Below are 55,260 nucleotides of genomic sequence, written 5' to 3'. Positions count from 1 at the left end.
CAGCCCACGCTGTTCTGAGTAGTTCTGCCCAGCAGCCCGAAAAGGCAACAACTCCGAACAATCAGCTCAAAGAAAGCCGCAAAGGGTGGTGTTAATTTCCGGGGACAGAGTCCGCACGGCTCGCCGCGGCGACGCTGGCGAGCAGCACCTGGACAATCGGGAGGTCGGCCGGAATCCAGGGGAGGCTGAGAGCTTCGTTACCTTCGCGGATGCTGACCCAGCGGAGTTCATCGTGATCCTCAAGCGGCCGGGGGTCGCCGTCGGCCACTTCCGCGAACCACACCCGCATCGCGGCTTTGTCGTTCAGGGGCCAGCCGGCCGGCCCCGGCGCCTCCAGCTCCTCCCCAAGGACGACGCCGATGCCCAGTTCCTCGCGGAGCTCCCGGTGCAGTGCACTTTCGGGGGCCTCCCCCGGTTCCACCTTGCCGCCCGGGAATTCCCACATCCCGGCAAACTGCGGAGGCGCCGTCCGGCGCGCCACGAGAAGCCGGGCGGGTGCGGACAGCGAGTCGAGCACGGCGCCGCCGACGACGTTGATCAGTTCAGTCACCGGTCCAGTCTATGAGGGCCCGGGTTCAGGGGCACATGTCTGTGCGACTGCCGTCCGGGGGGGGAATATCCATCCCGCCGCGAAGCTTGTTAAAATCAGACATATCAGTGGCAACGAGGCCTACTCCGTAACTCCCTTCGAAAAGCAGGCACATGACTTCCACTGTCCAGGCTCCCCGCACGTCCAAGGCCGCCACGCGCGTCGGTCCCGCCATCCTGGCCCTGGCCATGGGCGGATTCGGCATCGGTGTCACCGAGTTCGCCATGATGGGTCTGCTCAAGGAGGTCGAGGTCGGACTCCGGATCGGCACTCCCGAGGCCGGCCATCTCATCTCGGCATATGCCTTGGGCGTCGTCGTGGGAGCGCCGGTCCTTGCCGCGGTCGGGGCGAAACTGCCGCGCAAGTTCCTTGCGCTGGGCCTCATGCTGTTCTTCAGCGTTGCCAACCTGTCCTCGTTCATCGCTCCCGATTACGCGAGCATGCTCGTCTCCCGTTTCGCTGCCGGATTGCCGCACGGGGCGTTCTTTGGTGTGGCAGCCGTGATTGCCGCTTCGCTGGTGGCGCCGACAAAGCGGGGCTGGGCCATCTCCATGGTCATGGCGGGGCTCACCATTGCCAACGTAGTCGGTGTTCCCTTCGCCACGTGGCTGGGCCAAACCTTTGGCTGGCGGCTGCTCTTTGTCCTGGTAGGAGTGCTGGGACTGGTGACCCTGGCGCTCATCTGGAAATTCGTACCGTTCCAGCAGGCGCATGCGGACGCCAGCATCCGCAGGGAACTGGGGGCGCTCAAAAGGGCGCAGGTCTGGCTGGCAATCCTCATTGGCATCGTCGGCTTTGGCGGGTTCTTCGCCACGTACACCTACATCTCCCACACCATGACCTCCGTGGCCGGGATCCCCGCCGCCCTGCTGCCGTTCGTGGTTGCCTTGTACGGCCTGGGAATGGTGGCCGGCAATATCGTCGGTGGCCGGATCGCGGACAAGTCCGTGATGGGAACCATCTACCGCGTCCTGCCGGGAATCGCCGTCGCACTGGTGGTGTACGCCGTGGCCGTACACTGGCCGTGGTCAGCCTTCGTCATGGTGTTCGTGGTGGGCGGCGCCGGGTCCATGCTCGTCCCGGCCCTGCAGACCCGGCTGCTGGACGCGTCTCCCGATGCGCCGTCGCTGGCGTCCTCACTCAACCACGCCGCACTGAACGTCGCCAACGCCCTGGGCGCGTTCCTCGGCGGCGTCGTGATCGCCTGGGGCTGGGGCTATGTTGCACCCGCCCTGGTGGGTGCCGTCCTGGCCATTCTCGGCCTGTTGGTGGCCCTGTTCAGCGGCCTGCTGGAACGCAAAAAGCCGCTGGCCCCGTAACAGCAGTCACGGAGCCAGCGGCTCTACTTTCGGCTCAGCAGCTAGGCGCCCGAGTCGCCCGCAAGGGCGGGCCCGCTGGCCACCTGCGCGCGGCGGATGTCGGGCTCCAGGTAGATGACCCGCGCGATGGGAACTGCCGAGCGGATCCGGACTTCGGCGTCGTCAATGGCCTTGGCAATATCCAGCCCGGAATCACCCGCCGCCACACTGATCTTGGCGGCCACGAGAAGCTCCTCCGGGCCCAGGTGCAGGGTCTTGAGGTGGATGATGGCGGTGCCGTCCGCTTCGATGGCGCGCCGGATGCGTCCGACGTCGTCCTTGGTTGCCGACTCCCCCAGCAGCAACGATTTGGTCTCCATCGCCAGAATCACAGCAATGGCCACCAGCAGCAGGCCGATCATTCCAGTGCCGATCCCGTCCCAGATGCCGTCGCCGCTCAGCAGGGTCAGCCCCACGCCGAACAGGGCGAAGACCAGGCCCAGCAGGGCACCGAAGTCCTCGAGCAGGATCACCGGCAACTCGGGCTGCTTGGCGGTCCGCACGAAGCTGATCCAGCCCTGGCTTCCGCGGATGTGGTTGGCTTCGATGATGGCCGTCCGGAACGAGAATCCCTCGGCGATGATGGCACCCACCAGCACGGCCAGGGGCACCCACCAGAAGTCACCTTCGATCCCGTGCGGGTGCTGGATCTTTTCCCATGCCTCATACAGGGCGAAGAGGCCGCCGACGCTGAAGAGCACGATGGAAACGATGAACGCATAAATGTACCGCTCCCGTCCGTAGCCGAAGGGGTGTTCCGGGCTGGCCGCCCGTTGCGCGCGCTTCCCGCCCACCAGCAGCAGGACTTGGTTGCCCGAGTCGGCGACAGAGTGGATGGCCTCAGCCAGCATGGATGAGGAGCTTGTCAGCAGGAACGCGACGAACTTCAGGACGGCGATGGTCAGGTTGGCGGCCAACGCCGCGACAATCGCCTTGGTACCGCCATTTGCAGCCAAAGGAGGCTCACCTCTTCACGTGGGTATTTCGTCGGATGGGACAGGGCGGAATGGAACCGCCGTCTAGTAAATACCGTACCTGCCCGGCCCGCCACAGACACCGCACACCGCCTTCGGACGCCAAGGAAAAGCCAAAACTAAGCCTGCTGACAAAGAAACGCGCACTGTGTTAGCTTGAAGCCATATCGGGACTGATAAGAATCGATCCCGACGAATATGAAGGAGCAGACAATGGGTTTTCTTGCTTGGATTATTCTCGGCCTGATCGTAGGCGCAATTGTTAAAGCCGTCATGCCCGGCAGGGTCGGCGGCGGCTGGGTCACCAGCTTGGTTCTGGGCGTCGTTGGCGCCATCGTCGGCGGCTGGATCGGCAGCCTTCTCTTCGGCAAGGGTGACCTGGCGTTCTTCGACCTCGGCACCTGGATCCTCGCCATCATCGGCGGCCTCGTAGTCGCAGGCATCTACGGCGCAATCACCGGCCGCAGCCACAGCACCCGGGCACCGTAACAGACACGGATCACAGGCACTGGTCCTCAGCAGGCCCAGTCCCATAACAGTCAAAACAAACAGGAGCGGGTGTCCACCAGACGGTGGGCCCCGCTTCTTTTTGTGTTGCTGCCGGTGCTGTATGCTCCAGACCCTAGGCGGGCTGCTGGGACCTCGCGCTCGCGTAGAGGCAGACTGTGGCGGCGGTGCCAAGGTTGAGGCTTTCGGCGGCGCCATACACGGGCACAGCCACTCGATGGTCGGCAAGGGCAAGCTCGTCCTCGGAGAGCCCCTGGGCTTCGTTGCCGAAAAGCCAGGCCGTCGGGTTCTCCAGTGCGTAGTCCGAACCGGCGCTTGACGCGCCAAGCCGGCGTGCGGCGTTCTCGTCCTGCAGACGGTCAAGGTTCAGCTGCCCGTAACCGTCCGCCGCAAGCACGCCGATCCCCCGGTCCTTGCACAGCGCCACCAGCTCATTGACGTCGGCGCCCAGGACGACAGGCAAGTGGAAAAGGGAGCCAGCGGTCGAGCGGACCGCCTTGGGATTGTAGATGTCCACGCTGGAACCGGTCAGGACCACGGCGTCGGCACCGGCTGCGTCTGCGGCCCGAAGCACCGTCCCTGCATTGCCGGGATCGCGGACCTGGCAGAGCACGGCAATCAGCCGCGGACCGGCGTCAAGCACGTCCGCCAGGGCGACGTCCACGAAATCACACACCGCGACAATCCCCTGCGGGGTGACAGTGTCCGCCATGGCGGCCAGGACGTCATCTGTGGCGAGCCGGGCGCTGGTTCCCACGGCCAGTTCCTCAAACTCGGGGTACCGGTCCAGGCAGGCGTCGCTGGCATACACCTCGCGGACTATGCCCGGCTGGCCCGCAGCGATCCGCTTGCCGTGAAGGACCAGGGCCTCACGTACCGCCTGCGGGCCTTCGGCCAGGAACTGCCGGCGCTTTAAACGGGCCGGGCGCCCTGCAAGCTTTGCCACGTCCCTGACCCGATCTGCTCGGGGATTGGAGAGTGGAAAGTCCTGCGGGCGCCCGGTTTCGTTCATATAAGAAACCTTAGTGGCAGTTGCCACCGGTCCTAGAACTGGGAGTTGCCTGCTTACTCAGCAGCGGCAGCAGCCGGCTTCTTCGCAGCGCGTGCGCGGGTAGCCTTGGCCTTCGGTGCAGCCTCAGCCTTTGCGGCCGGAGCAGAGGTGTCTGCAGGCAGGGAGTCCTTGGCAACCTGGACCAGCGCAGCGAAAGCGTTGGCGTCGGAAACGGCGAGCTCGGCCAGCATGCGGCGGTCAACCTCGACCTCAGCGGCCTTCAGGCCCTGGATCAGGCGGTTGTAGGTCAGGCCGTTGGCGCGGGATGCAGCGTTGATGCGCTGGATCCACAGGCGACGGAAGTCGCCCTTCTTCTTCTTACGGTCACCGTAGCTGTACACAAACGAGTGCAGCAGCTGTTCTTTTGCCTTGCGGTACAGGCGTGAGCGCTGCCCACGGTAACCTTTGGCGCGTTCGAGGATAACCCGGCGCTTCTTGTGGGCGTTTACCGCCCGCTTCACACGTGCCACGTGCGTACTCCTTCAAAATTCTTGTCCCAAGCATCTGTCGCCGGTGATCCGGCCGGCCTGAGAAGGCTTTATTGGTTGGCGGCTGCTGCTGAATCGCGGCAGCCAGAGAGCTTGGAACTAGATGCCGAGCATCTTCCGGATGACCTTGGCGTCGCCCTTGAAGACGATCTTGTCGCCGGCAAGGCGGCGGGTCAGGCGGCTGGACTTGTGCTCAAGGTAGTGGCGGCGGTTGGCCTGCTGGCGGCGCAGCTTGCCGGTGCCGGTCAGCTTGAAGCGCTTCTTAGCACCACTGTGGGTTTTCATCTTCGGCATGGGAACCGATCTCCTAACGTTTCCGCAGACCATGTCTGCAGTCTTTCGCGCAGCCGCCCCTGGGGACGGCGTGCTGGTTGCTGGCTGCCTGAAGGGGATGCCTTCCGCAGTTTCGAACTAGTTGGTCTTCTTGCCCGCCGGCTTCGGCGTGGGCCGGGGTGCCGCAGGACGTGCCACCGGTTTCGGCGCAGCGGGCCTGGCCACAGGCTTGGGGGCAGGAACAGCCGCAGGCTTCGGCGCTGCCGGGGCAGCCTTCTCAGCTTCTGCCGCCGTGGGAGCAACAGGCGCTGCGGCCTTCGGAGCAACAGGCGCTGCGGCCTTCGGTGCAGCAGACTCTGCCTTCGGCGCAGCAGGAGCCGCCTTCGGTTCAGCAGACTCTGCCTTCGGTGCAGCAGCCCGGGGTGCCTCGCGCTTCGGCTCAGCCTCCTTGACGGCCTTAGGTGCTTCCGCGGCGGGAGCTTCAGCAGCCGGAGCTGCTTCGACCGGAGCCGCGGGCGCTTCGACGGCAGCTTCCGGAGCGGCCGCTTCAGCTGCTGCCGGGGCGTCCTGCACGGTTGCCTCCGTGGAAACTTGGAAGCCTTCAGGCAGGAGATCGGCGAGGGACTGCGTCAAGGGTGCCTGATCGTCACCTGAAGTGTCGACGCGGCCGGCTGCCTTGGCTTCGTTCTGGGCCTTGGCTTCAGCACGCTGCGTTGCACGGCGGGCTTCAGCCTTCGCCTCGGCCTTGTTCTTCAGCGGACCGATAACCATGACCATGTTGCGGCCGTCGATGCGCGGGCTTGACTCCACGACACCAACTTCAGCCACGTCCTCAGCGAAACGCTGCAGGAGGCGCAGGCCCATTTCGGGACGCTGCTGCTCACGGCCGCGGAACTGGATCATGGCCTTGACCTTGTCCCCGGCTCCGAGGAACCGCAGGGCGTGGCCGCGCTTGGTCTCGTAGTCGTGGGTGTCGATCTTCAGGCGGAACCGGATTTCCTTCAGAACCGTATTGGTCTGGTTCTTCCGGGCCTCACGGGCCTTGACTGCGGCTTCGTACTTGTACTTGCCGAAGTCCATCAGCTTGCACACCGGAGGCTTGGCCTGCGGTGCAACTTCAACGAGATCCAGGTCGGACTCGGCAGCCAGACGCAGGGCATCCTCGATACGGACGATCCCTACCTGTTCGCCGGCAGGGCCGACCAGCCGCACCTCAGGGACGCGGATACGCTCATTGATTCTTGGCTCGCTAATGTTAAAGCTCCTGTGTTTGTAATGTGTGTTCCACCGGCAAAATAGAGAAGGCCCCCAATTGCCGGAGCAATCGAAGGCCTCGAAGATCGGATGTGCACCTCCCCGCGGGGACTGCACGCATTTCACCGAACTCCTGTCCGGTGAAGCGTCCGACCGTTACCCGGCAACCTTGCTGCCCTGAACCTTCCAGGGAAAACGGCTGACGCGGGTGGGAGAGAACTCCGCTTGCAAACTGAGTATCAATTCTACAGAAAGATACCCGCTTACCGCACATTCGCGGCAGTGGGTCTCATACACGGCAAAATAACGACATCCAGTCGGTCTGTGACAAGCTTACCAGTATGAGCACTCCAGACAGCAATTCACACGTCTACCAGGCACCCGGCGCCGGGGACGACGTCACGCAGCAAATCCGCGACATCTCCGAAGTTCCGGCTATCGAGGTCATCACCACAGCGGCCGTGCACCTCATGAGTGCCTCCGCCGTGAAGCTCGGCCTGGCCGCTGAGGAGAACGCCGCGGAGCTGAAGGACCTGGACGAGGCCCGCAAGCTCATCACCGCCCTCGCCGGCCTGGTGACGGCAGCCGCCCCGGAGATCGGGTCGCAGCATGCCGGTCCGTTGCGCGATGGCCTGCGGTCCCTGCAGCTCGCCTTCCGCGAAGAGTCCATCATTCCGGATCCCCCGGGCAAGGGTCCCGGTGAGAAATTCACCGGTGCAGTGAACTAGAGATTGTATTTCGACGGCGGCGGGCCGGCTCTTCGGGGCCGGCCCGCCGTCGTTTTTGCCGCCTGGGGGCACTTCCGGCGGAAGGCCTTCCCACCGGAACCTCTTCCCAACGAAACCTCGTCCCTAGGAAACCCGGACCGTCAGGATGTGGCGGCGCGGCGGCGCCGCTGCTGCAGGACAAGCCCGACGACGCAGAGCAGCACCCCTGCCACCCCGACGGACACGAAGCCTCCCGCCGCGCCAATGCTGTCGATGAAAAGTCCGGCCAGCGGGGCCCCCAGTGCCACGCCGGCGGTCAGCGCGGACCCGTACCAGCCCATGGCCTCGCCCCGCCTGGCCTCGTCGACCAGTTCGGCCACCTTCTCGGAGGCTGCCGAAAGGACCGGCGCACAGAGGAGCCCCGGCATCAGCGACAACAGGCTGAGGGTCAGCGTGTCGGTGGCAAAGCCCATTGGAATGGTCAGGGCAGCCATGCCCAGCAGCAGGAGAATCGGTGAAACGGGCCGGTGCATCGCGCCGTAGACAAGGCCGCCGACCACCGAGGCGGCGCACCAGAAGAGGAACACCACCCCGATCTCGCCCTGGTGGCCGCCGGTTTCCAGGGCAGCCACGATTCCCACATCGGTGCCGCTGAGCACCATGCCGGCGCCGGCGGCGACGGCGAACACCGCGGCCACACCTGCGGTGAACCAGCCGAAGCTGCGGGCCACCCTGCGCCTCAGGACTGCCCGCCCCCTGCTGCCCGCAGCCGCCGGACGGAGTTCAGCCGCAGCTTCCTGCAGGTGCGCGGGCGCGGCGGCCACAACGGCTACCTCTGCGGCTTCCTGCTGGTCCGCCTCGCAGGATTCGTTGCGGACAGCACTGCGGGTGGGCGGGTTGAACCACATCAGGAAGAGCCCGGCCAGCGACGTCGAGACACCGACGGCGGTCAGCCCCAGCACGGAATGGCCGCTCGTGGCCACAACAGCACCCGCGGCCGGGCCGATCATGAACACCAGCTCGGTGCTGACCGCGTCCAGCGCGAACGCTGTCCTGCGCTGGTCCCCGTCCGCCAGGACCCCCAGGGACTGCCGTACCACGCTGAAAATGGGAAGCGTCAGCAGGCCGCCGACAAACACGAGGGGCAGCAGCCACTGGTAGGAGACGTGCGGCACGACGGACCAGATGACAGTTTCCGAAATCACGGAAGGTATCAGGGCCGTCCGCAGGCCCACCGTATCCACCCGGCGGCCGCGCCAAGGTGCGCCGAGCGCGATCCCGATGGTCATCACCGCCGCTGCCGTACCAGCGGCCGCATAGCCCTCGCCGAGGGTCAGGACGATGTGCAGGGTCAGCAGGACGCCCGCCGCCGAATGGGGAATGCGGGCAATCATGCCGACCGCCAGGAGCCGGCGGATAGGCCGAATGGCCAGCAGCTCCCGGTACAGGCTGAAATTCACAGGTGGGTCCTCAGTTCCGCCGCCGGACAGCACCGGAACGGACCCCACAGGCCCGGCGGCTACTGCGCGGCGCGCCTTAGCTTGACTTCGATCGAATCAACGCGCTCACCAAACAATACATTCCGGCTCCACTCGGCCTGGAGTCTGGCAACGAGGGCCTGGACCGCGGCTGCATCAAGTCCGTCCTCCAGGTAGAGCACCACCCGCAGTTCCGGTCCGGCTCCGCCGCCATCGACGCGGCTGCCTGAGGCGGTGGTGGTGGCGACTCCCCCGCCGGGAAGGACCTCGAGGCCGCGGACTGCGGGTTTACCGTCCGCTCCGGCGCGCAGCACCGCGGCCAGCTCGGTGTCCAGGTAGGCCGGCACCCACTGCCGCTGCTGCGCGAGGGCCCACACGCCGGGGCGCCTGACCACGAAGGTCACTTCGGAACCGGGGTCCACGACCAGCAGCTCGGCGCCTTCGGCGACGGCGGACAGGGCTGCCCTCGCGGCGTAAACGGCCACGGGCCGCGCCTCCGGGTGCCACGCCGCCAAGGCTGCTGCCGAAGTGAACACGGGCATGGCGAGGCGGCCGTCGGGCGCCTTGAGCGTCACCAGCGCCATGTCGGCCTGCTTATCGGCGTGCACGCCGTGCGCGCCCTCGGCTTCCTCCGCCAACTGTGCCACCACTGGGACAAAGACACGGGCGGTGGCCAGCGAGGCAACCACCGCGGCCTCGTCGCCGTCGCCAGCAACAAGAGCAGAGAGTGCGGTGAGATAGCCGGCGTCGGCCGTGCCGTCGTCGTCCTCGAAGTTGTGTATTTTGGCGTCGTCACCGGCGAGGCTGCGCCCGGCCCAGGGCTGTCCCGCCGAATCGGTGGCGCCACCGGCCCCGGCGAGGGCGGCCTCGATGTGACCGGGCAGCCGACGTGCCGGCGGCAGGTCCGCGCCCGGTATGCCGCCGTCCGCGGAATTGCGCTGGTACTCGGTCACGGCGAGGCCCTAGCGTCGTCCGGCGACGTCGAGGGCCTCGGGCAGCGTGAAGGCGCCGGCATACAGGGCCTTGCCAACAATGGCGCCTTCGACGCCGAGCGGCACCAGGGAGCGCAGGACTTTCAGGTCATCAAGGCTGGAAATGCCACCGGAGGCCACCACGGGCTTGCCGGTCTTCTCCACCATCTGCCGCAGGAGTTCAACGTTTGGCCCCTGCAGGGTGCCGTCCTTGGTCACGTCCGTAACAACGTAGCGTGCGCAGCCGGCCTCTTCGAGGCGGCCCAGCACGTCCCACAGGTCCCCGCCTTCCTTGGTCCAGCCGCGGCCGGCGAGAGTGGTTCCCCGGACGTCCAGGCCGACGGCGATCCGGTCACCGAAGCGATCGATGGCCCGCGCGGTCCAGTCCGGGTTCTCCAGGGCGGCGGTGCCGAGGTTTACCCGGGCGACGCCCAGGTCCAGCGCCTTTTCCAGGGATTCATCGTCCCGGAGCCCGCCGGAGAGCTCGACTTTGATGTCCAGCCGGCCCACCACTTCGCGCAGCAGGTCCGCGTTTGAGCCGCGTCCGAAGGCAGCGTCCAGATCCACCAGGTGGACCCATTCCGCGCCCTGCTGCTGCCAGTTGAGCGCCGCCTCCAGCGGCGTTCCGTAGCTTGTCTCGCTGCCGGCCTCGCCCTGGACCAGGCGGACGGCCTGGCCGTTCACGACGTCGACGGCGGGAAGCAGTTCAAGTACCGGCAGCTCGTTTTGGCTGGTCATCGGAGATTTCCTCAGTTCTTGTAGGCGCTGGTTCCCGTGTGCGCCGTCTACTGCGGCGCACACGGCGGGTTAGATGGCTATTTGCCGGGAAGGGTCAGCAGGTAGGCGGCCAGCAGCGACATGGCGGCCAGCACGTAGAAACCGATCTGGATCCAGAGCGGCTTGCGCTGCTGCCTGAAGGACAGACCACCGCCCACCAGGAGGCCGGCCAGCCCCATCAGGAGGATTGACCACATCTAGGCGTCCGCCGGCTGCCGGGAATGCGGACCGCGGAGCCCGTCAACCCAGTTTTTAAGCAGCCGTGCGCCGGCGTCACCGGATTTCTCCGGGTGGAACTGGGTGGCGCAGAGGGGGCCGTTCTCCACGGCGGCGATGAAGGGACCACCGTGCTCGGACCACGTGACCAGGGGTGGCGCCATCCGGGGCTGGATCACCTCGAAGTCCCAGTTCTGGACGCCGTAGGAGTGCACAAAGTAGAAGCGCTCGCCCTCGACGCCGTCGAACAGCCGGGAGCCTTCCGGGACCTTGACGGTGTTCCACCCCATGTGCGGCACCACTTCGGCCGGGAGGAGCTCCACCTTGCCGGGCCACTCCCCCATGCCTTCGGCTTCGGTCCCGTGTTCGACGCCGGCCTCGAAGAGCACCTGCAGGCCGACGCAGATTCCGAGGACCGGACGTCCGCCGGCAACGCGGCGGCCGATCATCCGGATTCCATCAACGGCCTTGAGCTCGCGCATGACCGTTTCGAAGGCGCCGACGCCCGGAACGACCAGCCCGTCGGCGTTCAGCACGTCCTCGGGCTTGGAACTCAGGATGACCTCGGCACCGGCACGTTCCAGGGCACGCACGGCCGAACGGACGTTGCCGGAGCCGTAGTCAAGGACGGTGACGGTGGGCTTGCCCTCCGGGGAAACCGGCTTCAGCGTGGCCGACGGATCGATGATCGCACCCTCGCGCAGTACTTTGCCGGTCATAGTGCTCCCTTGGTGGACGGAATGCCTTCGACGCGGGGATCCGGCTCGACGGCTGCACGGAGAGCCCGCGCGAATGCCTTGAACTGGGCTTCCACGATGTGGTGCGGGTCGCGGCCGGCGATGACGTTCATGTGCAGGCAGATGCCGGCGTGCAGCGTGATTGCCTCGAACACGTGCCGGGTCAGCGATCCCGTGAAGTGGCCGCCGATCAGGTGGTACTCCTGCCCGGCGGGCTCGCCGCCGTGCACCAGGTAGGGCCGGCCGGAGACGTCGACGACTGCGTGCGCCAGGGCCTCGTCCAGCGGCACGGTGGCCTCACCGAAGCGGCGGATGCCTGCCTTGTTGCCCAGGGCGGTGCGCAGCACCTCGCCGAACGTGATGGCAACATCCTCGACGGTGTGGTGGACGTCAATGTGGGTGTCGCCGGTGGCCTTGACGGTCATGTCGATGAGTGAGTGCTTGCACAGCGCCGTCAGCATGTGGTCGTAGAACGGGACCGACGTGCTGATGTCCGACACTCCGGTGCCGTCGAGGTTAATCTCCACCAGCACGGAAGATTCGCTGGTGGCGCGCTCCATACGGGCAATCCGTGCCTCGGCAGCCTTGGTTCCGGTGTCGCTCATGGTGATAGATGTCCTTTGACGAAGGATGGGGGCGGACCTGACCTGGTCCATATTCAAGTTTAGGCCGGAAGTGCGGCCTGCCGGGCCAGGATGCTTTCCAGCGCTTCCAGGAAGGCTGTGGTTTCCGTCTCAGTACCGGCCGTGACGCGCAGGTGGCCGGCGATGCCCACGTCCCGGACAAGCACCCCTGCATCCAGCAGTTCCTGCCAGACCTCATGGGGGTTTTCCAGCCCGCCGAAGAAGACGTAGTTGGAGTCGGACGCCGCGGGCCGCAGCCCCATCCGCGTCAGTTCAGCGACAATCCGGTCGCGCTGCCGCTTGATGTCCTGGACATCCGCCATGAGCGCCTCGCGGTGCTGCAGCGCCGCCAGGGCAGTAGCCTGCGTGACGGCCGACAGGTGGTAGGGCAGGCGCACCAGCCGCAGGGCGTCGGTCACCTCCGGGGCTGCGGCCATGTAACCGAGGCGGGCGCCGGCAAGAGCGAACGCCTTGCTCATGGTCCGGGAGACGATGAGCCGCTCCCGGCCGGGCAGCAGGGTAAGAGCGCTGGGCGTGCCGTCGTGCGCAAACTCGTGATAGGCCTCGTCCACGACGACGACCGCCTGGCTGGCCTCGCCCGCCTCGTAGACGGCCTCCACCACATCCAGGCCCAGGCCCGTGCCTGTGGGGTTGTTGGGCGAGCAGAGGAAGACGATGTTGGGCTGGAGTTCGCGCACCTGGCTGGCGGCCGACTCGGCGCTGAGGCCGTAGTCATCGGCGCGCCTGCCGGCGATGTAGGCGGTGTCCGTGCCGCTGGCGAGGAGCGGGTACATGGAGTACGTCGGCGGGAAGCTCAGGAGCGAACGGCCCGGGCCGCCGAAGGCCTGGAGGATCTGCTGGAGGACCTCGTTGGAGCCGTTGGCTGCCCAGAGGTTGTCCGCGCTGAGCCCGTGGCCGAGGTATTCCGCCAGGGCCTCCCGGAGTTCGGTGAATTCGCGGTCGGGGTACCGGTTGAGTCCGGCGGCGGCCTCGGTTACGGCCGCGGTGATGGCCGCCCGCACGTCGGCGGGCACGCCATGCGTGTTCTCGTTGACGTTGAGCAGGATCGGAACGTCAAGCTGCGGGGCGCCGTAAGGGGACAGCCCCCTCAGATTGGTCCGCAGGGGCAGTCGGTTCAGTCGCTCAAGCTGGTCAGTCACCTAGTCAGTTTAAGTATCCCGGAGGGCTGGCCGGAAACTGTGACGGTTCCAGCGCACGGCAACCACCCGCAGCTGCCCGCGTTTCGGGGCCGTTCGACTCATGCCGAGGGTGCAGGCCAACTAAATCGGGGCCACGCATTTTGCATGGCCCGGCCTATTTGTTCGGCACAAGGCTATTTGTTCGGCACAAACAGCTGCTGGCCGGGCATGACCTTCCCCGCCTGAAGGTCGTTGAGCTGGACGATGTCCGCGATCACGTCCCGGGGATCACGGTTCGGATCGACTTTTCCGGCGATGGCCCAGAGCGATTCACCGGGCTGCACCGTGACCGAAACTGCGGGCGTGACACTCAGGCCGCTGGCGCTGTCCGCAGCCTTGGCCGGCGAGTTTAGGAGACCCGCCAGGGACAGAATCACGGCGGCAAGCAGAACAAGCGGCAGGCCGATCAGGACAATCCGGCCTCGGCGGGTGAGGCGAAGGCGCGGCGGCTTGCCCGGCCGTGATGCTGCGCGGGACGGAGGCACCGTGCCGCGCTGGCCCACTTCACTGCGTTCGCGGACTGCACTGTGTTCGCGTACTGCACTGTGTTCGCTGGGTGCACTTTGTTCGCGCACTGCACTGCGCTGGCGGACTGCACTGAGGTGGATCACTACACCGTCTTGAGCCGTTGCACGGCCATGGGGATCTGCGAACTGGACTGCTGTTGAAGCTGACATGGCGTGAGCCCTCCTGGACCAAGTTGTACTGCCTCGCGTTCGAACAAACAGTTCGAACACCGGGCTAACAAGCGGCCCGCACTAGAACAGATGTTCGAACTTTGCCTTTCCTAGTTTTAGCACCTATCAACGAATTAAGTCGAGACTCGCTAGAACAAATGTTTGAAAAAGCCGTATGGCTGGCCTACGTTGGAGATCACAGAACAACCACATCTGCAGTTGATCAGCAGGGTCTGACATTTTTCAGGCCGGAAGTTCCCGGCCACTGCAGCTACCGCGGCCGGGAGGAATGGAAAGGCGTTGGCGAACATGGCAGCACAGGCCTCTGACGGCAAGGCTCCCCAGCGCAGCCCGCGGTCTCAGCGGACCCCCAAGGGACTTACACTCCGCCAGAAGAAGATCCTGGAAACCATCCAGCGCTCGGTCAACGAGAACGGCTATCCGCCGTCGATGCGGGAAATCGGCGACACCGTCGGCCTGGCCAGCCTGTCCAGCGTGACCCATCAGCTCTCACAGCTGGAAAAGCTTGGCTACCTTCGGCGTGACCCCAAGCGTCCGCGCGCCATGGAGGTCCTGATGCCGCTCACCCTGGACGCAGGCACGGCAAAATCCGGCGGTGCGGACAAGGCCCCGGCCCTGAGCACGGCAGGCGCTGCCGTGTCCGAACTGCCCAGCGCGATGGACACCGCAATGGTCCCGCTGGTAGGCCGGATCGCGGCCGGCGGTCCCATCCTCGCGGACCAGATGGTGGAGGACCTGATGCCGCTGCCCCGCCAGCTGGTGGGCCACGGCGAGCTGTTCATGCTCAGGGTCGCAGGCGACTCCATGGTGGATGCCGCCATCTGCGACGGAGACTGGGTAGTGGTCCGGCGGCAGAGCGACGCGGTCAACGGGGACATCGTCGCGGCGCTGCTCGACGACGAAGCAACGGTCAAGACCTTCCGGCAGCGGGACGGCCACACGTGGCTGCTTCCGCAGAACACCCAGTACGAACCCATCCTCGGCGATCACGCGGTTGTGATGGGCAAGGTGGTTTCCGTACTCCGTTCGCTGTAGCGACCGCGGGCTTCCTCTCCCGGAAACGTCCTTCAAGGAGCCCCCCGGGCGGCAGTTCACTTTAGCCCGGGGCTTTCGCTACGCCTGCGCTCCGGCGAGCCTTTCCAGCGCCGCGACGGCGGTCTTCCGGTCGGTCGTTGGCCAGAACGGCGGCAGGGCCGCGCGCAGGAACCCGCCGTAGCGTTCGGTGGACAGCCGGGAATCGAGAACGGCCACAACGCCCTTGTCGTTCGTGGACCGAATGAGCCGTCCCGCCCCCTGGGCAAGCCTGATGGCCGCGTGCGTGGCGGATACGGACATGAAGCCGTTGCCGCCGGCCTGGGCAACGGCCCGGGACCGCGCGGTCATCAGCGGATCGTCCGGCCGCGGGAAGGGAATCCTGTCAATGACCACCAGGCGGCAGGACCCGCCTGGCACGTCGACCCCCTGCCACAGTGACATCGTGCCGAACAGGCAGGTATCGGGCTCGTCAGCAAACTGCTTCACCAGGGCCGTCATGGTGGATTCGCCCTGGCAAAGAATGCTGATATCCAGCCGTGTGCGCAGGGCGTCCGCGGCTTCCTCGGCCGCCCTCCTTGAGGAGAACAGACAAAGCGCTCCCCCGCCGGAGGCGCGGATGAGCGACTCGAGTTCGCCCAGGGCCTCAGGCGAAGTGCCACGGCCCGGTTTCGGCAGGTGGCCTGCTACGTAGAGGATGCCCTGCCTGGGGTAGTCGAAGGGCGAACCCACGTCGACGCCGGTCCAGCTCGGCGCACCGTCCCCGACCAGGCCCAACCCGCCGGCCGCTGGTTCGAAGGCAGAGCCGATGGCAAGAGTGGCCGATGTCAGCACGACTGTATGCCCGGCGAACAGGCCTTCCCGGAGCCGGCCGGCGACGCTCAGCGGGGCGATGTTGACCAGCGCCGGGGCAGTCTCGTCCGGCGCAGAGTAACCCTGCTGGGGATCAAACGTGCTGTTCCGGGAGAACCAGACCACCTCGCGGTTTTCGCGGGCGGCGATGAGCCGTTCGCAAAGCTCCAAGATCACCAGCAGGCGGGAGCGCGCGAGCTGCCGCCCGCCGTCGGCCGTTGTATTGCTGTCCCCCTTGGAATCCGACAGCGCAGCCCGGCAGGCCTCACGAAGCTGGTCCACACAGTCCAGCTGCTCGTCGTTCAGGCCGTTGGGCAGCAGGCCGCTGGGAACGCCGGCGAGAGCCACCTCGAGGTTGGCGGCCGCTGTGTTGAGCGCGTCAACGGTGATCCCGGTGTGCTTGCGGGCGCCGGACGCTGCGGCGTGGACCATGGCCACCGACAGCTGCCCCGAAACCGCGCCGGTGACCCGGTCCTGGAGTTCGTGGGCCTCGTCCACCACCACGACGTCGTACTCCGGCAGCACCGCCAGGCCTTCGAAGGCACTGACGGCCAGCATGGCGTGGTTGGTCACCACGACGTCGGCTTCCGTCGCGTTATGGCGGGCAAGCTCGCTGAAGCACTCTTCGGCGAGGGGGCACTTCTGCGCGCCGAGGCATTCCATGGACGTGACGGACACCTGCCGCCAGGCCCGGTCCGTGACGCCGGGAAGCAGCTCGTCGCGGTCACCTGTGGTGGTCTGCTCCGCCCATTCACGGAGCCGGACCACCTCCTTGCCGAGCTGGGACGAGGGGCCGCCCACCGCCGCGGCGAAGTGCGGGACGTTGGTGTCCTCGCCCAGCGAGAAGAGCTGGCCCTCCGAGGGTTCCTCGGAGGGAAAGCCGCCCTCGAGCTTGTGCCTGCAGACGTAGTTGGCGCGGCCCTTGACCAGCGCAACCTTCACAGGCCGGTCGAGTGCCGGTTCGAGGCTTTCCAGGAGCCGGGGAAGGTCCCTGCCCACGATCTGGGTCTGGAGGGCGAGGGTGGCGGTGGACACGAGGGCAGGCTTGTTGCTCTGGAGCGAGTGCGCAATGAGCGGGACCAGGTACGCCAGCGACTTGCCGGTTCCGGTGCCGGCCTGGACCAGCAGGTGGTCGCCCGTTTCTATTGCGCGCGCCACCTGCCTGGCCATCTCGTGCTGGCCGCTGCGGCTTTGGCCGCCCATGCCCGCCACGGCACGGTCGAGCAGGTCAAGCACACGCTGCTCGCCGGCCGTGCCCGCGGCACCGGCGGCTGCCGCCTCGTCAGTCATCGGTACTGAAGGATTCCAGTTCAGCCGCGAGGCCTTCCCGGACCATGACCACGGCGCGGGTGCCGCCCTCTTCGTGATCCAGGCTCAGGATCTCCGCGTCGGAGTCGTGGAGCTTGCTGATCAGATCGCCGCGGTGGTACGGGACGAGCAACCGCATCTTGACGCTCGGCCGCGGGATGGCCTCGCTGATGGCCTTGAGCAGCTCGGCGATGCCCTCCCCCGTGCGTGCCGAAACCACCACATGCCGCGGTTCGCGCTGCTTGAGCCGCTCCACCACAAAGGGGTCGGCGGCGTCCGCCTTGTTCAGGACGATGATCTCAGGCACCTTGCGGGCGTCCACCTCGGCGAACACTGAGCGCACGGCGGCGATCTGACCCTCCGGATCCGGGTGGGACACGTCCACGACGTGCAGGATCAGGTCTGCATCCGCCACTTCCTCCAGGGTGGAGCGGAAGGCCTCCACCAGCTGCGTGGGAAGGGACCGGACGAACCCCACGGTGTCGGCCAGCGTGTAGCCAACGCCGTCGGCGGTCTCGGCCTTGCGGACGGTGGGGTCCAGGGTGGCGAACAGGGCGTTCTCCACCAGGACTCCGGCGTCGGTGAGGCGGTTCAGCAGCGAGGACTTGCCGGCGTTGGTGTATCCGGCAATGGCCACTGACGGGACTTCATTACGACGGCGGTTGGCCCGTTTGGTCTCCCGTGCCGGCTTCATCGCGGCGATCTCGCGCCGCAGCTTAGCCATCCGCGTGCGGATCCTGCGCCGGTCCAGTTCGATCTTGGTTTCACCGGGACCACGCGAGCCCATGCCGGCGCCTGCACCGCCCACCTGGCCACCGGCCTGGCGGGACATCGATTCACCCCAGCCGCGGAGGCGCGGGAGGAGGTATTCGAGCTGTGCCAGCTCCACCTGGGCCTTGCCTTCACGGCTCTTAGCGTGCTGGGCGAAGATGTCGAGGATCAGGGCCGTGCGGTCGATGACCTTCACCTTGACAATGTCTTCAAGGCCACGCCGCTGGGACGGAGCGAGTTCGGCATCCACGACAACGGTGTCCGCGCCGGTGGACATCACAACGTCCTTGAGCTCCAGAGCCTTGCCCGCCCCGAGGAACGTGCCGGGGTCCGGCTTGGCCCGCCGCTGGACCAGGCCGTCGAGGACTTCCGAGCCCGCTGTTTCCGCCAGCGCGGCGAGTTCGCGCAGCGAGTTTTCGGCGTCAGCCAGCGTGCCTTCGCTCCAGAGGCCGGCGAGAACAACGCGTTCCAGGCGCAACTGCCGGTATTCGACTTCGGTGACGTCTTCGAGTTCCGTGGACAGGCCGGCCGTGCGTCGCAGTGCCCGGCGTTCCTCGAGGTCCTGCTGGTCGCCGTCGAACGTGCTGTGCTCTTCAGCGAGCTGCGAGATGGCCTGCGCCTTGCCCAGGACACCCTTGCTGTCGGCGCGGCTGCCGTCGGCTGCCGCTGCGTTCCTGGCCGGGACGTCCTTGGCGAGAATCCGGTCGATGACAGCCTGGATCTCCTCGGGACTCATGTCCTGGGCGGCTGGCTCGGAACCGGAATTTTGCTGATTGGTCATGGTCTCCTTTGAAGGTTCTGCATCTTCAGAATAGTGCTGATTGCCGCCCTTGGCAGCGGTATTCGCGCTGGGCTGACTGCGAGGGGTCATGGAGGTGCTCCTGACATGCCGGCAGCGGACACGCTGGGCCGGCGGGAAGTGGACTGATCGAGTGCTGTTTGGGCTGCGCGGCGTTTAAAGCTGCGCTCCGGCGGAAGGCGGTAAACCTGCATCGCATCGGAAGGGAGCCCCGGGCCGGTACCGGCGGCTGAAGGCCGCGGGCAAAGAAAGCCGGCTACTCAAAAATCAGGAACATGCGTTCAAGGATAGCAGAACACCGGTACCGCTTCCGCACCTGGCCGGTTTCCCATCAGGCGGGCGGCCCACTAATCTGGCCAGTTATGGAATCTGCCCACTATTTCAGCGCCTCACCTGCGGGCCCGTTCACCCGCAAGCCCCTCACTGTTGAACTGGCCGGTGAGACGCGGAAGCTGCAGACCTCGTCGGGCATCTTCAGTCCGGACGGAATCGACAAGGGGACGGCCATCCTGCTGGCGGAGGTCCCCGCTCCCGCCCCGCAGGGAAACCTGCTCGACATCGGCTGCGGCTGGGGACCCATCGCCCTGACCATGGCGCTGCGGGCACCGCACGCGCAGGTCTATGCAGTGGATGTGAATGAACGCTGCGTCGCGCTCACGAACGGGAACGCCGAACTGCTTGGGCTCAGCAACGTCGCGGCCAGCAGGCCGGAGGACGTGGACCCTGAAATCCGCTTCGACACCATCTGGTCCAATCCCCCGATCAGGATCGGCAAGGATGAGCTGCACTCACTCCTGCTGCTCTGGCTGCCGAGGCTGGCGCCGGGCGGTTCGGCGTGGCTGGTGGTGCAGAAGAACCTGGGCTCGGATTCGCTTCAGCGCTGGCTTGCGGGGGCGCTGGACGACTCCTTCACTGTGTCGCGGGAAGGCACGTCCAAGTCGTTCAGGATCCTGCGGGTCAGGAAAGCGTCCCGGTAGCAACGATCGTTGCCGGTCCGCTAAGTTCGACGTGCTCGCGGCCGCCGGCGACAGTGAAGAACTTCACGCCCACAACGCCGCCCGGCACCTTTACCTGCCAGGCGTCCGGGGCGCCCTGCCCGGCCCAGTGGCGGATGGCCACCGCCGCCGCGCACGCGCCGGTGCCGCAGGACTGCGTTTCGCCGACGCCGCGTTCATGGACCCGCATGGTGACGGTGCCCACGCCGTCGTGCACCAGCGGCTCGGCCGGGACAACAAACTCGACGTTGGTGCCGTTGGCGGGAGTCGGGTCGACGTGCGGGGCGGTGAAAAGCCGGGTGTCCCGGAGTTCGGACAGCTCGGCCAGGGCGACGACTGTGTGGGGGTTGCCCATGCTGACGGACAGCGCCGGCCGCGGCACCTCGAGTCCGTCGGCGCTGACCAGCGAATCCATGGCACGGGCCGCTGCCTCGTCCGGGAAGATGAACTCCCAAGGGCCCATGTCGACGGCGTAGCCGTCACCTGTGCGGACAATGGTCTTGACGCCGCCGCGGGTGCCGATGGTCAGGGAGCCGCCGGCAGGCAGCTCAGCCAGGCCTTCGGCCAGAAGGAAGTGGACGAACACGCGCACGCCGTTGCCGCACATCTCCGACAGGGAACCGTCACCGTTGCGGTAATCCATGAACCACTCGGCGTCGGGGTTTTCGGCAAGAAGCTGCCGGCCCTCGTCAAGGAGCCGGGACGGGACGGCGCGGATGAGGCCGTCACCGCCGATGCCGCGGTGGCGGTCGCACAGCTGGGCGACCTGCTCCGCAGAGATTGCGTGCACGCCTTCGGGGTCAGCCACCAGGACGAAGTCGTTGCCTGTTCCATGGCCCTTGGAGAACCGCAGTCCGCTCAGTGTGGTGGCGGCAGGCCGGACTGATTCTGCAAGGGTTTCATTCATGATTCAAGGTTACCCGCCCGCCGGCGGCGCCAGAAAACGGGTCAGCGGGCGAGGCCGATCGCCTTGGCGACCAGCTCGGGGTCCTGCCAGTCCAGCCAGCTGATGCGGGGGTCGGCCCGGAACCACGTTAGCTGCCGGCGAGCGAACTGTCTGGTGGCCACGATGGTTTCCCCGGCTGCCTGCGCTACGTCCGCTTCGCCGTCGAGCACTTTGAGGAACTGCGCGTAGCCCAGTGCGCGCGGTGCGGTCTTGCCGCGGCGCAGGCCCTGGGCGTCCAGCCGTTCGACTTCCGCGAGCAGCCCCCGCTCCACCATCCGGTGCACGCGGACGGCGAGCCGGTCGCGCAGCTGCTCACGGTCCACCTCCAGGCCGATCTGGACGGCCGGCTGGTGGTACTCGCGGGTAGGCATGAAGGAGCTGAACGGGCGTCCCGTCAGTTCGAACACCTCAAGCGCGCGGATGATGCGGCGGGCGTCTGAGAGGCGTCCGGCGGAGACGGGATCCACCGCGCGGAGGCGGTCCAGCAGCACCGCAGTGCCTGCCTCGGCGTTCTCCTGTTCGAGCCGGGCCCGGATTTCCGGATCGGTTCCCGGAAAGTCCAGCACGTCGAGGGCGGCGCGGACATACAGGCCCGACCCGCCGGCCAGGATGGCGCGCCTGCCGCGGCGGTGGATGTCGGCGACGGCGGCCCTCGCCTGCTGCTGGAAGTCCGACACCGACGCCTCCTGCGTCACGTCCAGGATGTCCAGCAGGTGGTGCCGGACTCCCCGCTGTTCGGCTTCGGTGACCTTGGCGGTGCCGATGTCCATGCCGCGGTAGAACTGCATGGCGTCGGCGTTGACCACCTCGCCATCCAGGGCCAGGGCAAGTTCGACGGCGAGGTCGGACTTTCCCGATCCGGTGGGTCCGACGACCGCTATGACGGGGGGCCGGCCCGCCACCGGGTCAGCGGCTCCGCACCGGGAGCGAGGGCATGCCAAGCGACACGCCGGTCCTGCCTGCCCCGGTGGCACCTGCTGCACCGGGTGCCCCCGCACCCGGTACAGGGGCTCCGCAGGAGTCGGCCTGCGCCCTGTCCCAGGCATCACCGGCGCGGGACCTGCGCAGGGAGTAGTCGTCCGCGGTGGCCGGATCGGCGATCAGGTGGAAGGCGGCGGCTTCTGTGATGGTGACTGTCACCAGGTCTCCGGGCCTCGGGGCAGGAGCGCCCTCGGGAACCGTGAAGTGGACAAGGCGCTGGTCCTGCGAACGTCCGGAGAGGCGGTGGGTTTCCTCCGACTTACGGCCGGACTGGGCGGTTACCATGACCTCAACCCGGCGTCCCAACTGGGTGGCGTTCTCTTCCGCGGCAATGCGGTCCTGGAGCGCGGTGAGTCGCTCGAAGCGTTCCTGCACCACTGCCTTGGGCAGCTGGTCCGGGAGGTCAGCGGCCGGCGTGCCGGGCCGCTTGGAGTACTGGAAGGTGAAGGCGGTGGCGAAGCGTGACTTTTCGACGACGTCCAGGGTTGACTGGAAATCCTCCTCCGTCTCCCCCGGGAAACCGACGATGATGTCCGTCGAGATCGCGGCATGCGGCATTTTGGCGCGGACCTTGTCCAGGATGCCGAGGAACTTCGCCGACCGGTAGGAACGCTTCATGTCACGCAGGACCTTGTCCGAGCCCGACTGGAGCGGCATGTGGAGCTGCGGCATTACGTTGGGCGTCTCGGCCATGGCGTCGATGACGTCATCGGTGAACGCGGCCGGATGGGGGCTGGTGAACCTCACCCGTTCCAGGCCCGGGATCTCGCCGCAGGCGCGCAGCAGCTTGGAGAAGGCCTGGCGGTCCCCGAACTCCACCCCGTACGAGTTCACGTTCTGGCCGAGTAGCGTCACTTCGATGGCCCCGTCGTCCACCAGGGCCTGCACCTCGGCGAGGATCTCCCCGGGCCGGCGGTCCTTTTCCTTGCCGCGCAGGGCAGGGACGATGCAGAAGGTGCAGGTGTTGTTGCAGCCCACCGAAATGGACACCCAACCCGAATAGACCGAGTCGCGCTTGGTGGGCAGCGTGGACGGAAAGACGTCCAGCGACTCAAGGATCTCCAGCTGCGCCTCGTTGTTGTGGCGCGCCCGGTCCAGGAGGGCGGGCAGGGCGCCGACGTTGTGTGTGCCGAAGACCGCATCTACCCAGGGCGCCTTCTTCAGGATGGTTTCGCGGTCCTTCTGGGCGAGGCAGCCACCGACGGCGATCTGCATCCCCGGGTTGGCTGCCTTGATCGGCGCCAGCTGGCCGAGGTTGCCGTAGAGCTTGTTGTCAGCGTTCTCCCGCACCGCGCAGGTGTTGAAGACGACGACGTCGGCCTGGGCACCGTCCGCCGGTACATAACCGGCGGCTTCCAGCATCCCCGCCATGCGCTCGGAGTCGTGAACGTTCATCTGGCAGCCGAAAGTGCGCACCTGATAGGTGCGGGGCACAGCGGCGTCGCCGGTTGGTTCGTTTTCGGTGCCGGCTGCGGGGGAAGGATAGGTCAGACTCACCCATTAAGGGTACCGGCTGCTAAGGCTACCGGGTGCGCTCACTCCCAGTCCGCGGTGGCCTCGACGGAGTCGCCGCCGCTCTGGGCACCCCCGGCTGCAGCGTCCAGGACCTCGGCCACGATCCGAAAGGCCTGCGAGGGCTGGTACCCCTTGCGCGCGAGCATGGACGCGAGCCGCCGCGTGATCTTGTCCCGCTCCGCCCGGTCTGACAGGTCCGTCCCCGGCCGCAGCTTGCGTTCCACGAGATGGCGAGCGGCGGCTTCCTCGTCCTCGTCACTCAGCTGCTCCAAGGCGGACGCCGCCGTGTCAGCGTCAATGCCCTTGTCCGCGAGTTCCCGGCGGAGGGCTCCCTTGGCCAGCCTGCGCGACTGGGACCGGCTCCGCACCCACATGTCCGCGAATTCGGCGTCGTCAACGAGCCGGACCTCTTCGAAGCGGTCCAGCACGGCCGCGGCGACGTCCTCCGGCACGTTGCGCTCGGCCAGCTTGCGTTCAAGCTGCAGCCGGCTTTTGGGCGATGCGGTCAGCTGGCGCAGTACGATGGCGCGCGCCACCGACGCCGGATCTGCGTCCCGGTCCTCATCGGGTTCCGGGCCGGGTCCTGCTGTGCGGTCCCCTCCGGCCTTGGCGAAGGCCGAAGAGGACCGGCGTTTGCTAGAAGCCGTCAACGGCCTTCAGCTTCGGTGAGGCTGCAGCGTCGGCCGCGGGCTTGGTTCCCACGCCGAGCTTTTCCTTGATGAGCCGTTCCAGTTCTGCGGCGAGTTCCGGGTTGTCGCGCAGGAAGCGGCGCGAGTTCTCCATGCCCTGGCCAAGCTGGTCGCCGTCGTACGTGAACCAGGAGCCGGACTTCTTGATAATGCCGTGCTCCACGCCCATGTCGATAATGCCGCCCTCGCGGGAGATGCCCTGGCCGTAAATGATGTCGAATTCGGCGATCTTGAAGGGCGGGGCCATCTTGTTTTTGACGATCTTGGCCTTGGTCCGGTTACCGACGGAATCGGCACCTTCCTTCAGGGTCTGGATGCGGCGGACGTCGATGCGCACGGACGCGTAGAACTTCAGCGCCTTACCACCGGTGGTGGTTTCCGGTGAACCGAAGAACACGCCGATCTTTTCACGCAGCTGGTTGATGAAGATGGCGGTGGTCTTGGTCTGGCTCAGCCGGCCGGTGATCTTTCGCAGGGCCTGGCTCATGAGGCGTGCCTGCAGGCCGACGTGGCTGTCGCCCATGTCGCCTTCGATTTCGGCGCGGGGCACCAGTGCTGCCACGGAGTCGATGACCACGATGTCCAGTGAACCTGAACCCACCAACATGTCCATGATTTCCAGGGCCTGCTCACCGGTGTCCGGCTGGGAGACCAGCAGGGCGTCCGTGTCCACGCCGAGCTTGGCGGCGTAGTCGGGATCAAGGGCGTGCTCGGCGTCAATGAAGGCAGCGATGCCGCCGGCACGCTGGGCGTTGGCCACAGCGTGCAGGGCAACGGTGGTCTTACCCGAGGATTCCGGGCCGTAAATTTCCACGACGCGGCCGCGCGGCAGGCCGCCGATTCCCAGCGCGACATCCAGCGCGATGGAGCCGGTGGGGATGACCTCGATGGGGGCACGTGTTTCGTCGCCCAGCCGCATGATCGATCCCTTGCCGAACTGCTTGTCAATCTGCGCGAGCGCTGCTTCCAGCGCTTTTTCACGATCCGGGGCTGCCGCCATGGTTCACACCTCTAATGCTTTCTCGCTTTGGAGGGGCCTCTGCGGCCCTCTGTCTGTCATCACCGACGCTAGCGCCACCCGCTGACATTCTTACCGGGCAGGCGTGCGTATGTGGATAACCCGCTGCCAAAGAGCATAGTCGCACCCGAACAGATATTCGAACAATCGGTCGGCGTGTCAGCAGCTTCTCATCGCGGGCGGAGAGCCTCTCAGACCAGGTCGGGGCCGTCCTGTCGCGGCTTGATATCGCGGCCGAGCCGGCGCTCCTCGGGCACGTCCTGCACGTCACAGACTGCCAGCCAGACGTCGCGCGGACTGACGCCCGCGGCGAGGGCTTGGTTCGCCGTACGGCCGCCGACGCCAGCAAGGACGAGCGAGCCACCCAGTACGCGCGAGTAGCCGGAGCCGAATTCATCGTCCATCAGCCGCCAGAAATCACTAATTCTCACTCAATAGAGTCTCTCACGGACACTGACTCTAGAATGGTTGCCATGAGCAACCCCGCTGAAGCCCCCGGAGCCACTGCCCCCTTCGAGGACACGCTTGATACGGCACTGACCAACGTGGAGCATCAGATCAGCCTTTTCTGGCGGCGGGCCAGGTCCATTTCCCAGCAACTGTCCCGCGAGGTCCACCCGGATATGGAGCCGGCCGCCTACGGCCTTCTCACCGTGATCCGTAAGAACGGCCCCATCCGGCTTACCGAACTTGCATCCTGCATCGGCGTCGGCAAGCCTTCCGTCAGCAGGCAGATCGCCTTCCTTGAAAGCATCGGCCTGGTGCTCAAGGAAGCCGACCCGCTGGACGGCCGGGCGCAAACGATCCGGCTTACCGCCGAGGGCGAAGAGAAGATGCACCAGGTGCAGGATGCCCGGCGGCAGGTTTTCCGGGAGCGCCTGGGCGAATGGCCGGTGGAGGACCTTGAGGCGCTGGCCACCTACATGGCCAAACTCAACGCCACGTACGAACGTGACGGATTCCCCCGCGACGGTGACTCCTAGTAGACGGTGCTTCCTAGCCAGGACAGCCAGGCAGCCGACTAAATAGGATTTCAGGCACGACGAAGGCCTCCGGCACATTGCCGGAGGCCTTCGCTGTAGTTATCTGGCCCGGATTACGGGACTCAGTTACCGGGCGCTGGAGAGCAGTTCCGTGGCGAGCTCGTTGTTAAGCTCGCTGCTCAGGTCACGCTCAAGGTCCCGGCCGTAGCGCTGGGAGAATTCCTGCGGGACGGTGTCCGGCACCGCAACGCCTTCAGCGACGGCCACGCGGTCGCTGACCTCGCGGAGCATGCTGGAAAGCGGAACATCCAGGGCCGAACAGATCGAGGACAGGAGTTCCGAGGAGGCTTCCTTCTGGCCGCGTTCCACTTCACTCAGGTACCCCAGGGAGACCCGGGCGCTGTGCGAGACTTCGCGGAGGGTACGCCCTTGACGCTGGCGGACATCGCGCAGTACATCACCGATTTCGTGACGAAGTACAACCATCTTGCGCTCCTTCTGTTCGCTCTTGGCCTGATCGGCGAGGCCCACGTCCTTCCAGCGGACAACGCCGTTTACGGACACGGGCTGCTTTACCATCTGTATCGCCTTGCTCCCTCATGGTTCCGGTTTACTGTGACGTAAACCGCATATGTTCTCTTCATCCTAGGCGCCTCCCTCAGGCGGAGGCGACACAATGTGACAACTATTCGGACTCACTTTTTGTTCCCGGCAACCTTACTGCGGGTAGCTTAGCGCAGTCGGGGGGCCAGGTCAGCGTAGCCGGAAACTCAGCTTAACGCAGCCAGGGCCTCCTGAAGACGCTCCAAAGCAGCGCCACAGGCAAGCCCGCGGATCTCTGCCCGGGTGCCCTGAAAGCTGTAGGGAAAGGTCTCCACACCGTGTGCGGTGGCGACGCCCACGAACACCGTTCCCACGGCCTTGCCGTCATGTGCATCCGGCCCGGCTACGCCCGTGGTGGAGACGGCCAGGTCCGCGCCGCAGATCCGCCGGGCGCCTTCCGCCATAGCGGCAGCCACCGCTTCGTCCACCGATCCGACGGCGTCCAGCAGGTCTTGCGGGACGCCAAGAACGTCCCGTTTTACGGCGTTGTTGTAGGAGACCACGCCGCCTTGCAGCATGGCAGACGCCCCCGGAGTGTCGGCCAATACGGCGGCGACCATGCCGGCGGTGAGTGACTCCGCGGTGGCAACGGTGACGCCACGCCCGACGGCCGCAGCGACGGCCTCCCCGGCAATCCGGTGCAGATTCCTCACGGTTGGCCCTCCTGCTTGGGGATGTCCTGCTTGGGAATGTCCTGATTGGGTGTTTCCTGCTTGGGGAGGCCCCGGTTCGCGGATTCCTGCTGGCCACGGTCAGCAGCGCGCCGGCGGAGCCCCTCCGACCTGACTTTCAGCGCCTGGACGACGTATTCGATGCCGGTCCAGACGGTGATCAGCACGGCTGCCAGCATCACGGCGAAGGCCACCCAGGTCAGCCACGGTGCGATGGATGCCAACGGAAGAAGGTAGAGGAAGATCGCCACGGTCTGGACGACCGTCTTGAGCTTTCCGCCGCGCGATGCCGGGATGACGCCGTAGCGGATCACGAAGAACCGAAGCGCGGTGATGCCCCACTCGCGGACCAGGATCACGATCGTGATCCACCATGGCAGCTCACTCAGTACGCACAGCATGACCAGCGCAGAGCCGGTCAGCAGCTTGTCCGCGATCGGATCGGCGATCTTGCCGAAGTCGGTGACCAGTCCCCTGCTGCGGGCGATGTCGCCGTCGAGCTTGTCCGTGTAAATCGCGACGGCAAACGTGGCCACTGCTGCCCAGCGCCACCCGCCGGACTCGCTCTGCAGTCCCGGGGCATCGGCGATGAGGAACCACACGAAGAACGGCACCAGCACAATGCGGAGCATCGTGAGGATGTTGGGAAGATTCCAGATCCCGGAGCTGTTGGAGCCGGCCGCGGTCGCTTCGGTGCTTGTCACCCTTCTAGGCTACCGTCTTCGGCACTGCCGACTTCTTCTTCATCACCTTAGGACTACCGGCCGGTGAGGGACCAGGCGTCCTCGGAACCGTCCTCGTCGTCACCGGAACTGTCGGCGCCGTCGTGATAGTCGATGCTCTGGGTGCGGTTGTCCAGGTCCGCGGCAACGAGGTCCTCCGCGTAGCCGCCCTGCGCGATGTTGGCGTTGGCGTTGTCGCTGAGCGCGGCGGTCTGCGCATCGGCCATGGCCGGCGCTTCCTGGCCCTTCATCGCAGCCAGCACGGCGGCGAGGTCGTCCGGCTTGACCAGCACATCGCGCGCCTTGGAACCTTCAGACGGGCCAACCACGCCGCGTGATTCGAGCAGGTCCATGAGGCGGCCGGCCTTGGCGAACCCGACGCGGAGCTTGCGCTGCAGCATGGACGTCGAACCGAACTGTGTGGTGACCACCAGCTCCGTGGCCTGCAGCAGCACTTCGAGGTCGTCCCCGATGTCGTCGTCGATCTGCTTCTTCTGCGCTTCGGGTGCGACGTCGTCACGGTAAACAGCCTGGAGCTGGCCCTTGACGTGTTCAACCACCTTGTGGATCTCGGATTCGGTGACCCAGGCGCCCTGCACACGCATCGCCTTGGAGGCACCCATCGGAAGGAACAGGGCGTCACCCTGACCGATCAGCTTCTCTGCACCGGGCTGGTCCAGGACCACGCGGGAGTCGGTAACGGATGAGGTGGCGAAGGCCATGCGGGACGGCACGTTGGCCTTGATCAGGCCGGTGACCACGTCAACGGACGGGCGCTGCGTGGCGAGCACCAGGTGGATGCCGGCGGCACGGGCCAGCTGCGTGATGCGGACGATGGAATCCTCGACATCGCGCGGCGCCACCATCATCAGGTCGGCGAGCTCATCGACGATCACCAGGAGGTACGGGTAGGGCCGGATGACGCGCTTGGAGTCCACGGGCGGCTGGACCTTGCCGGCGCGCACTGCCTTATTGAAGTCGTCGACGTGCTTGAAGCCGTAGTTGGCGAGGTCGTCATAGCGGGCGTCCATCTCGCGGACCACCCACTGGAGTGCCTCGGCCGCCTTTTTGGGGTTGGTGATGATGGGGGTGATGAGGTGGGGCACGCCTTCGTAGGCGGTAAGTTCCACGCGCTTGGGGTCGACCATGACCATGCGGACCTCGTCGGGGGTGGCGCGCATCAGCAGGGACGTGATCATGGAGTTCACGAACGAAGACTTACCGGCACCGGTGGCACCGGCCACCAGCAGGTGGGGCATTTTCGCGAGGTTGGCCACGACGTAGCCGCCCTCGACGTCCTTGCCGACGCCCATGACCATGGGGTGGTCCGTGCGGCGCGCGTTCTGGCTGCGCAGGACATCGCCCAGCGACACCGTCTCACGGTCCGTGTTGGGGATCTCAATACCGATGGCCGACTTGCCGGGAATGGGGCTGAGGATGCGGACGTCGCTCGAGGCAACGGCGTACGAGATGTTCTTGGAAAGCGCGGTGACCCGCTCCACCTTGGTGCCGGGCGCCAGTTCGATCTCATAGCGGGTCACGGTCGGACCCCGGCTGAAGCCGGTCACGGAGGCATCCACGTTGAACTGCTGGAGCGTGTCCGTCAGGGCGGCCACGACGGCGTCGTTGGCTTCCGTGCGCTCCTTGGGAATGGATCCGGGCGTCAGCACATCAGACGACGGCAGCGTGTACGTGACGTCGCCCGCGAGGGACAGCTGCTCCGTGCGCTGCGGAATGGGGGTGGGCAGCGGCGCAGGCGCCACAGGCTTGGAAGGCACCTGCACGGCAGCACCGGGAGCTGCACCGGGTGCATTCGCCGAACCGGCCATGCCCGGAACCACGAGCGGGATGGCTTCGGTAGCGTTCTCGGCGTCGGCGCCCTTGGCGCCGAGCCCCTGGGCTGCCTTGATCTTCTCGACGGCGATCTCCGCCTGGGTGGGGCGCCGGACTCCGGGGGCCACGGCGGGGGTTCCCTTGCCGGCGGACGGTGACGGATCGTCGTCCTCGATCACGGCGTGCTCAAAGGCTTCGTCTCCGACGTAGCCCTCCAGCTTGGGGTCAGCTTCCTCACCCTTGCCAAAGAGCCGCTTACGCTTCTTCTTCGGGGCGGGAGGGGTGTTTTCGTACGGGTAGCTGCGGTCGTGGGCGTCGCCGTCGTTCTCCTGAAGGTCGATGCCCATCAGGTGCTCATAGGCACCACGCAGCCGCCGCGGAATGGCTCCGAACGGCGTCGCCGTGACGATGAGCACCGACACGAAGGCCAGTAGCCCGTACAGGACCACCGGGACGGCGGGGTGGATGGCGGCCAGCGGGGAGGCTGCCAGGAATCCCAGCATGCCTCCGGCCTGCCGCAGCCCGTCGAAGCCCTCACTGACGGTCGGCTGGCCGCCCACGATGTGCGCAATGCCGCAGCCTGCGAACGTCATGATGAGGAAGCCGATGCCCACGCGGTTGTTTCCGCGGCCGTCCACAGGCTGACGGAACAGCCTGCAGGCGCACACGAAGAGCATGAGCGGCAGGACCAGCGACATCCAGCCGAAAGTGCCGTTGACCACGGCGTAGACAGCGTCCGGGAACCAGCCGCGGAAACCCCACCAGGCGAAGGTGGCGATGAAGACCGCCAGGGCCAGGTTGAACAGGGCGGCACCGTCACGGCGGTCTTCGGCTGCCACGTCGCTGACGTCCTGGCCGATGCGGCGCACTCCCCCGCCCACCAGGTGGCCGATGCCCAGCCAGGCCCCGCCGGCCACCCGCAGCAGCCAGGGCTGCCGGTGTTCGACGGCGGGAAGCTGACGCGTCCGGGCGCTGCCGCCGGACGATCCGGCCCGGCCGGATTTGGCCGCCGAGGAGCCGCTGCGGCCTGCGGATGCGCCCGTTTTGCTGTTGGGGGTACGTTTTGGCGCGGGGGAAGTACGAGTGGCCATATCTGCCACGGTACTCCACTGTGGCCGCGGAACCGCGGATTTCCGGGCCTTCGGGGGCTGTGTTCAGCCCCCGGGCACCGTCACTTAAGCCTCCAGCACCACCGGGATGATCATGGGGCGCCGGCGCAGCTTGCGGTTGACCCACGTGCCGACGGCCCGGCGAACGATCTGCTGCAGCTGGTGGTTGGTGTGGTCCGCGTTGCTGAGCACGGCCTCCTCCAGCGCGGCGTTGATCTTGGGGATGATGTCGTCGAAGACCGAGTCGTCCTCGGCGACGCCGCGGGCGTGGATCTCGGGCCCGGAGACAACCTTGCCTGTGGCCCGGTTGATGACGGTGATGATGGAGATGAAGCCTTCGTCGCCGAGGACTCGGCGGTCCTTAAGGTCGGCGTCGGTGATTTCGCCGACGCTGGAGCCGTCCACATACACGAAGCCGACCTCAACCTGGCCCACGATGTCGGCCTGGTGGTCCCGCAGGTCGATCACCGTGCCGTTGTCCGCAAGCAGGATGCTGGCCGCCGGAACGCCCGACTCCTCCGCGATCTTGCCGTTGGCGATCAGGTGGCGCGTCTCGCCGTGCACCGGCATGGCGTTGAGCGGCTCGAGGATGTTGTAGCAGTACAGCAGCTCCCCTGCCGCGGCATGGCCGGACACATGGACCTTGGCGTTGCCCTTGTGGATCACGTCGGCGCCGAGCTTCAGCAGGCCGTTGATGATGCGGAAGACGGCGTTCTCGTTGCCGGGGATGAGGCTGGACGCCAGGATGACGGTGTCACCCTGGCCCACCACCACGCGGTGGTCGCCGTTGGCCATGCGTGAAAGCGCGGCCATGGGCTCGCCCTGGGAACCGGTGGACATCAGCACTACCCGGTTGTCGGGCAGGGTGTCGATGTTCTTCAGATCCACTACTATGCCGTCCGGCACATGCAGGTAGCCAAGTTTGGCGGCGATGGCCATGTTCCGCACCATGGAACGTCCCACGAAGGCGACGTTACGGCCGTGCTTGGCCGCGGCGTCCAGGACCTGCTGCACCCTGTGGACGTGCGAGGAGAACGACGCGACGATGATGCGCTTGGTGGCCTGGGCGAAGAGCCGGTCCAGGGTGGGGCCGATCTCCTTCTCCGCGGTGGTGAATCCCGGGACGTCGGCGTTGGTGGAGTCGGACATGAACAGATCCACGCCTTCTTCACCCAGCTTGGCGAAATGCCGGAGATCGGTGATGCGGCCGTCCAGGGGCAGCTGGTCCATCTTGAAGTCGCCCGTGTGCAGCACCGTGCCGCCGGCCGTGCGGATGAAGACGGCCAAAGCGTCCGGGATGGAGTGGTTGACGGCCACGAACTCGCACTGGAAGGGACCGAACTGCTCCACCTGCCCCTCGGTGACGGACAACGTGTAGGGCTTGATCCGGTGTTCCTGCAGCTTGGCCTCAACCAGCGCCAGCGTCAGCTGGGAACCCACGAGCGGAATGTCGTTGCGGAGCCGCAGCAGATACGGAACGGCTCCGATGTGGTCCTCGTGGCCGTGCGTGAGGACTACGGCGACGATGTCATTGATCCGGTCCTCGATGTAGGAGAAATCGGGCAGGATCAGATCAACGCCGGGCTGGGTTTCCTCGGGGAAGAGGACGCCGCAGTCGACAACCAGCAGCTTGCCGTCGATTTCGAACACAGCCATGTTCCGGCCGATTTCGCCCAGCCCGCCCAGCGGAACAATCCGCAGGGTGCCTTGGGGAAGGCGGGGAGGCGTAACGAGGCCGGGGAGGGCTACTTGGGTCATAATGCACTTCTTTCCAGACGGAAGAGTGCCGGTCTCAGTCCCTCAGGAAAAGACCAGCCCTCCTTCCGCCAAGTCCTCGCGGATGGTTTCGATCTCGGCTTCGTCCGGCTCCACGAGGGGCAAGCGGACAATCGAGTTGGGCAGGACTCCCTGCCATTTAAGAATTTGCTTGGCTGCCACGGCACCCTGGACACGGGTCATCGTTGCGCGCACTACCGGCTCAAGCTCGAAGTTGATCTTGCGGGCGGTCCCGAGGTCATTCGCGTTGATCGCGTCGATGAGCTCCCGGAAGCGGCGGGTGGCAACGTGCGTGGTGACACCCACGAGGCCCACGGCGCCCAGCGCCATCCACTGCAGGGTCAGGCCGTCGTCGCCGGAGTAGAAGGCAAGGTCGGTCTCGGCAAGAACGCGGGTGGCCGCAGCGAAGTCGGCCTTGGCGTCCTTGACGGCCACGATGTTCGGGTGCTGGGCCAGACGGATCATGGTATCCGGCGCGATCTCGATGGAGGACCGTCCGGGGATGTCGTAGAGCATGACAGGCAGGTCCGTGGCGGAGGCGACCGTCTCGAAGTGCGCCCGAACGCCGGCCTGGCTGGGCTTGTTGTAGTAGGGCGTGACGATCAGCAGGCCGTCGACGCCCAGCTTTGCGGCTTCCTGGGACAGGTGCACGGAGTGTGCGGTGTCGTTGGTTCCGGTGCCGGCGATGACGGCGGCACGCCCACCCACGGCTTCCATCACGGCGCGGAACATCCCGAGGTTTTCCTCGTCGGTGAGGGTGGACGTCTCGCCGGTGGTCCCTGTGACGACGAGGCCGTCGCAGCCCTCGTCAACGAGCTTGCTGGCCAGTTCCGCGGCCTGCTGGTAATCGACCTTGCCGTCAGTGGTGAACGGGGTGACCATGGCGGTCAGGAGGGTGCCCAAGGCAGGAATGTTCGCGGAAGTGTCAGCCATGGGAAAAACGTTACCCTGTCACGTGCAGGTTAGGACAATGGCCGCCGCGTGATGATCGTCAAATTCCGGCGCGCACGCTAGCCGCGGTACCGATTCAGGGAACCCCGCCGCAGGACAGCGGTGACCACTTCCGTTCCTGTACCGCCCGCCTGCCGCATCGGCAGCCCGTCCGGTCCCCAGAAACCGCTCAGGCCGCAGGACGGCCCCAGCGGGGTGCGGCCCCCCAGGTTGGCAAGGACACCGTACATGCGGTTGTCCATGGCCCGCGCTCCAAGATGCAGCCCCAGCCGGTGGCCCTCCTCCTGCGTGTAGAGCGCCGAGACGGCATACACGTCGGCTCCGGCGGCGGCAGCAGCGCCGGAGTGTGCCGGATGGGCAGCATCGAAGCAGATGGCCAGCGCGACCCTCCAGCCGTCCACGTCCAGCATGAGCGGTTCTCGACCCCCCTCAGACCCGCGCCCTTGTTCGAACCCTGGCCCTGCTTCAAACAGGGACTGCTCGTCGCCGTGCAGGTGCGCCTTGAAGCCAGCCTCTTCCGCGCCGTTCGGGTGGACGGCCAGGGATGCGAGCCGCCGCGTGCCGTCCTGGTCCCGGAAGGGCGCCCCGACGACGGCGGTGATGCCGGTTCTGCGGCAGATCTCCCGGATCGGGTCCAGGCGATGGTCCGCGGGCGCCACCCACTGGTCCCTGCCCCGCCGGTCCCCGCCCCGCTGGTCCCCGCCCCGCTCGTCGCCTCCCCGCTGGTCCCCGCCCCGAAGCAGCGGCAGGTTGTACCCCGTGAGCGAGAGCTCGGGAAACACCACCAGCCTGGCGCCGTGCGAGTCAGCGTCCTCGATGAGGCGCACGTGCTCTGGCACATTGGTGTCGATGCCGCCCTCCAGGGCCGCGTACTGGATGGCGGATACGGTCAGCGGTGCGGTCACGAGCCCATCCTAGGCGGGGCCTGCCCCCGAGCAGTATCGCTCTACGGCCGCTTCCCGCAACGATTCGGCCCACAGGGTGAGGCGCTGCGCGGCGCGGACGTAGTGGAACAGCTCCGTGGGCGTCAGCGCATCGACGTCCGTTTCAGACAGCCGGCGTGCCAGCTCCGCCCCCGGCGCCTGGTCCGAGAGCGCAACGCCTTCCCGGCCCCACTGGACGTCCTCCCCAGGCTCCCCCGCAACGAGCTGCCGGAAAAGGAAGTCCACGACGCCGGGGCTCATCGCCTTCAGCGGATCACCCTTCAGCGAACCACCCCTGAGCGGATCACCTCTGGGCGGGTCAGCCCTGGGCGCAGGGGCCTTAACGGGGTCACTCTTGAGCCGGTGTCCGCCAAGCTCGCGCCCTTCCAGCTGGTGGCCTGCCGAGCGCCCTGATGACTTCTTCATGCCGGAAATACTATTCGAACATATATTCGAATACAAGACACCTGCCGGGATTAATCCTGACGAAGGGACACGACAACGGCAGTCCGCACCACTTCTTGTCCTGTCCCCGCCGGTTCCCAAGCTCGTGGTTTCGCGCACCCTCACGCAGGCCGCCTGGAACACGACCATGATTCACGACGTCGTGCCTGAACAAATCGCCGAACTGAAGGCCCAGCCCGGGGGTGACATCGCCCTTAGCGGCGGCAATTTGGCCTCCACCTTCATGCGGCACGGAGTGACTGACGAGTTCCGGGTTCTCGTCCATCCAATGGTTCTGGGGCGCGGCCGGCCGCTGTTCGAAGACCCCGATAACGGGATGAGTCTCAAGCTTGAGGGGACGCGGTCGTTCGGCAACGGTGTTGTTTTGCTCCATTACGCGAGCGACGGTGGCTAAGGCCCGGAGACAGCGGTTCACGAAAATCAGGCCTGCAAGGCGGATATGAGACGATCACACAATGACCTCGCGGAGCACGGCTGCATCTTCCAGGACAGCGAAGGGGCCGGCTACAGGCGTCCGACTGGCCGGTATTGACGCTGCCCGCGGCCTGGCCCTCCTTGGCATGATGGCCACCCACCTCCTCCCCACCTTCGAGCCCAATGCCGCGCTGACCCCGACCTGGGTGGGCCTGACGTTCTCCGGCCGTGCGGCCGCCCTGTTTGCCGTGCTCGCGGGAATCGGCCTCGCCCTGTCCACCGGCAAGCAACAACCGCTTGACGGACCCGCACTGACGGCGGCACGGCGCGGCATCGCGATGCGCGCCCTGGTAATTGCCGTCGTCGGGCTCGCGCTCGGCGGACTTGACGTCAACATCGCGGTGATCCTGGTGCACTACGCCGTGCTGTTCCTGTGCATTCTGCCGTTCATCGGGCTGCGACTGAAGGTCCTGTGTGCCTGGGGTGCAGGCTGGATCCTGCTGTCCCCGTTGTTTGCCTTCCTGCTTCGGCCCTGGCTCATGGCCGCAGATCCGCCGCTGCAGCTCAACCACAACCCGGGGTGGGAGGACCTCACCACCCCGGGCCAGCTGCTGGGCGACCTGTTCCTGACGGGGTACTACCCGGTGTTCCAGTGGATTTCGTATCTGCTGGTGGGGCTCATCATCGGCAGGCTCGCACTGACCACGGCAATCGTTCCCGTGCTGCTGCTGCTCGGCGGCACTGCCGTGGCGGCATTCTCCAAGGTCCTGGGCACGGCGGCGATGGAGCAGTGGGGCGGCCGCGCCGCCCTGCAGGACATCCTCGCGGACCCCAACTATCCGTTGGACAGCCTTCTGCAGGTCAATCTCGCCGGTGTCCGGCAGGAGGGATCGTGGTGGTGGCTGGCCAGCAGCGCGCCCCATTCCGGAACAACGCTGGACCTGCTGCATACCAGCGGCGTGGCTGCCGCCGTCGTCGGCCTTTGCCTTCTGGTGGGCAGGCTGGGGCAGTGGCTGGCCCTGGACCTGCTGCTTCCGCTGCGCGGACCGGGCGCCATGACGCTGACGCTGTACACCGCCCACGTTTGCGTGGTGGCGTCGTTCCATCTCAAGCCATTGCCTGTGGGATGGACCGAGGACGGGATGTACTTCGCGCACGCGGCGCTGGCCGTGGTGATTGGAATGGTCTTCGTAATCCTGAAATGGCGCGGTCCGCTGGAATGGCTCGGGCACGCCGCCAATCAGGTGGGCCGGCACCAGCCGGCAAGAATCCGCTAGCGGGCCACAGCGTCGCCGGAGGCGCGGAACAGCCGCACGGCATCGCGCATGGAGGAACGTGCCCGCTTCCGGTCGCCGGAGGCGTCATAGGCGCAGCTGAGCCTGAACCAGGACCGCCAGTCGTCCGGGGCGGCCTCTGTTTCTGCCCGGTACTTCTCGAACTCCTGGTCCGCGGCGGCCCGGATGATCCGGCCGGCCGGCGTGCGGGGCAGGTTGTCCTCCGGCAGGCCGCCTTCGGCTTCAAGCACACGTGCCATCTGTTCGGTCCGGGCGCCGAAAAGGAGTTCCCGGATCAGGGCCCAGGCGCCGATCACCGGCAGCACGAGGTACGCCGCGCCGATGGCTTTGGCCACCGGCTCGGCGTCCGTCAGCAGCAGGACGGAGCGCTGGAAGGACACCACGAGATAGAAGACCAGCAGGAGCGTCACCGCGCCCACCCAGATCTTGGTGCGGTTTGTCCTCAGCCAGCGAAGAAGCGGTTTCACTGCGTTACAACCCCAGGTCCAGGTAGCCGTCCAGGCCAACGGTGAGCCCGGGGTGGGCTGCGACGTTCCGCACACCCAGGAGAACGCCGGGCATGAACGAAGCCCGGTCGAAGGAATCATGGCGGAGCGTCAGCTGCTCCCCCGGGCCGCCCAGCAGGACCTCCTGATGCGCCACGAGCCCCCGGAGCCGGACGCTGTGCACGCGCACGCCGTCCACGTCGCAGCCGCGGGCGCCGGCCAGTTCGGTGGTGGTGGCATCCGGGCTGGGGCCGACGCCGGCCGCCTGGCGTTCCGCTGCCACCAGCTGGGCGGTACGCACGGCGGTACCCGACGGCGCGTCCACCTTGTCCGGATGGTGGAGTTCGATGATCTCCACGGATTCGAAGTACTTGGACGCCTTGGCAGCAAATGCCGACGCGAGCACGGAGCCCAGGGCGAAGTTGGGTGCTATCAGCACACCGACCCCGGGGTGGCCGGCCAGCAGGGTCTCCAGCGACTCCAGCCTGCCCAGGTCCCAGCCCGTGGTGCCCACCACGGCGTGCATGCCGTTTTCGACGGCGAAGCGGACGTTCTCCTCGGTGCTCTCCGGAACGGTGAGGTCGACGACGTATTGGGTGCCGGCGTCGAGCAAGGAATCCAGGGAGTCACCGCGTCCCAGCGCTGCGACGAGCTTCATGTCGGGAGCGGCCTCCACAGCTTTGACGGCCTCGGCGCCCATGCGCCCGTTTGCGCCCAGAACGGCGACAGGAAGTTGTTGGGTCATGGCTTCCACACTACCGTTCGGGTGACCGCCGGACGGAACCGGAGTGAATGCGTTACCTCACGCGCGGGCGGCCTGCCTGCCCGGCCGGATCACCGGCGCTGCCCGCGTATCACCGCCGCTGCCGTCTTCTATTCCCCGGCACTGCCGTCGCTTACTCTCCGGCGCTGCAGTCTCCTACTCCCCGGCCCCGACCCACTCCACGGTGCCGTCGCTGAAGAACTGTTCTTTCCAGATCGGCACTTGCGCCTTGACCCGGTCCACCAGCTCGGAGCACACGGCGAAGGCCTGCCCGCGGTGGGCGGCCGACACCGCGCAGACGAGGGCGGGGTCGCCGATTTCCAGCGGGCCCACCCGGTGCGCGACCCAGATCCGGACCGGAGGAACCGCGCCGGCAGCCTCAGCACCGTCGGACGCAGCGCTGTCCGCGCCCGCCGCCTCGGCCTGCTCTGCCACCAGCTGCGCCACGACGTCGTCCAGCACCTTCCGGGCCGTGGGGTGGGCGCTGTAGCTGAGCCGGTCGACCGGCTTGCCGCCGTCGTGGTTCCGGACCACGCCGCTGAAGCTGACCACCGCTCCGGCAGTCTCCGATTCCACGGCGGCGATGGCCTGGTCCACGGAGATGGGTTCGGTGCTGAGCACCGCGGTTACTACTTCGAACGAAGCCTCAGTGGCCATGTCCGCCCTCCAACTGGTCGCACAGGTGCCCGATCACCGGGTCCAGGACGGAGAGACCGTCCATGACCCCCTTGGGTGATCCGGGCAGGTTGATGATGAAAGTCCGGCCGGCCGAACCGGCATGTCCGCGGCTCAGCATGGCATGCGGCGTCTTCGCCGTTCCGAACTGGCGGATGCCCTCCATGATGCCGGGAATTTCGCGGTCCAGCAGCGGCAGCGTCATTTCCGGCGTGCGGTCGTCCGGGCTCAGGCCGGTGCCGCCGCTGGTGATGACGACGGCGGGTTCCTGGGTCAGGAGCGCGCGGATCGCCGCGCCCACCGGCTCACCGTCGGGCACCACCATGACCGGATACGGCACGAAACCGTGTTCGGTGAGCCAGTCTGTGATGACGGGCCCGGTCTCGTCCTGGTAGACGCCGGAGGCAGCGCGTGTTGAGGCAATGACGACGCCGGCTTTCCGGCCCTGCACCTCGCCGTGGACGTGTGGTGCCGCGGTTGCCGAAGGGTGGTTGCTCACAGGGCCCAGTCCCCGCTCTTGCCGCCGCTCTTGGCCAACACCTTGATGTCCGTGAGGACGGCGTGCTTGTCCACGGCCTTGATCATGTCGTAGACGCTCAGCGCCGCCACGGAGGCGGCAGTCAGGGCCTCCATTTCGACGCCGGTCACACCCCGGGTCTTGACGGTGGCCAGGATATCCACGGTCTCCGGGCCGAGTTCGAAGTCGACAGTCACTTTCGAAATCGGGAGCGGGTGGCACAGCGGGATCAGCTCAGGGGTTTTCTTGGCCGCCATGATTCCGGCAACCCGGGCCACGGCCAGGGCATCGCCCTTGGGCAGACCGCCGGTGCCCAGCAGCGCCAGGACCTCGGCGGTGCTGCGGACCGTCGCCGTGGCCGTGGCCTCGCGCGTGGTTTCCGGTTTTCCTGAGACGTCCACCATCTGGGCCGTGCCGTCTCGGCGCAGATGGGTCAGGGCGCCGTGGTCATTTTCTGCAGTCACAACATCCATACTTCCACCTCGGCGCCCTCGTCGAGAGCGGCGGTGCCCACGGGTACGTGGACCAGGGCATTCGAGTGGGCCAGTGCCTGCACCAGATGCGAGCTTTCGCCGCCCTGCAGCCGGACTGTGCCGTCGCCCTGCAGAGACCCCCGCCGGACCTGGTGCTTGCCGGCCGGGGAAGACAGCGACTGAGCCAGCCGTGCCCGGACCGCGGGCCTGGGCGCGGGTGCGCCAAACAGTTCGGCCAACACCGGGCGGAGGAACATCTCAAAGGAGACGAGGCAGCTGACGGGGTTCCCCGGAAACGCAAGGAGGGGGACGCCGTCGAACGTTCCCAGCCCCTGGGGGCCGCCGGGCTGCATCGCGACGTGCTGGAACGCGACGTCCTGGCCGTCCATGGCCTGCCGCACCACCTCGTACGCGCCCTTGCTCACTCCCCCGGTGGTGACAATCAGGTCCACCGCGGACGTGTGGGTGCGCAGCAGCGTCCGCAGGCCGTCCGGGCTGTCGGCGGAAATACCCGCCCTGGTCACGTCAAGTCCCGCCTGCCGCAGCGCGGACTCCAGGAGGGTGCCGTTGGCGTCATAGATCTTGCCGTCCCCCAGCGGTTCCCCGGGTTCCACCACTTCATCGCCGGTGGTGACCAGCAGAACCGAAAGCTGTTTGCGCACCAGTACCTCGGGGAGCCCCAGCGCGGCGAGCAGGCCCAGCTGCGCCGCGCCCAGACAGGTGCCCGCGGCCAATGCCTGCTGGCCGGCTTCGATGTCGCTCCCGGCGGCTCGGATGAACGTCCCGGCAGCCGTGGCCGGCAGTCTTACCTCAGCCTCTTCCCCTGCGGCCGGAAAGACGGAGGGGGCGGCCCGTTCGATGGGTACGACGGCGTCTGCGCCGTCGGGCACCATGGCACCGGTCATGATGGGGACAGCGGTGCCCGGCTGCAGGGGCGGAGGTTTCGCCCCTGCCGGAACCGGAGCCGCCACGCGCAGGTCCGCCCCGCCGTCGGGCACGTCGCCGGAGCGGATGGCAAAGCCATCCATCTGGGAGTTCCGAAACGGGGGCAGGCTCAACGGCGCGGTGATGTCCTCGGCGAGCCCCCGGCCCAGGGCCTGGACCAGCGGCAGCCTTTCGGTCCGCTCCGGGGACAGCAGCGGTTCCAGGAGCTCCCTGACCGCCTGCCGGTGGTCTGCAACGCTCCGGTGGGCGCCGTGATCGTGGATGCCGTGATCGTGGATGCCGTGATCGTGGATGCCGGCGTCGGCGGAGGGTGCTGCGGATCGTACGGCGGCATCGCCGTGCGGCTGCGAATGGCTGTGCATGTCGGGCCTTTGGTGGGCTACGTCTTCACGTCCACTCTAATGGTGTGGAAGCCCGTGGCACCGTCCGGCGCCACCGATCGCTGTTCCTCCGTCTGCGCAGTACCTTTCAGGTCCGTGGCCCGTACCTGGATTTCGTGCTGCCCCGGCTTCAGGTCAATGCCCAGCTGCCACTGATACCACGTGTCCACCGAGATGCCCGGAGCGAGCCGGGTCGGCTGCCAGCTGCCACGGTCCACGCGCAGCTCAACCTTGCCGATTCCGGTGTGCTGCTCCCAGGCCACACCGCCAAACACCACGGTCCCGGCCGGTACCGAAGCCCCGTTCCGGGGCACGTCGATCCGGGATGAGATCTTGATGGGACCGCGCTCGGACCAGCCGCGCGGCGTCCAGTAGGCAACGTCGTCGGCGAACCTGGTGACCTTGAGTTCGGTGAGCCACTTGGTCGCGGAGACATACCCGTACAGCCCGGGGACGATCATCCGCACGGGGAAGCCGTGTTCGAGCGGCAGCGGCTCGCCGTTCATGCCCACGGCGAGCAGCGCATCACGGCGGTCGGTGAGCACCTCCAGCGGCGTGCTGGCCGTAAAGCCGTCCGAGCTTCGTGACAGGACCATGTCGGCCTCCGGCGTGGGACCGGCCATCGCCAGCAGCTCCCGCACCGGCCAGCCCAGCCAGCGGGCATTGCCGATCAGGTCACCGCCCACCTCGTTTGACACGCAGGCGATGGTCACGTGCCGCTCGAGCAGGGGTTTCGCCAGCAGGTCCGCAAAGGAGACCTCGACTTCCCGTTCCACCAGCCCGGTGACCTTGAGCCTCCACTCGCGGGAATCAAGCACGGGGACGGACAGCGCGGTGTCGATGCGGTAGAAGTCAGGGTTGGGTGTAACCAGCGGGGCCACCCCGGCCAGTCGGATGTCAGCGCCGGCCGGAAGGGGCGGCGCCGGGGACTGCGGCGGGGGCAGCCGCAGGGTCCGGCGGACCTCGTTGACGCCGGCGGCCCCGCCCCGCCAGACGGTGACGACGGCGCCGCCCACCAGGACGCCGGCGGCGGTGCCTCCCAGCAGCTGGAAGAAGCCCCGCCGGGCCGGCCCCGGGTCAGCATCCCCGCCAGCGTCTGTAGCAGCCAGGCGCCTGACCAGCTTCAGCAGCACCGCGATCCCGATCCCGGCCGCAAGGAGCGGAAGAACGACGGCGGCGGCGGTAGCCTGGGCGCGGGTCAGGACCGCGGCCAGGCCCACGACGCCGAAAACGGCAAAGACAGCGGCTCCCGCGAAGCGACGGCGCAGCTCGAGGACACCTGCTGCGGACGCGAAAGCGGCGATTCCCAGCGCCATGCCAGCCAGCAGCGCAAGCTTGTCCGCTGTTCCGAAAAGGGAAACAGCCCAGTCCTTCACACCGGGCGGGACAGCGTCGATGACGGCGCCGCCCAGTGCTGTCATCGTTGAAAGTGAAGGACTGACGAAGCCGGCGATGAGTTCGCTGGCGACGAGTCCGGTGCCGGCTGCCACCACGCCTGCGGCCGCCGCCCACCGGCGCCGGTGCCGGCCTGGCTCATGGGACCCGTTCACCCTTCCAGCATAGGTTCAGCGGCGCTTTCCGGCACGGGGCATCCCGCCCGGCGCATCCCGATCACCGGGGCCGCAGCCCGCGGCCCGGTCACGGAACGCGACGGGTGTGATCGGCGGCCCGGGGTGGCGTAGCCTGAAGTCATGAGTGTTCAGCTTGGCATACCGCAGCTCCGTGAAGGAGGCGCACCCGATTCCGGTTCGCAGCCCCTTCCGGCTGCGCCCCCGGCCGGGGTCCCCGCCCGCCGCCCGACTGACGCTCCTGCCGGCCTCGCGGACCGCTACGGCCGCAGGGCCACAGATATGCGGCTTTCGCTCACGGACAAATGCAACCTCCGGTGTACGTACTGCATGCCGGCGGAGGGGCTGGAGTGGCTCGCCAAGCAGGCAGTCATGACCGGCGAGGAAATCGTGCGGATCGTGGGCATCGGCGTGAACCTGCTGGGCGTGCGCGAGCTGCGCCTGACCGGCGGCGAGCCGCTGGTCAGGGCCGACCTCGTCGACATCATCGGTGCGCTGCGCCAGGCACACCCTGAGCTTCCGATTTCCATGACGACCAACGGTGTGGGCCTGGACCGGAAAGCTGCAGCCCTCAAGGCCGCCGGCCTCACCCGCATCAACGTCTCCCTGGACTCGCTGCACGAGGAAACCTTCGCCAAACTGACCCGGCGCCCGTTCCTGGACCGGGTGCTCGCCGGAGTGGACGCCGCCTGGGCCGCCGGACTGGGACCCGTGAAACTCAACGCCGTGCTGATGCGGGGCATCAACGACACCGAATCGCCGTCCCTCCTCGCCTGGGCGCTGGAGCGCGGCTACGAACTGCGGTTCATCGAGCAGATGCCGCTGGACGCAGACCACGGCTGGACCCGCCGAAACATGATCACCGCCGCCGAGATCCGGGAACTCCTCTCCGAGGAGTTCGTGCTGAGCCCGGATCCGCGCGCCCGGGACGGCGCACCGGCGGAACGCTTTGAAGTACGACGCCGGGCTGCCAGCTCCGGAGTTTCAGGCGGTTCCGCTGATTCAACCGGCGCCGCAGACTCACACGGCCCGGTGCTGGGAACCGTGGGGATCATTGCCTCGGTCACCGAGCCGTTCTGCTCCGACTGCCGGCGGACCCGGATCACCGCCGAAGGCAAGATCATGAGCTGCCTCTTCTCCCGCGAGGAATTCGACCTGCTCGGCCTGCTAAGGCAAGGAGCCAGCGACGAGCATCTCGCCGAACGCTGGCAGGATGCCATGTGGCTGAAGCCCAAGGCCCACGGCATGGACCACGTGGGACTCGACGCTCCGGACTTCGTCCAGCCGGACCGCAGCATGAGCGCTATCGGAGGCTAATCCTTGAACGTACGATACTTCGCTGCCGCGCGCGCCGCGGCAGGCGTGGATGAAGAGCGCTTCGAACTTCCCGCCGGCTCCACGGTGGAGTCGCTCCTCACCGCCGTGCTCGACGTCGAACGCCCTGAGCCTCCGGCCGGGACGCCGCCGCTGGACAGGATCCTGGCCCGCAGCAGCTTCCTGCTGAACGAGGTCGCCGTCCGGGACCGGACCACCGTCCTGGCAGCTGGCGACGTGGTGGACGTCCTGCCGCCCTTCGCCGGCGGCTAGTACGGCACTGGGTGGTACGGCCGGGTGCCGGGACATACCATGGCACTACCTCGCCATTTCACCGCGCCGGAAACGGACCGCGCGGGGAATGGAACGCATCTGGAATGGAGCAGAGGCTGGCCAAAGGAGACCGGAAATGTTCACCCTGCAGATTGAGCACGCCGTCAAGGACTTCGACATGTGGAAGGCTGCCTTTGACCGCGACCCCGCGGACCGGGCTGGCTCCGGCGTCGTAGCCCATCGGATCGGCCGCCCGGTGGAGGACGACCGGTACATTGTGGCGGAACTGGACTTCGAGCGACGTGACCAGGCCGAGGAGTTCCTGGCCAAGCTGCGCGAAAACGTATGGAACTCCCCCGACGTCGCACCGGCCCTGTCCGGCTCCCCGCAGGCACGGGTCATCGAACTGGTGGGTTGAGGACCGCCGCGGGCCTACTCTGGGCGCCCACCTAGGCGCGGTGGCAGATCGAGGTCATGAACGGCTGAAAGTCCTGGGCCTCCCCCAGCCGCAGTTCGGCCGTGTGGGTCAGCACCCCTTCGTCCACCCTAAAGGTGTGCCTGGCGGTGCCGCGGTCGCTGCGCCGCTCCACCGTGAGGGTCGAGTCGTGCCAAACACCACGGGCCGGGGCCGCCGGGGGCCTGCCCATGCTGTCGACGTAGTACCAGAGCGTCTCGTCGTGGTCCGGGTCCACCGTGAAGACCCCGTGCCCCTCGAAGTGTGTGCCGTCGGCTTCGGTGTGGCGGTAGGACTGTACGACGGCGAACCCTCCGGCCGCGCGGGTAAACGTCACCTCCGCGGTGGCCGTGCGTGCCGGACCCCAGGGCGAGGCAGCGAGTTCGGTGGTTCCCAGCCAGCGGCCGACGAAGATCTCGAGCGCTTCGTGCGCTGTTCCCGGCTGCGGCTGGTCCATCGTTTCTCCCTGAACTCAGAGCCCGAAAGTTTCCGATTCGTCGAAGGGGCCGACCACCGTCACGGTCCGGGGTGCCGCGGCCAGCTCGCTGGCCAACTCCTGGACCTGTTCCGCCGTCACGGCCTTGATGAGGCGCAGGGTCTCGTCGATGTCCTGGTATTCACCGGAGACCAGCTCGGCGCGGCCCAGGCGGGACATGCGGGAGCCTGTGTCCTCGAGGGCCAGGACGATCCCGCCGCAGAGCTGCCCCACCGCCTTGCGGAGCTCGTCCTCGGAAATGCCGCCGGCCGCGAGACTGTCGAGTTCGGCGCCGAGGAGTTCCAGGACCTGGCGGACCTTGGTGGGCGTGCAGCCGGCATACATGCCGAAGTAGCCGGCGTCGGCGTAGGACGAGGCGAAGGAGTACGTGGAGTACACGAGCCCGCGCTTCTCGCGGATCTCCTGGAACAGCCGTGACGACATCCCGCCGCCGAGCACAGCGTTCAGCACGCTCATGACATAGCGGCGTTCATCGGTGGCGACGATGGTGGGACAGCCCATGATGATGTTGGCCTGTTCCACAGGGCGGGTGACCACGTGCAGCCCCGCGGTGCCGGTGATGTCTGCGCGCTCGGTGGAGCGACGCTCCACGGGAGCCGCCCCGGCCTCAAGTGACCACCCGGCTGAGTGGAGGGCATCCACCACAAGCCGGCAGACGACGTCGTGCTCCAAACCGCCGGCGGCGGTGATCACAAGCTCGTCCGGGCGGTAGTAGCGGCGGTAGTGGTCCCAGACGGAGTCACGGGCCACGGCACGGATCGCGTCCGGGGTGCCGCCAATGGGGCGCCCGAGCGGATGGGTGCCGAGCACGGCGGCCACGAAGTGCTCATGCGCGACGTCCGTGGGGTCATCGCTGTCCATGGCGATTTCCTCAAGGATGACGTCCCGCTCCTGCTCCATCTCCGCCGGGTCCAGCACGGCACCGGTGATCATGTCGGCGATGACGTCGATGGCCATCGGCAGATCCGTATCCAGCACGCGGGCGAAGTAGCAGGTGCTCTCCTTCGCGGTGGCAGCATTGGATTCGCCACCCACCTCGTCAAAGGCGGAAGCGATCTCCAGGGCTGTGCGCCTCTTGGTGCCCTTGAACAGCAGATGCTCAAGGAAGTGCGTCGAGCCGTGCTGCCCGGGAGCCTCGTCGCGGGAGCCCACGCCTACCCAGAACCCGATGGTGGCTGAACGCTGCCCCGGCATGGCCTCAGTCAGGACGCGCACCCCGCCGGGGAGGACAGAACGGCGGACTTCCGAACCGCCGTCGGCTCCGTGGATCAGGGTGTCGCCGGGGTGGTTCTGCTCCAGCGGCAGGGGTACGACAGTCATCAAGGCCTTTCGGGAAGCGGAGCCAAATCTGCCTGCAATCGTACCAGCGGGCCCGCCGTCGGCGAGGCTCTGAGGTGGGCTGTTTTGCCGCCGCAAGCGGGGGTTTGGGTGCGGGTTAAACGGGGCGGGGCCGGTGGTACAACCAACGGCCCCGCCCTTATGGGATCCGGCAGCACGCAGCTGCCGGAGCCCGGAACTACTCGGAAGCGTCCGAGCCTTCTGCCGAAGCCGAAGCGTGAACGCGGTCGGCCTCGCCGGCGCCTTCCTCTTCAGCCACAACCGGAGACAGGGACAGCTTTCCGCGGTCGTCGATCTTGGTGATCTCGACCTGGATCTTCTGGCCCACGGAGACGACGTCCTCGACGTTGTCCACGCGCTTGCCGCTGGCGAGCTTGCGCAGCTCGGAGATGTGCAGCAGGCCGTCCTTGCCCGGGGTCAGGGAGATGAACGCACCGAACGTGGTGGTCTTGACGACCGTGCCCAGGTAGCGCTCGCCGATTTCCGGAACCTGCGGGTTGGCAATGGCGTTGATCGCGGACCGTGCTGCGTCTGCAGACGGACCATTGGTGGCGCCAATGTAGACCGTGCCGTCATCCTCGATGGAGATGTCCGCGCCGGTGTCTTCCTGGATCTGGTTGATCATCTTGCCCTTGGGGCCAATGACCTCGCCGATCTTGTCCACGGGGATCTTGACAGCGATGACGCGCGGAGCGAACTCGGAGAGCTCGTCCGGCGTATCGATCGCGGCGTTGATTACCTCGAGGATGTGGAGGCGGGCCTCGCGTGCCTGCTTCAGCGCTGCTGCCAGCACGGACGCGGGGATGCCGTCGAGCTTGGTGTCCAACTGGATGGCGGTCACGAACTCGGAGGTACCGGCAACCTTGAAGTCCATGTCGCCGAAGGCATCTTCGGCGCCGAGGATGTCGGTCAGCGCGGCGTAGCGGGTCTGGCCGTCCACCTCGTCGGAGACCAGGCCCATGGCGATGCCGGCGACGGCCGCCTTCAGCGGAACACCGGCGTTGAGCATGGACAGCGTCGAGGCGCAGACCGAGCCCATGGAGGTGGAGCCGTTGGAACCGAGGGCTTCGGACACCTGGCGGATGGCGTACGGGAACTCCTCGCGGGACGGCAGCACCGGGACGAGTGCGCGCTCGGCCAGGGCACCGTGACCGATTTCGCGGCGCTTCGGGGAACCGACGCGGCCGGTCTCACCGGTGGAGTACGGCGGGAAGTTGTAGTTGTGCATGTAGCGCTTGCGCGTTACCGGCGACAGCGAGTCGATCTGCTGTTCCATCTTGAGCATGTTCAGCGTGGTGACACCCATGATCTGGGTCTCGCCGCGTTCGAAGATGGCGGAGCCGTGAACGCGGGGCAGGACCTCGACCTCGGCGGTGAGCTGGCGGATGTCCGTCAGGCCGCGGCCGTCGATGCGGATCTGGTCCTTGAGGATGCGCTGGCGGACCACGTGCTTGGTCACGGAGCGGAAGGCTGCGGACAGCTCCTTCTCGCGGCCTTCGAACTGCTCGGTGAGGGAGCCAACAACCTCGTCCTTCAGCTCGTCGGCTGCGTTGTCGCGGTCCTGCTTGTCGGCGATCTGGAAGACAGCGGTGAGCTTCTCCGTCGCAGCGGCCTCAACGGCGGCGTACACGTCGTCCTGGTAGTCCAGGAAGACGGGGAACTCGACGGTGGGCTTGGCGGCGCGGGCTGCCAGGTCCTGCTGGGCTTCGCAGAGGGCCTTGATGAACGGCTTTGCAGCCTCCAGGCCCTCGGAAACAACCTCTTCGGTGGGAGCGGTGGCGCCCTGTTCCTTGATGAGGTTCCAGGAATTGTCCGTGGCTTCGGCCTCGACCATCATGATGGCGACGTCGTCACCGGCAACGCGGCCGGCAACGACCATGTTGAACACGGAGTTCTCAAGCTGGGAGTGCTTCGGGAAGGCAACCCACTGCGAACCCTGCTCGTCGGCGACGAGGGCAACGCGGACGCCGCCGATCGGGCCGGAGAACGGCAGGCCGGACAGCTGGGTGGACATCGAGGACGCGTTGATGGCCACGACGTCGTAAAGCTCGTCCGGGTTGATCGCCAGAACGGTGACGACGATCTGGACCTCGTTGCGCAGGCCCTTGACGAACGCGGGGCGCAGCGGGCGGTCCATCAGGCGGCAGGCCAGGATCGCTTCGGTGGACGGGCGTCCTTCACGGCGGAAGAACGAGCCCGGGATGCGGCCGGCGGCGTACATGCGCTCTTCGACGTCCACGGTCAGCGGGAAGAAGTCGAAGCCTTCACGCGGGTGCTTGCCGGCGGTGGTTGCGGAGAGCAGCGCGGTGTCCTCGTCGATGTACACCATGGCTGCGCCGGCTGCCTGCTTGGCAAGACGGCCGGTTTCGAAGCGGATTACACGCTTGCCAAAGCGGCCATTGTCTATGACTGCTTCTGAGAACTGGATTTCGGGACCCTCCAAGAGAGTCACCTCCGTTTCCTATGTAACGGAAGTCCAGCCGCATCAACCCAGCCCAGCATCTGTCTACTGGCCCTGCACCCGGTCATCGATCGAGACCCACGGGCCGGCTTCAGTCAGCGAAGCTTCCCGGGGATCACTACCGAGGACCGCGAATGCGTGATGCGGTTGATCCTCCTGTTTAGTTTTTATGTACTGACGGGGCGGCCCGTTCCGGAAGGAAAGGGCCGCCCCCAAACCAGACTAGCGGCGCAGGCCGAGACGCTCGATGAGCGAACGGTAGCGGGCGATGTCAGTGTTCTTCAGGTAGGTCAGCATGCGCTTGCGGCGACCAACCATGGCCAGCAGACCGCGCTGGGTGTGGAAGTCGTGCTTGTGCTCCTTCATGTGCCCAGTCAGATCCTTGATCCGCTGAGTCAGAACCGCAATCTGGACCTCCGGCGAACCGGTGTCGCCCTCGGACGTTGCGTATTCCTTGATGATGGACTGCTTTACGGCGGCGTCAAGTGCCACAATAACTCCTAGAGATGTGCCGTGAGGCCCGAGTCAGTAATTCACTGCCGGGGATGCCGGCGCGGAGTTCCGAAGAACATTCCGCACATGACAGGACCCAGCAACCACGGACTGCAGCCGGATCCACCGCTTAGTTTACCGGCCGTGTTGCAATTCTGTCGAAACGGCAACAGGGCTGGTCAGGCCGCGGGAAGCAGGTCCCGGATGGCCGCCATCCCGCGGTGGAGTTCGGCAAAGCCGGTGCTCAGCGGCGAAAGTCCGATCCTGATGCCCTCCGGCGCGCGGAAGTCCGGGATGACATCCCTCTCCCACAGCGCCGCCGTCACCTCGCGGAAGGCGGGGTGGTCAACGGTGATGTGGCCGCCGCGGCGGTCCGGATCCCGCGGTGTAGCGATCCTCACCCCGGCCGGCGCGAGCCAGGCATCGTGCAGTTCCAGCGCGTAGGCAGTCAGTCGCCGCGACTTTTCCCGGATGGCGGTCATGCCAGCCTCTTCAATCAGGTCCAGCGTGCCGCGCATGGCGATCATTCCGAAGATGGCCGGCGTGCCGCTCAGGAAAGCACGGATGCCGGCGGCCGGTTCGTAGCCCGGTCCCATCTCGAACGCTTCCTTCCTGCCCATCCATCCCCAGATGGGCTGCGCGAGTCCGGGCAGGTGCCGGTCATTGACGTAGGCGAAGGCGGGCGAACCCGGCCCGCCGTTCAGGTACTTGTAGGTGCAGCCCGCGGCAAAGTCCACATTCCAGTCGTCCAGCTGCAGCTCCACGGACCCGGCGGAATGGCACAGGTCCCAGACCACCAGGCCACCGGCGTCGTGCACTGCCGCCGTGATGGCCGGCAGGTCCGCGAGGTACCCCGAGCGGTAGGCCACGTGGCTGAGGAGGACGACGGCGGTGGCCGGCCCCAGGGCCTCCCTCACCTGTTCGAGGTGGACACCCGAGGCGGGATCCGCCTCGATCCAGCGCAGCGTCAGGCCCTCCTCCTTGGCGATGCCCTCGACGAGGTAGCGGTCGGTGGGAAAGTTGTCCGTGTCCACCACGATCTCTGTCCGTGCCGGATCCCCGACGGCTGCCATGGCGGCCCGGATCAACTTGTACAGCACCACCGTGGTGGAGTCGGCGATGATGGTCTGGCCCGTGGCGGCGCCCAGCACCGCACGCCCCAGCTGGTCGCCGATGGCCTGGGGCATGTCCAGCCATTCCTCGTCCCAGCCCCTGATCAGGCGCCCGCCCCATCCTTCCTGGATGAAGGTGGTTATGTCTCCGGCGGTGCGCTTGAGCGGGCGTCCCAGGGAGTTGCCGTCGAGGTAGGACAGCTCGGTGTCCGCGCCGACGAACAGGTTCCGGTACCGGGCCAGGGGATCTTCGGCGTCGAGGCGTGTGGCCTTTTGAAGCAGGGCGCCGGCTGCTTGCGTGGTCATTGTCCGATCTCCGTACGAACGGCGAACAGCTCCGGAAAGAACGTCAGCTCCAGGGCCTTTTGCAGGAACGCCGCCCCGCTGGAGCCGCCGGTGCCTGTCTTCATGCCGATGGTGCGCTGCACGGTGCGCAGGTGCCGGAACCGCCACAGCTGGAAGTTGTCCTCGAGGTCAACCAGCTCCTCGCACGCCTCGTACGCACCCCAGTTCTGCGCGGCGTTCTCGTAGATGTGCTTGAACAAAGGCACCAGTCCAGGCTCAAACTCATGTGCCCGGGTCACATCCCTGTTCAGCACCTCCTCGGGAACATCGAAGCCCTGGCGGTGCAGGTAGGCGAGGAATTCATCGTAGATGCTCGGTGCGTGCAGGACTTCGGTCAGCAGGGCGTGCGCTTCGGGGTCGGACTCGAAGACGGGAAGCATCTTCCTGTTCTTGTTGCCCAGCACGAACTCCACGGCACGGTACTGGCTCGACTGAAATCCGGACGAATTGCCCAGGAACCCGCGGAATTCCGCGTACTCGGTAGGTGTCAGCGTGGCCAGGACGGACCACTGTTCCGTGAGGGTCTTCTGGATGTGCTTGACCCGGGCGATGCCCTTCAGGGCCGACCCGAGGTCATCGGAACGCAGCCAGTGGGCTGCGCTGCGGAGCTCGTGAAGCACGAGCTTCAGCCACAGTTCCGTGGTCTGGTGCTGGATGATGAACAGCAGTTCGTCATGGTGTTCCGGGACGCTCACGGGCTGCTGGGCGCTGAGCAGTGTGGGCAGCTGAAGGTAGGACGCGTAACTCATGCGGGAACTGAAATCGCGCACAATCCCCTTGTCCAGTTTCCTGGTGTTCTTCTCAACGGTCACAGCGTCGCCTTCCTTGCCAATACTGTGTGGTGCGGGACTGCGAGGTGCAGTCCCGTGTGGAGCGCGTGGGTCAGCGCTTGAGCAGGATGTCGTGCGTCTGCAGGACGTCCTGGCGCATCTGCTCCACGAGGGCATCAGGCCCACGGTATGCCACCATGCCACGGAGCCTGGTCACGAACTCCACGACTACCGTCTGGCCGTACAGATCGAAGTCCTCGATGCGCTCTTCGGGCCTGTCGATGACGTGCGCCTCCACCTGGCGGCTCACGCCGTCGAAAGTGGGGTTGGAGCCAACGGAGATGGCGGCCGGCCAGCGCGTCCCGGCCTCGTCCACGAGCCAGCCCGCGTAGATGCCATCCGCAGGGATCAGGCCGCTCGCATCGCTGGAGAGGTTGGCGGTGGGGAAACCGAGGTCCCGGCCCCGCGCGGCGCCGTGGACCACCTCGCCCCGCATCCGGTGTGCGCGGCCCAGGACCGCGGCGGCGGTGCCGACGTCTCCCTCCCGCAGCGCTTCGCGCACCCAGGTGGAGGAACAGCGGCGGTCCGTCCCGCCGTCGTCATGCAGCGGGAAGCCCTCGGAGCCGAACTCGCTGATCACCAGCACCTCGAAGCCGAACTTCTCCCCCAGCTCCTGCATGGTGTTCAGGTCACCGGAGTTGCCCTTGCCGAACCGGGTGTCGTGGCCGATCACCACGTAGCTGGCGTGGAGGCTGTCCACCAGCACCGAGCCGACGAACTCTTCCGGGGTGAGGCTCGCGAGCTCCAGGGAGTACTTCATGACCAGAATGGCGTCCAGGCCGAGCTCGCCGAGCGCCTGGAGCTTGTCCTCCAGGCCCATGATCAGTTCGGGCGCGCTTTCCGGCCGGTGGACCAGGGCCGGGTGGGGGTCAAACGTCACGGCAACCGACCTGGCGTTGTTCAGCCGCGCGGTCCTGATGAGCTGGGACAGCACCTGCTGGTGGCCGCGGTGGACGCCGTCGAAATTGCCGATAGTGACAACGGAAGGACCAAAGTCTTCGGGGACCTCGGTCGGATCATTCCAGATGTGGACCATCAACCTCGCCTTTTACTGCCTGACAGAACTTGCTCCCGGCGCGATCAGGGCCGGAACTCTCTAAGATTACCCGCAATCCCTGCCTGCCACGGACCGCCGAGTGGCTTACCGCCTGCAAGCACGCCCGGTGGCGCATACGACCGGATCGCCAAACCGGCCGTGTCCCTAATCCGGCCGGATCCCTGTAGCAGCCGTCCGGAACAGTGGTTCCTAGGCCGCCCGGGCTGCCGGCCGCCGTCGGTAGAGCCAGATGAGGCCCAGGATCGGCAGGATCAGCGGAACGAAGGCGTAACCGCGGCCAAACGCGGACCACACGGTTTCGTGCGGGAACTGCACGGAGTCGAAAAGGCTCAGCGCCCCCACGATAATGACGCCGACCAGTTCCACCAGGACGGCGACCAGGGACACCTTGAACCACGTGCGGCCAGCCTTGGCCAGCGACACCGTAGCCACCACGTAGACGACGGCGGCGAAGGCGGAGAGCAGGTAGGCCAGCGGGGCCTCGGAGAACTTGGTGATGATCTGGTACCCGGCCCGTGCAGTGGCCGAAATGGCAAAGATGGCGTAGACAGCGATGAGGAGCCGGCCGGGACCGGTGTTCCTCGTGTCGGCGGGGCGCTTGCCGGTGTGTTCGGACGTATCAGTCACGTTGCGTGCTTCTTCCACTTCAGTACCAGATCTGATTCATGCGGGCGGCCATGACGAGGGCAGTAACTCCGACGGCCGCCAGGACGAAGTTGCTCCAGCGGGTCCGTTCCAAGATGGACCAGTACACCGCGGCGACCGGCAGCAGGAGGGCGGTGGCGAGGTAGCCCCAGAATTCCCAGGCCTCCCCGGCGATCTGCTCCCCCGCGATGACCCGCACTATGGAGCCCACCAGGTAGACCAGAAGGGCCAGTTCGACGGCGGCCACCGAGAGGATGGTGATGTCGTTCGGGGCCTTCTTCATGATGCCTGCCGCCACACAGATGAGGGTGGACAGCAGGCCGACACCCAGGATGATGTAGAAATACGCGTCCAACGTTAGGCCTGCCCGCCGCCGTCGGCATGGGAACCATTCGGAACGCCGGCGGCGGCGCCGGAATTGGTGGAGCCGCCAGGGCCCGTTCCCGGGGCGAAAACCAACACGGGCTTGGCGAAGCTTCCGCTGTCCGCCAGCAGCGCCACAAGCGACCCGTCAGGCGCGAACGCGGCTGCGGGCTTCTCCGCAGTGGCGGCGCCCGGTGTGCCCGCCGCGGCTCCGGCTGCGATGCGTCGGCCGAAGGAAATCTCGGTGGTTTCATCGGCGCTCAGTTCCCGGTTGGGCATAAGCGCCCTGGCAGCCTGCGACATTTCCAGGATTTCGAGGTCTTCGGCGAGCTGTTCGAGGGTACGCGCCTGGTCCAGCGAGTAGGGTCCGACGTTTGTCCGCCGCAATGCGGTCAGGTGTCCGCCGACGCCGAGGGAGTTGCCGAGGTCCCGGGCGAGGGCACGGATGTAGGTGCCCGAGGAGCATTCCACCGTCACGTCGACGTCCACGACATCCGTGTCGTCTCCGGCGGCCTGGGCCCGGCGGATTCCGTGAATGTCGAAGCGGTGAATAGTGACCGGGCGGGCAGCCAGCTGGACATCTTCCCCGGAACGTACGCGGGCATAGGAGCGTTCACCGTTGACCTTGATGGCGCTCACGCTGCTGGGCACCTGCTGGATCTCCCCCGTCAGGGACCCTACGCCGGAGCGGATGGCGTCCTCGGTCAGGGACGCGGCACTCGCCCGGCTGACAACTTCGCCTTCGGCGTCATCGGTGATGGTGGATTCCCCGAGCCGGATGGTAGCCGTGTAGGTCTTGGACGTGCCCACGATGTACGTGAGGAGCCGCGTTGCCTTATTGATGCCGAGCACCAGCACGCCGGTGGCCATGGGATCCAGCGTTCCCGCGTGGCCCACTTTCCGGGTACCGGCGATCCGCCGCATCCGTCCAACCACATCGTGGCTGGTCCATCCCTGCGGCTTGTCCACTATTACCAGTCCAGAAAGCACGCCTATCAGTATATCGGGGACGCGGCGAGGGTGTTGGGACGTATCGGAGGCTGCGGCAGGCCCGGCGCTAGGATGGCAGTCATGCCCGAGCTTTCCGCGCACATACGCGACGTACCCGTCAACCAGATCCGCGAGATCACCGAGGCTGCGTGGCGCACGCCTGGGGCGCTGATCCTGAGCATCGGGGAGCCCGGGTTCCCGCTCCCCCGCCATGTCCTGGATGCCGGAATCGCGTGCCTGGACCGTGATGAGACCAACTACACTCCGAACGCCGGCATCCCGCAGCTCCGGGAAGCTTTTGCCGCCAGGTTCCGGGAACAGTCCGGCGTAGACATCGGGGCGGACCGCGTATATGTGGTCGACGGCGCCCAGCAGGGCCTGCACTTCGCCATGAGCCTGCTGCTCGCACCCGGCGACGAAATCCTGATTCCCAACCCGGGCTATCCCACGTTTGCCATGACCAGCCGGCTGCTGCATGCCGTCCCCGTTGAGTATCCCCTTTACCCCGCGCACGATTTCCAACCCAGGATCGCGGACATTGAGGCGCTCATCACGGACCGGACGCGCGTGCTCATGCTCAACTCGCCGTCGAACCCCCTGGGCGCGGTCCTCCGGGAAGACCTGACCCGGGAACTGGTGGAACTGGCCCGCCGCCACGACCTGTGGATCATCTCGGACGAATGCTACGAGGCCTTCACGTACGACGTCCCGCACGTAAGCCCGGCCCGGTTCG

60 protein-coding genes (2 of these 60 only partly in view) are annotated in these 55,260 nt (G+C 66.7%); 13 read left to right on the top strand and 47 right to left on the bottom strand.

Annotated features, from left to right (window positions below; all coding sequences use genetic code 11):
• A protein-coding gene (locus QFZ23_RS08640) for an Rv2578c family radical SAM protein (RefSeq protein WP_306922146.1) crosses the window boundary here: on the top strand, window positions 1-18 show its end. It extends 1,107 nt beyond the left edge of the window; 18 of the gene's 1,125 nt are visible here — the last part of the coding sequence; its start codon lies beyond the left edge, outside the window; its stop codon occupies window positions 16-18.
• A gap of 73 nt (window positions 19-91) precedes the next feature.
• Here the strand turns inward: QFZ23_RS08640 and QFZ23_RS08635 are convergent, their stop codons facing one another.
• Window positions 92-550, bottom strand: coding sequence for a (deoxy)nucleoside triphosphate pyrophosphohydrolase (locus tag QFZ23_RS08635; protein WP_306922143.1), 459 nt, complete (start codon window positions 548-550; stop codon window positions 92-94).
• A gap of 152 nt (window positions 551-702) precedes the next feature.
• Between QFZ23_RS08635 and QFZ23_RS08630 the strand changes: the two genes are divergently transcribed.
• Window positions 703-1,908 carry an MFS transporter gene (locus tag QFZ23_RS08630; RefSeq protein ID WP_306922141.1) on the top strand — a complete coding sequence of 402 codons (1,206 nt, stop codon included), beginning with the start codon at window positions 703-705 and terminating at the stop codon, window positions 1,906-1,908.
• A gap of 41 nt (window positions 1,909-1,949) precedes the next feature.
• On the opposite strand, the gene QFZ23_RS08625 is transcribed toward QFZ23_RS08630, so the two are convergent.
• Window positions 1,950-2,903: a cation diffusion facilitator family transporter gene (locus QFZ23_RS08625; RefSeq protein WP_306922139.1), complete on the bottom strand. Its 954-nt coding sequence runs from the start codon at window positions 2,901-2,903 to the stop codon at window positions 1,950-1,952.
• A 231-nt stretch (window positions 2,904-3,134) separates the two neighbouring features.
• On the opposite strand from QFZ23_RS08625, the gene QFZ23_RS08620 reads away from it, so the two are divergent.
• Window positions 3,135-3,410: a GlsB/YeaQ/YmgE family stress response membrane protein gene (locus tag QFZ23_RS08620; protein ID WP_003798714.1), complete on the top strand. Its 276-nt coding sequence runs from the start codon at window positions 3,135-3,137 to the stop codon at window positions 3,408-3,410.
• A gap of 133 nt (window positions 3,411-3,543) precedes the next feature.
• Here the strand turns inward: QFZ23_RS08620 and QFZ23_RS08615 are convergent, their stop codons facing one another.
• From QFZ23_RS08615 to infC, 4 genes are all read right to left on the bottom strand, one after another.
• Window positions 3,544-4,440, bottom strand: a complete 897-nt coding sequence (locus QFZ23_RS08615; protein WP_306922138.1) for a TrmH family RNA methyltransferase — start codon at window positions 4,438-4,440, stop codon at window positions 3,544-3,546.
• Between the two features lie 53 nt (window positions 4,441-4,493).
• Window positions 4,494-4,949, bottom strand: a complete 456-nt coding sequence (gene rplT / locus QFZ23_RS08610) for a 50S ribosomal protein L20 (protein ID WP_003798718.1) — start codon at window positions 4,947-4,949, stop codon at window positions 4,494-4,496.
• Window positions 4,950-5,066: 117 nt separating this feature from the next.
• A complete protein-coding gene (gene rpmI, locus QFZ23_RS08605) occupies window positions 5,067-5,261 on the bottom strand; it encodes a 50S ribosomal protein L35 (protein ID WP_003798720.1) in 195 nt (64 codons plus the stop codon).
• A 117-nt stretch (window positions 5,262-5,378) separates the two neighbouring features.
• Window positions 5,379-6,452: a translation initiation factor IF-3 gene (infC, locus tag QFZ23_RS08600; RefSeq protein WP_373427864.1), complete on the bottom strand. Its 1,074-nt coding sequence runs from the start codon at window positions 6,450-6,452 to the stop codon at window positions 5,379-5,381.
• Window positions 6,453-6,835: 383 nt separating this feature from the next.
• Between infC and QFZ23_RS08595 the strand changes: the two genes are divergently transcribed.
• On the top strand, window positions 6,836-7,222 hold the full coding sequence (locus QFZ23_RS08595) for a DUF1844 domain-containing protein (RefSeq protein ID WP_003798723.1): 387 nt from the start codon (window positions 6,836-6,838) through the stop codon (window positions 7,220-7,222).
• Between the two features lie 140 nt (window positions 7,223-7,362).
• On the opposite strand, the gene QFZ23_RS08590 is transcribed toward QFZ23_RS08595, so the two are convergent.
• The 8 genes from QFZ23_RS08590 to QFZ23_RS23695 form a co-directional block, all read right to left on the bottom strand.
• Window positions 7,363-8,661, bottom strand: coding sequence for an MFS transporter (locus tag QFZ23_RS08590; RefSeq protein ID WP_306922129.1), 1,299 nt, complete (start codon window positions 8,659-8,661; stop codon window positions 7,363-7,365).
• A gap of 59 nt (window positions 8,662-8,720) precedes the next feature.
• On the bottom strand, window positions 8,721-9,632 hold the full coding sequence (locus tag QFZ23_RS08585; RefSeq protein ID WP_373427863.1) for an SseB family protein: 912 nt from the start codon (window positions 9,630-9,632) through the stop codon (window positions 8,721-8,723).
• Window positions 9,633-9,641: 9 nt separating this feature from the next.
• Window positions 9,642-10,388 carry a bifunctional 1-(5-phosphoribosyl)-5-((5-phosphoribosylamino)methylideneamino)imidazole-4-carboxamide isomerase/phosphoribosylanthranilate isomerase PriA gene (gene priA / locus QFZ23_RS08580; protein ID WP_102970896.1) on the bottom strand — a complete coding sequence of 249 codons (747 nt, stop codon included), beginning with the start codon at window positions 10,386-10,388 and terminating at the stop codon, window positions 9,642-9,644.
• A 77-nt stretch (window positions 10,389-10,465) separates the two neighbouring features.
• Window positions 10,466-10,624 carry a hypothetical protein gene (locus tag QFZ23_RS08575; RefSeq protein WP_306922126.1) on the bottom strand — a complete coding sequence of 53 codons (159 nt, stop codon included), beginning with the start codon at window positions 10,622-10,624 and terminating at the stop codon, window positions 10,466-10,468.
• Complete coding sequence (gene hisH / locus QFZ23_RS08570; protein ID WP_306922124.1) at window positions 10,625-11,362, bottom strand: imidazole glycerol phosphate synthase subunit HisH; 738 nt, start codon at window positions 11,360-11,362, stop codon at window positions 10,625-10,627.
• Window positions 11,359-11,985: an imidazoleglycerol-phosphate dehydratase HisB gene (gene hisB, locus QFZ23_RS08565; protein ID WP_306922122.1), complete on the bottom strand. Its 627-nt coding sequence runs from the start codon at window positions 11,983-11,985 to the stop codon at window positions 11,359-11,361. Before hisB ends, hisH begins: the two co-directional genes overlap by 4 nt.
• Before the next feature lie 59 nt (window positions 11,986-12,044).
• Window positions 12,045-13,163 carry a histidinol-phosphate transaminase gene (locus QFZ23_RS08560; RefSeq protein WP_306922121.1) on the bottom strand — a complete coding sequence of 373 codons (1,119 nt, stop codon included), beginning with the start codon at window positions 13,161-13,163 and terminating at the stop codon, window positions 12,045-12,047.
• A 173-nt stretch (window positions 13,164-13,336) separates the two neighbouring features.
• Entirely contained in the window at window positions 13,337-13,687 is a 351-nt protein-coding gene (locus tag QFZ23_RS23695) for a LysM peptidoglycan-binding domain-containing protein (protein ID WP_373427925.1), read from the bottom strand.
• Window positions 13,688-14,188: 501 nt separating this feature from the next.
• On the opposite strand from QFZ23_RS23695, the gene lexA reads away from it, so the two are divergent.
• Window positions 14,189-14,935 (top strand): transcriptional repressor LexA, encoded by a 747-nt coding sequence (lexA, locus tag QFZ23_RS08550; protein WP_306922117.1) that lies wholly within the window; start codon window positions 14,189-14,191, stop codon window positions 14,933-14,935.
• A gap of 78 nt (window positions 14,936-15,013) precedes the next feature.
• On the opposite strand, the gene QFZ23_RS08545 is transcribed toward lexA, so the two are convergent.
• Both QFZ23_RS08545 and hflX read right to left on the bottom strand, forming a co-directional pair.
• Window positions 15,014-17,074 (bottom strand): ATP-dependent DNA helicase, encoded by a 2,061-nt coding sequence (locus QFZ23_RS08545; protein ID WP_306922115.1) that lies wholly within the window; start codon window positions 17,072-17,074, stop codon window positions 15,014-15,016.
• Entirely contained in the window at window positions 17,067-18,644 is a 1,578-nt protein-coding gene (hflX, locus tag QFZ23_RS08540) for a GTPase HflX (protein ID WP_306922112.1), read from the bottom strand. The genes QFZ23_RS08545 and hflX overlap by 8 nt, the downstream gene beginning before the upstream one ends.
• 380 nt (window positions 18,645-19,024) lie before the next feature.
• On the opposite strand from hflX, the gene QFZ23_RS08535 reads away from it, so the two are divergent.
• Window positions 19,025-19,639 carry a class I SAM-dependent methyltransferase gene (locus QFZ23_RS08535; RefSeq protein ID WP_306922109.1) on the top strand — a complete coding sequence of 205 codons (615 nt, stop codon included), beginning with the start codon at window positions 19,025-19,027 and terminating at the stop codon, window positions 19,637-19,639.
• Here QFZ23_RS08535 and dapF read toward each other — a convergent pair.
• The 6 genes from dapF to QFZ23_RS08505 all read right to left on the bottom strand — a co-directional run bounded on the left by dapF (window position 19,620) and on the right by QFZ23_RS08505 (window position 25,237).
• The gene (gene dapF / locus QFZ23_RS08530) at window positions 19,620-20,564 is read right to left on the bottom strand and encodes a diaminopimelate epimerase (RefSeq protein ID WP_306922108.1); all 945 of its coding nucleotides are present in this window, start codon (window positions 20,562-20,564) and stop codon (window positions 19,620-19,622) included. The genes QFZ23_RS08535 and dapF overlap by 20 nt on opposite strands.
• 41 nt (window positions 20,565-20,605) lie before the next feature.
• Window positions 20,606-21,505: a tRNA (adenosine(37)-N6)-dimethylallyltransferase MiaA gene (gene miaA / locus QFZ23_RS08525; RefSeq protein ID WP_306922107.1), complete on the bottom strand. Its 900-nt coding sequence runs from the start codon at window positions 21,503-21,505 to the stop codon at window positions 20,606-20,608.
• Window positions 21,506-21,509: 4 nt separating this feature from the next.
• Window positions 21,510-23,081, bottom strand: coding sequence for a tRNA (N6-isopentenyl adenosine(37)-C2)-methylthiotransferase MiaB (gene miaB, locus QFZ23_RS08520; protein WP_306922106.1), 1,572 nt, complete (start codon window positions 23,079-23,081; stop codon window positions 21,510-21,512).
• A 38-nt stretch (window positions 23,082-23,119) separates the two neighbouring features.
• Entirely contained in the window at window positions 23,120-23,749 is a 630-nt protein-coding gene (locus QFZ23_RS08515) for a regulatory protein RecX (RefSeq protein WP_373427862.1), read from the bottom strand.
• Window positions 23,736-24,788: a recombinase RecA gene (recA, locus tag QFZ23_RS08510; protein ID WP_306922105.1), complete on the bottom strand. Its 1,053-nt coding sequence runs from the start codon at window positions 24,786-24,788 to the stop codon at window positions 23,736-23,738. Before recA ends, QFZ23_RS08515 begins: the two co-directional genes overlap by 14 nt.
• 209 nt (window positions 24,789-24,997) lie before the next feature.
• Window positions 24,998-25,237 carry a DUF3046 domain-containing protein gene (locus tag QFZ23_RS08505; RefSeq protein ID WP_306922102.1) on the bottom strand — a complete coding sequence of 80 codons (240 nt, stop codon included), beginning with the start codon at window positions 25,235-25,237 and terminating at the stop codon, window positions 24,998-25,000.
• Between the two features lie 42 nt (window positions 25,238-25,279).
• Between QFZ23_RS08505 and QFZ23_RS08500 the strand changes: the two genes are divergently transcribed.
• Window positions 25,280-25,789 carry a MarR family winged helix-turn-helix transcriptional regulator gene (locus QFZ23_RS08500; RefSeq protein ID WP_306922101.1) on the top strand — a complete coding sequence of 170 codons (510 nt, stop codon included), beginning with the start codon at window positions 25,280-25,282 and terminating at the stop codon, window positions 25,787-25,789.
• 126 nt (window positions 25,790-25,915) lie between these two features.
• Here QFZ23_RS08500 and QFZ23_RS08495 read toward each other — a convergent pair whose 3' ends face one another.
• The 8 genes from QFZ23_RS08495 to QFZ23_RS08460 all read right to left on the bottom strand — a co-directional run bounded on the left by QFZ23_RS08495 (window position 25,916) and on the right by QFZ23_RS08460 (window position 34,803).
• Complete coding sequence (locus tag QFZ23_RS08495; protein ID WP_306922099.1) at window positions 25,916-26,368, bottom strand: helix-turn-helix domain-containing protein; 453 nt, start codon at window positions 26,366-26,368, stop codon at window positions 25,916-25,918.
• 191 nt (window positions 26,369-26,559) lie between these two features.
• Complete coding sequence (locus QFZ23_RS08490) at window positions 26,560-27,045, bottom strand: CinA family protein (protein ID WP_306922097.1); 486 nt, start codon at window positions 27,043-27,045, stop codon at window positions 26,560-26,562.
• Complete coding sequence (gene pgsA / locus QFZ23_RS08485; protein WP_306922095.1) at window positions 27,042-27,767, bottom strand: CDP-diacylglycerol--glycerol-3-phosphate 3-phosphatidyltransferase; 726 nt, start codon at window positions 27,765-27,767, stop codon at window positions 27,042-27,044. The genes QFZ23_RS08490 and pgsA overlap by 4 nt, the downstream gene beginning before the upstream one ends.
• Before the next feature lie 53 nt (window positions 27,768-27,820).
• Window positions 27,821-30,709, bottom strand: coding sequence for an FtsK/SpoIIIE family DNA translocase (locus QFZ23_RS08480; protein WP_306922093.1), 2,889 nt, complete (start codon window positions 30,707-30,709; stop codon window positions 27,821-27,823).
• A gap of 84 nt (window positions 30,710-30,793) precedes the next feature.
• Window positions 30,794-32,485 (bottom strand): ribonuclease J, encoded by a 1,692-nt coding sequence (locus tag QFZ23_RS08475; protein ID WP_306922091.1) that lies wholly within the window; start codon window positions 32,483-32,485, stop codon window positions 30,794-30,796.
• Between the two features lie 42 nt (window positions 32,486-32,527).
• Window positions 32,528-33,436, bottom strand: a complete 909-nt coding sequence (gene dapA, locus QFZ23_RS08470; RefSeq protein WP_306922089.1) for a 4-hydroxy-tetrahydrodipicolinate synthase — start codon at window positions 33,434-33,436, stop codon at window positions 32,528-32,530.
• Window positions 33,437-33,513: 77 nt separating this feature from the next.
• Entirely contained in the window at window positions 33,514-34,359 is an 846-nt protein-coding gene (locus QFZ23_RS08465) for a carbon-nitrogen hydrolase family protein (RefSeq protein WP_306922087.1), read from the bottom strand.
• 9 nt (window positions 34,360-34,368) lie between these two features.
• Window positions 34,369-34,803 carry a hypothetical protein gene (locus QFZ23_RS08460; RefSeq protein WP_306922085.1) on the bottom strand — a complete coding sequence of 145 codons (435 nt, stop codon included), beginning with the start codon at window positions 34,801-34,803 and terminating at the stop codon, window positions 34,369-34,371.
• On the opposite strand from QFZ23_RS08460, the gene QFZ23_RS08455 reads away from it, so the two are divergent.
• Window positions 34,802-35,236, top strand: coding sequence for a dihydrofolate reductase family protein (locus tag QFZ23_RS08455; protein WP_306922083.1), 435 nt, complete (start codon window positions 34,802-34,804; stop codon window positions 35,234-35,236). The two genes, QFZ23_RS08460 and QFZ23_RS08455, sit on opposite strands and share 2 nt — an antisense overlap.
• Window positions 35,237-35,297: 61 nt before the next feature.
• A complete protein-coding gene (locus tag QFZ23_RS08450) occupies window positions 35,298-36,533 on the top strand; it encodes a heparan-alpha-glucosaminide N-acetyltransferase domain-containing protein (protein WP_306922081.1) in 1,236 nt (411 codons plus the stop codon).
• On the opposite strand, the gene QFZ23_RS08445 is transcribed toward QFZ23_RS08450, so the two are convergent.
• From QFZ23_RS08445 to QFZ23_RS08415, 7 genes are all read right to left on the bottom strand, one after another.
• Window positions 36,530-37,018 carry a hypothetical protein gene (locus QFZ23_RS08445; protein ID WP_306922079.1) on the bottom strand — a complete coding sequence of 163 codons (489 nt, stop codon included), beginning with the start codon at window positions 37,016-37,018 and terminating at the stop codon, window positions 36,530-36,532. The two genes, QFZ23_RS08450 and QFZ23_RS08445, sit on opposite strands and share 4 nt — an antisense overlap.
• Before the next feature lie 4 nt (window positions 37,019-37,022).
• Window positions 37,023-37,781: a 4-hydroxy-tetrahydrodipicolinate reductase gene (gene dapB / locus QFZ23_RS08440; RefSeq protein ID WP_306922078.1), complete on the bottom strand. Its 759-nt coding sequence runs from the start codon at window positions 37,779-37,781 to the stop codon at window positions 37,023-37,025.
• 174 nt (window positions 37,782-37,955) lie between these two features.
• Window positions 37,956-38,456 (bottom strand): molybdenum cofactor biosynthesis protein MoaE, encoded by a 501-nt coding sequence (locus tag QFZ23_RS08435; protein ID WP_306922076.1) that lies wholly within the window; start codon window positions 38,454-38,456, stop codon window positions 37,956-37,958.
• The gene (locus QFZ23_RS08430) at window positions 38,446-38,973 is read right to left on the bottom strand and encodes a MogA/MoaB family molybdenum cofactor biosynthesis protein (protein ID WP_306922073.1); all 528 of its coding nucleotides are present in this window, start codon (window positions 38,971-38,973) and stop codon (window positions 38,446-38,448) included. The genes QFZ23_RS08435 and QFZ23_RS08430 overlap by 11 nt, the downstream gene beginning before the upstream one ends.
• Complete coding sequence (gene moaC, locus QFZ23_RS08425; protein ID WP_306922071.1) at window positions 38,970-39,464, bottom strand: cyclic pyranopterin monophosphate synthase MoaC; 495 nt, start codon at window positions 39,462-39,464, stop codon at window positions 38,970-38,972. The genes QFZ23_RS08430 and moaC overlap by 4 nt, the downstream gene beginning before the upstream one ends.
• The gene (locus QFZ23_RS08420; RefSeq protein WP_306922069.1) at window positions 39,452-40,771 is read right to left on the bottom strand and encodes a molybdopterin molybdotransferase MoeA; all 1,320 of its coding nucleotides are present in this window, start codon (window positions 40,769-40,771) and stop codon (window positions 39,452-39,454) included. Before QFZ23_RS08420 ends, moaC begins: the two co-directional genes overlap by 13 nt.
• A 17-nt stretch (window positions 40,772-40,788) precedes the next feature.
• Window positions 40,789-42,210 carry a molybdopterin-dependent oxidoreductase gene (locus tag QFZ23_RS08415; RefSeq protein WP_306926757.1) on the bottom strand — a complete coding sequence of 474 codons (1,422 nt, stop codon included), beginning with the start codon at window positions 42,208-42,210 and terminating at the stop codon, window positions 40,789-40,791.
• 270 nt (window positions 42,211-42,480) lie between these two features.
• Here QFZ23_RS08415 and moaA point away from each other — a divergent pair, with 270 nt between their 5' ends.
• The 3 genes from moaA (at window position 42,481) to QFZ23_RS08400 (ending at window position 44,362) form a co-directional block, all read left to right on the top strand.
• Complete coding sequence (gene moaA / locus QFZ23_RS08410) at window positions 42,481-43,674, top strand: GTP 3',8-cyclase MoaA (RefSeq protein WP_306922066.1); 1,194 nt, start codon at window positions 42,481-42,483, stop codon at window positions 43,672-43,674.
• Window positions 43,675-43,677: 3 nt separating this feature from the next.
• Window positions 43,678-43,944, top strand: coding sequence for a MoaD/ThiS family protein (locus tag QFZ23_RS08405; RefSeq protein WP_306922064.1), 267 nt, complete (start codon window positions 43,678-43,680; stop codon window positions 43,942-43,944).
• A 136-nt stretch (window positions 43,945-44,080) separates the two neighbouring features.
• Window positions 44,081-44,362 (top strand): hypothetical protein, encoded by a 282-nt coding sequence (locus QFZ23_RS08400; RefSeq protein ID WP_306922062.1) that lies wholly within the window; start codon window positions 44,081-44,083, stop codon window positions 44,360-44,362.
• A gap of 31 nt (window positions 44,363-44,393) precedes the next feature.
• Here QFZ23_RS08400 and QFZ23_RS08395 read toward each other — a convergent pair whose 3' ends face one another.
• From QFZ23_RS08395 to truB, 10 genes are all read right to left on the bottom strand, one after another.
• Window positions 44,394-44,855, bottom strand: a complete 462-nt coding sequence (locus tag QFZ23_RS08395) for a DUF1579 family protein (RefSeq protein ID WP_306922060.1) — start codon at window positions 44,853-44,855, stop codon at window positions 44,394-44,396.
• A gap of 15 nt (window positions 44,856-44,870) precedes the next feature.
• Window positions 44,871-46,214, bottom strand: a complete 1,344-nt coding sequence (locus tag QFZ23_RS08390; RefSeq protein ID WP_306922059.1) for a M16 family metallopeptidase — start codon at window positions 46,212-46,214, stop codon at window positions 44,871-44,873.
• A 196-nt stretch (window positions 46,215-46,410) separates the two neighbouring features.
• Window positions 46,411-48,675: a polyribonucleotide nucleotidyltransferase gene (locus tag QFZ23_RS08385; protein WP_306926755.1), complete on the bottom strand. Its 2,265-nt coding sequence runs from the start codon at window positions 48,673-48,675 to the stop codon at window positions 46,411-46,413.
• A 240-nt stretch (window positions 48,676-48,915) separates the two neighbouring features.
• Window positions 48,916-49,185, bottom strand: coding sequence for a 30S ribosomal protein S15 (rpsO, locus tag QFZ23_RS08380; RefSeq protein ID WP_306922058.1), 270 nt, complete (start codon window positions 49,183-49,185; stop codon window positions 48,916-48,918).
• A gap of 179 nt (window positions 49,186-49,364) precedes the next feature.
• Entirely contained in the window at window positions 49,365-50,603 is a 1,239-nt protein-coding gene (gene kynU / locus QFZ23_RS08375; RefSeq protein WP_306922056.1) for a kynureninase, read from the bottom strand.
• Complete coding sequence (kynA, locus tag QFZ23_RS08370) at window positions 50,600-51,454, bottom strand: tryptophan 2,3-dioxygenase (protein WP_306922054.1); 855 nt, start codon at window positions 51,452-51,454, stop codon at window positions 50,600-50,602. The genes kynU and kynA overlap by 4 nt, the downstream gene beginning before the upstream one ends.
• Window positions 51,455-51,524: 70 nt before the next feature.
• Entirely contained in the window at window positions 51,525-52,508 is a 984-nt protein-coding gene (locus tag QFZ23_RS08365) for a bifunctional riboflavin kinase/FAD synthetase (RefSeq protein WP_306922053.1), read from the bottom strand.
• Window positions 52,509-52,718: 210 nt separating this feature from the next.
• Window positions 52,719-53,174, bottom strand: coding sequence for a hypothetical protein (locus QFZ23_RS08360; protein WP_373427861.1), 456 nt, complete (start codon window positions 53,172-53,174; stop codon window positions 52,719-52,721).
• Window position 53,175: 1 nt separating this feature from the next.
• Complete coding sequence (locus tag QFZ23_RS08355; protein WP_306922049.1) at window positions 53,176-53,529, bottom strand: hypothetical protein; 354 nt, start codon at window positions 53,527-53,529, stop codon at window positions 53,176-53,178.
• A 2-nt stretch (window positions 53,530-53,531) separates the two neighbouring features.
• Complete coding sequence (truB, locus tag QFZ23_RS08350) at window positions 53,532-54,527, bottom strand: tRNA pseudouridine(55) synthase TruB (protein ID WP_306922047.1); 996 nt, start codon at window positions 54,525-54,527, stop codon at window positions 53,532-53,534.
• Window positions 54,528-54,608: 81 nt separating this feature from the next.
• On the opposite strand from truB, the gene QFZ23_RS08345 reads away from it, so the two are divergent.
• Window positions 54,609-55,260 carry the 5' portion of a pyridoxal phosphate-dependent aminotransferase gene (locus QFZ23_RS08345; RefSeq protein ID WP_306922046.1) on the top strand. It continues 500 nt past the right edge of the window, so the window shows 652 of its 1,152 coding nt (coding positions 1-652); it begins with the start codon at window positions 54,609-54,611; its stop codon lies off the right edge, out of view.

Origin of the sequence: Arthrobacter globiformis (assembly GCF_030818015.1) — a bacterium.
Classification (GTDB): domain Bacteria; phylum Actinomycetota; class Actinomycetes; order Actinomycetales; family Micrococcaceae; genus Arthrobacter; species Arthrobacter globiformis_C.
Note: the sequence above shows the minus strand (reverse complement) of the source record. Positions and strands in the feature narration are given on the sequence as shown.

Coding starts and splice junctions, on each gene's coding strand:
- QFZ23_RS08400 (WP_306922062.1), top strand. CDS start 44,081: ATGTTCACCCTGCAGATTGAGCACGCCGTCAAGGACTTCGACATGTGG.
- QFZ23_RS08420 (WP_306922069.1), bottom strand. CDS start 40,771: ATGCACAGCCATTCGCAGCCGCACGGCGATGCCGCCGTACGATCCGCA.
- dapF (WP_306922108.1), bottom strand. CDS start 20,564: ATGAATGAAACCCTTGCAGAATCAGTCCGGCCTGCCGCCACCACACTG.
- lexA (WP_306922117.1), top strand. CDS start 14,189: ATGGCAGCACAGGCCTCTGACGGCAAGGCTCCCCAGCGCAGCCCGCGG.
- dapA (WP_306922089.1), bottom strand. CDS start 33,436: ATGGCTGACACTTCCGCGAACATTCCTGCCTTGGGCACCCTCCTGACC.
- QFZ23_RS08460 (WP_306922085.1), bottom strand. CDS start 34,803: ATGAAGAAGTCATCAGGGCGCTCGGCAGGCCACCAGCTGGAAGGGCGC.
- QFZ23_RS08390 (WP_306922059.1), bottom strand. CDS start 46,214: ATGACTGTCGTACCCCTGCCGCTGGAGCAGAACCACCCCGGCGACACC.
- QFZ23_RS08535 (WP_306922109.1), top strand. CDS start 19,025: ATGGAATCTGCCCACTATTTCAGCGCCTCACCTGCGGGCCCGTTCACC.
- hisB (WP_306922122.1), bottom strand. CDS start 11,985: ATGAGCGACACCGGAACCAAGGCTGCCGAGGCACGGATTGCCCGTATG.
- QFZ23_RS08415 (WP_306926757.1), bottom strand. CDS start 42,210: ATGACAGCACTGGGCGGCGCCGTCATCGACGCTGTCCCGCCCGGTGTG.
- QFZ23_RS08495 (WP_306922099.1), bottom strand. CDS start 26,368: ATGGTAAAGCAGCCCGTGTCCGTAAACGGCGTTGTCCGCTGGAAGGAC.
- priA (WP_102970896.1), bottom strand. CDS start 10,388: ATGACCAGCCAAAACGAGCTGCCGGTACTTGAACTGCTTCCCGCCGTC.
- QFZ23_RS08615 (WP_306922138.1), bottom strand. CDS start 4,440: ATGAACGAAACCGGGCGCCCGCAGGACTTTCCACTCTCCAATCCCCGA.
- dapB (WP_306922078.1), bottom strand. CDS start 37,781: ATGACCCAACAACTTCCTGTCGCCGTTCTGGGCGCAAACGGGCGCATG.
- QFZ23_RS08450 (WP_306922081.1), top strand. CDS start 35,298: ATGACCTCGCGGAGCACGGCTGCATCTTCCAGGACAGCGAAGGGGCCG.
- QFZ23_RS08500 (WP_306922101.1), top strand. CDS start 25,280: ATGAGCAACCCCGCTGAAGCCCCCGGAGCCACTGCCCCCTTCGAGGAC.
- hisH (WP_306922124.1), bottom strand. CDS start 11,362: ATGACCGGCAAAGTACTGCGCGAGGGTGCGATCATCGATCCGTCGGCC.
- QFZ23_RS08545 (WP_306922115.1), bottom strand. CDS start 17,074: ATGACTGACGAGGCGGCAGCCGCCGGTGCCGCGGGCACGGCCGGCGAG.
- QFZ23_RS08575 (WP_306922126.1), bottom strand. CDS start 10,624: ATGTGGTCAATCCTCCTGATGGGGCTGGCCGGCCTCCTGGTGGGCGGT.
- hflX (WP_306922112.1), bottom strand. CDS start 18,644: ATGACCAATCAGCAAAATTCCGGTTCCGAGCCAGCCGCCCAGGACATG.
- QFZ23_RS08435 (WP_306922076.1), bottom strand. CDS start 38,456: ATGGCCACTGAGGCTTCGTTCGAAGTAGTAACCGCGGTGCTCAGCACC.
- QFZ23_RS08630 (WP_306922141.1), top strand. CDS start 703: ATGACTTCCACTGTCCAGGCTCCCCGCACGTCCAAGGCCGCCACGCGC.
- QFZ23_RS08475 (WP_306922091.1), bottom strand. CDS start 32,485: ATGACCCAAGTAGCCCTCCCCGGCCTCGTTACGCCTCCCCGCCTTCCC.
- rpmI (WP_003798720.1), bottom strand. CDS start 5,261: ATGCCGAAGATGAAAACCCACAGTGGTGCTAAGAAGCGCTTCAAGCTG.
- kynU (WP_306922056.1), bottom strand. CDS start 50,603: ATGACCACGCAAGCAGCCGGCGCCCTGCTTCAAAAGGCCACACGCCTC.
- QFZ23_RS08455 (WP_306922083.1), top strand. CDS start 34,802: ATGCCGGAAATACTATTCGAACATATATTCGAATACAAGACACCTGCC.
- QFZ23_RS08365 (WP_306922053.1), bottom strand. CDS start 52,508: ATGGTCCACATCTGGAATGATCCGACCGAGGTCCCCGAAGACTTTGGT.
- recA (WP_306922105.1), bottom strand. CDS start 24,788: ATGGCGGCAGCCCCGGATCGTGAAAAAGCGCTGGAAGCAGCGCTCGCG.
- moaC (WP_306922071.1), bottom strand. CDS start 39,464: ATGGATGTTGTGACTGCAGAAAATGACCACGGCGCCCTGACCCATCTG.
- moaA (WP_306922066.1), top strand. CDS start 42,481: ATGAGTGTTCAGCTTGGCATACCGCAGCTCCGTGAAGGAGGCGCACCC.
- QFZ23_RS08395 (WP_306922060.1), bottom strand. CDS start 44,855: ATGGACCAGCCGCAGCCGGGAACAGCGCACGAAGCGCTCGAGATCTTC.
- QFZ23_RS08620 (WP_003798714.1), top strand. CDS start 3,135: ATGGGTTTTCTTGCTTGGATTATTCTCGGCCTGATCGTAGGCGCAATT.
- QFZ23_RS08480 (WP_306922093.1), bottom strand. CDS start 30,709: ATGGCCACTCGTACTTCCCCCGCGCCAAAACGTACCCCCAACAGCAAA.
- QFZ23_RS08595 (WP_003798723.1), top strand. CDS start 6,836: ATGAGCACTCCAGACAGCAATTCACACGTCTACCAGGCACCCGGCGCC.